Genomic DNA, 41,418 nt, shown 5'->3' with positions numbered 1-41,418 from the left:
CGGGAGCCGCGGCGGCCCCGGGGGCGGCGGCCCGCGTCGGGGGCTCGGGAGCCCGGGCCGCGGCGGCGGAGGCCAAGGCGCCCTCGGCCAGGGCCCGCGCCCGATCGTCCGGCAGGCCGTGGTCGGCGCACAGGGCGGGCAACCCTCCCGCATAGCCCTGTCCGACGGCACGGACCTTCCAGGCACCGGCCCGGCGGTACAGCTCGACGGCCGTGACGGCGGTCTCCCCGTCGAGCCCGGTGAGGCTGTATCCCGCCCACGGCACGCCGTCGGGCCCCAGGACGGCGATCCGCGGCGCGGCGATGGCACCGAAGCGCACCGGCCCGCCCGGTGTCAGCGTGAGCCAGATCCGTACGGACTCCGCCTCGCCCGGCACCTCGTCCAGCGCCAGGGTGAGCCGGTGGCCCTCTCGGGAGCCCGCCGCGATCGACACCCCGGGCAGCCCGGCCGCTCCCGGATGGCCGAGCCAGCCCTCGCGGGTGCGGCCCTCGGCGTCGCACAGGGCGGCACCGGCGATGACGGGCCGCTCCGCCGTGACGTGAACCTGCAGGTCCGGGCCCACCAGCGGATGGTTCTGCCCGCGCACGAGCTCGGCCGTCATCGTCCGTTCCCCCTCGTTCCCCTGCCGCATTCCCTACAGGTGCGGCGCGATGGCCGGCATCAGGTCCTGGAAGGTTCGACCGTTGGCCGGGGCGCCGATGGCCGTCATCGACCAACCGTCCCCCTGTCGGTGCACCTTGGCCATGATCTGCGCCGTGTAGGCGCCGCCGCCGGTGAGCGTGTAGCGGGCCAGCTCGGTGGCCGTCGTCTCGTCCAGCAGCCGGCAGAAGGCGTTCTCGACCTCAGCGAACGTCTGGCCGGTGAAGGAGTTGACGGTGAAGACGATCTGGTCGACGTGGACGGGCACGCGGTGCAGGTCCACCAGGATCGCCTCGTCGTCACCGCCCTCCCCCACGCCGCCGACCAGGTTGTCGCCGGTGTGGGTGACGGAGCCGTCGTCGCTCGTCAGATGACGGAAGAAGACGACGTCGACGGGCTGTTGACCGGCGAACAGCACGGCCGAGGCGTCGAGGTCGATCTCCTTGCTCCGCCGGCCGAAGAGCCCGCGGCGGGCCGCCGACCGCCAGCCCAGGCCCATGCGCACCGCGCTGAGGGAACCTCCACCGGTCTTCTCCAGGCTGATCGCCTGTCCCTTGGACAGATTGACCGTCACGTGTCCTGCTCCCCTCTCGGCGGTGTCACGACAGCCGCCCTCGACGCCGCCTCGAACCCTACGCAGTGCGCCCGGGCCGTGTACCGGTCCGCCCGTGCTTTGTGGCGGTCCTGCAACAGTCCGGCCACAGAGGACGATGATCCGAGCCCGGCGGTGGACGGTTACCGGAGCCCGGCCTCGCGCATCTGGCGGAGTTCCTTCTTCAGCTCGCCGACCTCGTCCCGCAGGCGCGCGGCGACCTCGAACTGCAGCTCCGCGGCGGCGGCGCGCATCCGCTCCGTCATCTGCTCGATGAGACCGGCCAGCTCGGTGGCGGGCATGTCGGTGGGCACGACGTCGGCCGACGTCTTGCCCGCGGCGGAGGCCGCGGCCTTCACCTGCCCCTTGCCCAGGGCCGGGACCGGGGCCTTGCCCTTGCGCTCGCCCTCCGGGGCCTGACGGTAACCGGTGCCCAGGAGCTGCTCGGTGTCGACCTCCTCGCGCGCGATGGCGGAGACGATGTCCCCGATCTTCTTGCGCAACGGCTGGGGGTCGATGCCCTTCTCCTTGTTGTAGGCGATCTGCTTGGCACGGCGCCGGTTCGTCTCGTCGATGGCCTTCTCCATCGCCGGCGTGATCTTGTCGGCGTACATGTGCACCTGGCCGGACACGTTGCGGGCGGCGCGGCCGATGGTCTGGATCAGCGAGGTGCCGGAGCGGAGGAAGCCCTCCTTGTCCGCGTCGAGGATGGCCACCAGCGACACCTCGGGGAGGTCCAGACCCTCCCGCAGCAGGTTGATGCCGACCAGGACGTCGAACTCGCCGGCCCGCAGCTCGCGCAGCAGCTCCACCCGGCGCAGGGTGTCCACGTCGCTGTGGAGATAGCGGACGTTGATGCCCAGCTCCAGGAAGTAGTCCGTGAGGTCCTCCGCCATCTTCTTCGTCAGCGTCGTGACGAGGACGCGCTCGTCCTTCTCGGTGCGGGTGCGGATCTCGTGGACCAGGTCGTCGATCTGGCCCTCGGTGGGCTTGACGACCACCTCCGGGTCCACCAGCCCCGTCGGCCGGATGATCTGCTCCACCACGCCGTCGGACCGGGACAGCTCGTAGGAGCCGGGCGTCGCCGACAGATAGACCGTCTGGCCGATGCGCTCCAGGAACTCCTCCCACTTCAGCGGGCGGTTGTCCATGGCGGACGGCAGCCGGAAGCCGTGCTCGACCAGCGTTCGCTTGCGGGAGGCGTCCCCCTCGTACATGGCCCCGATCTGCGGCACCGTCACGTGCGACTCGTCGATGACGAGCAGGAAGTCGTCGGGGAAGTAGTCGAGCAGGGTGTGCGGGGGCGAGCCCGGCTCGCGGCCGTCGATGTGCAGCGAGTAGTTCTCGATCCCGGAGCAGGTGCCGATCTGCTGCATCATCTCCAGGTCGTAGGTGGTGCGCATGCGCAGCCGCTGGGCCTCCAGCAGCTTGCCCTGCTTCTCCATCGTCTCCAGGGTCTCGCGCAGCTCGTCCTCGATGGCGCGCACGGCCCGGGCCATCCGCTCCTCGCCCGCGACGTAGTGAGAGGCGGGGAAGACGTACAGCTCCGTGTCGTCCGACATCACCTCGCCGGTGATCGGGTGCAGCGTCGAGAGCGCCTCGATCTCGTCACCGAACATCTCGATGCGGACGGCCAGCTCCTCGTAGACGGGGAACACCTCGATGGTGTCGCCCCGCACCCGGAAGGTGCCGCGGGTGAAGGCGGCGTCGTTGCGCGCGTACTGGATCTCCACGAGGCGGCGCAGCAGAACGTCCCGGTCGATCTCCTCGCCGACCCTGAGCGGCACCATCCGGTCCACGTACTCCTGCGGCGTGCCCAGGCCGTAGATGCAGGACACCGAGGCGACGACCACCACGTCCCGCCGGGTGAGCAGCGAGTTCGTCGCGCTGTGCCGCAGCCGCTCGACCTCCTCGTTGATCGAGGAGTCCTTCTCGATGTAGGTGTCGGACTGCGGAACGTAGGCCTCGGGCTGGTAGTAGTCGTAGTACGAGACGAAGTACTCCACCGCGTTGTTCGGCAGGAGCTCGCGGAACTCGTTCGCCAACTGCGCGGCGAGCGTCTTGTTCGGCGCCATCACCAGCGTGGGGCGCTGGAGCTTCTCGATCATCCACGCCGTCGTCGCCGACTTGCCGGTGCCCGTGGCGCCCAGCAGCACGACGTCCTTCTCCCCCGCCTCCACCCGCCGCGCGAGGTCGGCGATGGCCGTGGGCTGGTCACCGCTGGGCTGGTAGGGGCTGACGACCTCGAAGGGCGCCACCTTGCGTTCGATCTGGGATACGGGCCGCATGTTCCCACCGTACGGCGCGCCACCGACAACGTTCAGCTCGTCGTCATCCGGCACCCGTTTGGCGCCCATGCACCGGCAGCCCTCGCTGGAAAACCTCATCCACGGCCGCGTTGCCGACGCGGCGCGACGGACCGCCGACGCGGCGACCGCGCCCCCGCTCCACGGGGGGCGCGGTCGCCGCCGTCCCCCACCGTGAGGAGTCGTCCCGTGTCCCTTCGTCCCATCGCCCTGACCGGTCCGCTGCTGGGAGTCCTCGCCCTCGTCCTCGCCATGGCCCCGGCCCCGGTGGGGCCGCCGGACGCCGGTCCGCGCGAGCGCCCCGCCCCCGTGGCCTCCCCCTCCGCCGTGCCGCAGAAGCTGCCGACGCCGTCCGAGGCGGAACCGGAGGGCTCGGCGGACGTGCTGGCGATCGCCCACCGCGGCGCCTCGGCCTACGCCCCGGAGAACACCCTGGCCGCCGCCGACAAGGCCCGGGAGCTGGGCGTGGAGTGGGTGGAGAACGACGTCCAGCGCACCCGCGACGGCGAGCTCGTCGTCATGCACGACGCGACCCTGGCCCGGACGACGAACGTCGAGGAGGTCTTCCCCGACCGCGCCCCGTGGCGGGTCCGGGACTTCACCGCCGCCGAGATCGCCCGGCTCGACGCGGGAAGCTGGTTCGACGCCCGCTACACGGGCGAGCCGGTACCCACGCTGGAGCGGTTGCTGGAGCGGATGACCGTCAACCACCAGAAGCTGCTGCTGGAGATCAAGAAGCCCGACCTGTACCCGGGCATCGAGCAGGACATCCTGGACGAGCTGCGCGACGAGGGCTGGCTCAGCCCCTACCACGTGCGGCGGCGCCTGGTCGTCCAGACGTTCGACGCGGACTCGCTGCGCCGGGTGCACGCGCTCAACCCGGCGGTCAGGACCGGCTTCCTCGGGACCCCCGAGGTCGCCGAGCTCCCCGAGTACGGTACCTTCGCCGACCAGGTCAACCCGCGATACACGACGGTGACGCCGGAGTACGTGGCGGCCGTCCACTCGGTGCTCGGCGCACACGGCCGGCCGCTGGAGGTGTTCACGTGGACGGTGGACGACGGGCCCACGGCCGCCAGGCTGGCCGGGGCGGGCGTCGACGGGGTGATCAGCAACCGTCCCGACGTCGTCCGCGAGGCGATCGAGCGCGGGGAGCGGGACCACGAGCGCGATGACGCGTGGGGCGGCGCCGGCCGCTGAGGCGGGGGCGACGGGCGGCCCGCCGCCGCGCTGTGGGCGGGGAGCCGTAGGGTCGGCCCCATGACCGCCACGAACGTGCAGTCCTGCTGGACGGTGGTGCCGACCCCCATCGGCCCCCTGCTGCTCGTCGCCACGGACGCCGGGCTGGCCACGGTCGGCTTCCACGCCGACGAGCGCCTGGTGAGCCGGACGCTGGCCCGGCTCACCGCGCGCTTCGGCGAGGAGCCCACGGCCCTGCCCGAGCCGCCGGGGGCACGGCCCGCGCCGGAGGCCGGCCGGGGGCCCGCTCCGGGGCCGGGCACGGCCCCCGCGTCGGGGCCCGGAGATGGGCCCGGCGTCCTGCGGGCCACGGCGGCGGAGCTGGCCGCCTACTTCAGGGGGGAGCTGCGCGGCTTCGGCGTCCCCCTGGACTGGCGACTGACGGGCGGCTTCAACGCCCGCGTGCTGCACGCCCTGGCCAGGACCGTCCCCTACGGCGAGGTGGCCACCTACCAGGACCTGGCCGACGCCGTGGGCGAGCCCGGCGCCGCCCGGGCGGTCGGGATGGCGATGGGGGCCAACCCGCTGCCCGTCGTCGTGCCCTGTCACCGGGTGGTCGCGAGCGGTGGCGGCCTCGGCGGCTTCGGCGGCGGGCTGGAGACGAAGCGGGCGCTGCTCGCGCTGGAGGGTGTGCTCCCCGCCCCGCTTTTCTGACTTCCGGCGAGCTCAGCAGGGGTGGAGCCGGAATCCCACGGCACGCCGGCCGCCGGTGTGCTCGGCGACGCCGTCGAGGATCGAGGTGATGAACCTGCGGGCGTACGCGTCGGGGTCCTCGTCGCTGAGCGCGGTGAGGTAGGCGCGGTGCTCGGCGAGCGAGGCGACGGCCAGCTCGACGTCCGGCTCGTCGACCTCCTGGATGTGGGTGCCGCCGGGGGCGGCCACGGCGACCCAGCGCACGCCGTCCCAGCGCTCCAGCGTGCCGTCGGCGAGCTGTTCGGGGAAGATCCAGCGGTTGCCCGCGTCGGCCACGGCGTCCAGGGTGGCCCGGCCCACGGCCTTGTGGTCGGGGGTGTTCCAGTAGCCGCCGGGCCAGGTGTCCTCGTGGTTGAGCGTGATCACCAGCTCGGGGCGGTGGCGGCGGATGGCGGCGGCCAGGTCGCGGCGGAGCGGGACGCCGTACTCGATGACGCCGTCGCGGTAGTCGAGGAACTCCACGTCGCGCACGCCGACGACGGCGGCGCTGGCGCGCTGCTCGGCCTCCCGCACCGGGGCGGCCTCGGCCGGGGCCATGGTGTCGATGCCGGCCTCGCCCCGGGTGGCCAGGAGGTAGGTGATCTCCTTGCCCGCCCGCACCCAGTGCGCGAGGGCGGCCGCGGCTCCGTACTCGAGGTCGTCCGGGTGGGCCACGATGGCCAGCGCCCGGTCCCAGTCCTGGGGCATCTGAGCGATTTCCTGCGCCACTTGGGCCTCCCGCCGGTCGTTACACATCGCGAAGATCCTCACACAGCAGCGCGGCGGGGCTGGTGTCGGCCGTCCCGCTTCCGGCGAAAGGCCCTCTCCGTGTCCCGACGACTGCACGTCGACCGCTCCTCCCTCGCACACCGTATCCAGTACGCGGTCAAGCACCCGGCCCGGATTCCCCCGTACGTGCGACGCTGGGTCCGCGACCTGCGGCTGCGCCGGCTGACCGGGGGCGACCACGTGGCCTATTACCGGGCGGTGATGAAGGACGACACCCGGCGCAATCCGGAGTCGGCGGTCGGCAGCGCCACCCACGACCGCTGGCTGGCCCTCGGTGAGATGCAGTACGACTACCTGGTGCGGCACGGGCTGTCGCCCGAGGACCGGATGCTGGAGATCGGCTGCGGGAACCTGCGCGCGGGGCGGCTGTTCATCGCCTATCTGGACGCCTCCCACTACCACGGCGTCGACATCTCGCCCGAGATCCTCCTCTCGGCGCAGGAGACGCTGGTGCGGCACGGCCTGCAGGCCAAGCTGCCGCATCTGACGCTGGTGCGGGACCTGCGGCTGGCCCATCTGCCCGACGCCTACTTCACCGTCATCCACGCGCACAGCGTCTTCTCCCACTCCCCCATCGAGGTGATCGACCAGTGCCTGGCCCACGTGGGCCGGGTACTGGCGCCCGGCGGCTACTTCGACTTCACCTACAACCGCACGGCCGACCGTGAGCACCACGTGCTGCGCGAGGACTTCTACTACCGCACCGAGACGCTGGTCCGGCTCGCGGAGACGCACGGTCTGCGGGCTCGCCCCATGACGGACTGGGACGAGCTCCCGCACCGGCAGTCGAAGATCCGGGTGATGCGTCCGGAGGAGTGAGCACCCACCCGGCGCCCGCCGCGGGTGCTGGGCCTGACGTGTGGTTTCCCGCCGCCATCCCGGCGACATGCCGGGCGTGGCGGCGTTCGCACGTCCACCTTCGGGAGAACAAGTGGGATAGTCCTATTAATCCTATTTGTATGATTCTGGAGTGGGATCGTGCGCCACCCCCCACACCGCCGGACGACGGCGTTGCTCACCTCCCTGCTGCTCGCAACGGCCGCCGGCTGCGCCGGCGCGGACCACGCCTCCACCGAGGCCGACTCCGCGTCCGCCGCGCCCGCCGCCGAGACCGGCACGGAGTTCACCCTCGTCGCCACCGGCGACATCCTCAGCCACGACTCCGTCATCCGGCAGGCCGCCGCCGACGCGGACGGCGGTGGCGAACACGCCTACGACTTCAGCGCGATGCTGGCCGGAGCGAAGCCCGTCGTGGCCCAGGCGGACCTCGCGATCTGCCATCTCGAAACCATCCTCGGGACCGAGGACGGGCCGTTCACCGGCTATCCGATGTTCCGCACCCCGCCCCAGGTCGCCCAGGCGATCGAGGAGACCGGCTACGACTCCTGTTCCACGGCCTCCAACCACACGCTGGACGCCGGCCCCGAGGGCGTCGCCCGCACCCTGGACGCCCTGGACGCCGTCGGCGTGCGGCACGTCGGCTCGGCCCGTGACGCCGCCGAACGCGCCAAGCCCGCCCTGCTGAAGGCCAACGGCGTTACCGTCGCCCAACTGGCCTACACCTACGGGACGAACGGCATCCCCGTCCCCGAGGACGCGCCCTACCTCGTCAACCTGATCGACGCCGAGCAGGTCGTCGCCGACGCGCGCGCGGCGCGCGAGGCCGGAGCCGACGTCGTCGTCGTCAGCATGCACTGGGGCACGGAGTACCAGGAGGCGCCCGACGAGCGGCAGCGCGAGCTCGCGGAACGGCTCACCGCGGCCCGCACGGACGGCCGCCGGGACATCGACCTCGTCATCGGCACGCACGTCCACGTGCCCCAGCCCTACGAGAAGGTCAACGGGACCTGGGTCGTGTACGGGATGGGCGACCAGGTGGCCGGCGTCATGAACGACCCCCGCGGCCAGATGGGCTACGCCGCGCGCTTCACCTTCGCCCCACCCGAGCGGGAGGGCACACCGTGGCGGGTACGGAAGGCCGAGTTCGTGCCGCACGTCATGGCCAACGACCCCCTGCGCGTCGTCAACCTGCCCCGGGCCCTCGACGAGCAGCCCGACAACGCCGAGTACACCCGGGCCCTCGACGTCATCCGCGACGCCGCCCTCAGCCTGGGCGGGGCCGAGGACGGGCTGCGGATGGGCCGCTGAACCGGTGGTGAAGGGGGCCACGCGTGAGAGGACCGGGTGACGGGGGCGGGCTGCAGCTGTGGTTCGCCCCCGAGCTGCGCTTCCTGCTCGCCTCCCGCCACCGCGGACAGGACGTACTGCGGGTGTCCTACGACCTCACCTCGTCGCTGGGCCACGTCGTGCAGTCACTCGGCGTACCGCTCACCGAAGTCGGCGCGCTGACGGTGGACGGCTGGCCGGTGCCGCCGGAACACCGGCCCGGCGACGGCACCCTGGTCGAGGTGGCGGCGCGGCCCCGGCCGCAGCCCCTGCCGCCCTCGGCGACCGGGTTCGTGCTCGACGTCCACCTGGGCGCCCTGGCCCGCAGGCTGCGTCTGGTCGGCCTCGACACGGCCTACGCCAACGACGCCGACGATCCCGAGCTCGTCAGGCGGGCCAACGCCGAACGCCGCGTCCTGCTGACCCGGGACCGCGGGCTGCTGCGCCGCCGCACCCCGTGGCTGGCCGCGTTCGTCCGCGGCACCCGGCCGGACGAGCAGCTCCTGGACGTCCTCACCCGCTTCCGGCCCCCGCTCGCCCCGTGGACCCGGTGCCCGGCCTGCAACGGCGACCTCGCGCCCGTCGCCAAGGCCGCGGTCGCCCACCTGCTGGAACCGGGCACCCGGCGCACCTACGACACCTTCACGCGCTGCCGCTCCTGCGGGCGCGTCTACTGGCGCGGCGCCCACGGCGGCCGGCTGGAGGCCACCGTCACCGCCGCCCGCGCCGCGGTGACCGGGCGCGGCTGAGCTCAGGGCGCGGTCTCCCCGTGCCGGTCGCGGGCCTTGAGCCGGACGGTGGGCAGGGCGGGGGCGGGCAGTGGGGCGTCCGCGCAGTGCGGCACCGGGCCGAAGCGGGTGCCGTCCTCCCAGTCGGCCCGGGCCCGCACGATCTCCTCATGGCTCCGCCCGACGAAGTTCCACCACATGACGAGCGGCTCCTCGAAGGGCGCGCCGCCGAACAGGAACAGCCGGGCCTCCCCAGCCGCCCGGACGTCGAGCTCATCGCGGCCCCGGCCGAGGTAGAGCAACGAGCCCGGCCCCAGCGCGGTACCGGCGACGTCCGCGGTGCCGGACATCGTCAACGCCGCCGCCTCGAAGGACGGCTCGACGGGCAGCCGCACGGAGCCCGGACCGTCGAAGCGGAGCTCGGCGCCGAAGAGGGGGCTGTGCACCCGGGCGGGCGAGCGCGCCCCGGCCAGCTCTCCGACGACGACGGTGACCGTGGCCGCCCCGTCCCGCAGCACCGGCAGGTCACCGTGGTGCTCGAAACGCGGCGCGCCGTGCCGGGCCTCCTCCGGCAGCGCGACCCACAGCTGGAGGCCGTGCATGACGGGCGGATGCTCCGGCGGCGACTGCTCGGAGTGGGCGATGCCGTGCCCCGACGTCATCAGGTTCAGCTGCCCCGGCGCGATCGACTGGAGGTTGCCGAGGCTGTCGGCGTGCACGATCTCGCCGTCCGCCAGCCAGGTGACGGTCTGCAGGCCGGTGTGGGGGTGGGGCGCGATCTGCATGCCGGGCCGCCCGGTGACGTCGGCGGGCCCGAAGTGGTCGACGAAGCACCAGGCGCCCACCATGCGGCGCCGACGCTGCGGCAGCAGCCGCCGCACCGTCGTGTAGCGGCCCAGCGGTACGTCGTGGCCGGGCAGCAGCAGGCTGTCCGGCTCCTCGGCGGTGCCCAGCGTGCACGCGTACACGGCCTGACCGGTGTCTGATCCTCCGTCACTCATGGTGCGACTGTACGACGGGGGACGGTGACGACTGCGGAGGCCGGGTGGAGGGGCCCTGGGTCGTTGCCAGACCCAGGGCCCCGGAGTGCCGCCCGATCCGCACGCCCGGCGATCTGGGCGCGGGTCATGTTCACGATCTCGCGTTCTCCCTTTGGACCACCGCGCATCGAGCTGCGCGGGCCGGACTTGAACCGGCACCTCGAGATCCTGCCCGCACACCGTGTACTCGGGCGATGGGCGGCGGATGCTGAGTCTGGAGCGAGAGTCTGAGTCTGTCCGCGGTTCCGCGCTCATCGCGCGCGGACCACGCTCTGACGACAAGCTTCAGCGTCAGCTTTGCGCTCCTGGCGCACCCCGGGCCGCGGCGTCGAAGCGCCCGCCCGGGGAGATTTCGAGGCTACCCGATCAGGCGAACAGGTAGCCGAACACGGCCTCTCCGACCCGCTGGTCGGTGACCTCGGTGCCGTTGGCCTCCTCACGGGCGAACTTCACCGCCTGCTGGAGCTTCTCGATCCGCTCCAGCAGCTCGTTGACCCGGCGGGCGGGCAGCGCGCCGGAGAACTTCACCGTCGTCCAGTAGCCGACCGGCACGTCCTCGTAGTACACCTCCACCTGCGCCGGGTGCTTCTCGGTGGCCTCCGCCTTCACGTGGTTGCGCGGCACCTTCTTCGTGCGCACGGTGCGCACGGGCTCCGTCTTCCAGCAGTCCGAGGACGGGTCGAGCACCCAGCCCTCGGCCGCGTCGAGCACCGGCAGCCGCCGCAGGAAGGCGCCGAGGTCGGCGAGCTGCTTCTCCAGGAAGAGCAGGTACGTCACCGGCGCCTGGGCAATCAGCACCCGCCCCTCGACGGTCACGTCCGCCCGCGCCTCGCAGTTCGCCCAGTCCTTCGTCGCGGTCACGTCGAAGAGCCGGGTCAGCGTCTTCGCGCTCTCCCGCAGGACGTCCTCCGCCTTGACCTGCACCCGGGTGGACTCGGGAGGCAGCTGCTCGCCCTCCTCGTCCTTGGGCTGGTACGTCCGCGAGATGCCCGCGAGCAGCCCGGGCTTGGCCAGCCCCTGCCGGGTTGCCGTCAGGTCCTGCTGGACCTTGGACTTGACGCCCTTCTCCACTGCGATGATCTGATTCAGCTTCGCCACGTCCCGGACGATAGCGAGTGGGCGAACACCAGCGCCAACGAATTCCCCCGCCGGCGTCCTCGCCCAGGAACGCCCGGAGGTGCCCGGTCAGTTCCTCCGGCTGGTCCTCGGGCAGGGGCGTGCAGCTGCCGGGGATCTCCACGTGCCGGGAGTCCGGCAGGGTGCGCGCGAGCTCGCGACCGTGCTCGGGTGGCATGACCCGGTCCTCGGCGGCCCAGACGACCGGCGCCGGAGGCCGGACGCCGCGCAACGCCTCCGTCCACCGCAGCAGTTCCGCGCGCGGCGATGCCGGCCCCCGCGGACGCCGCCGCCCCCTTCACCGGGCGCGACGCGGCTGGCCCGGGCCGAGGCCGAACTCCCCGTCGTGGGCGAGACGCTGGCCGCGGCCCGGGCCACGATGGGGGGGCCGTCTCCCCGACTCGCTACCCGGTCTTCGTCACGACGGGGCGGTGAACTCGGGCGGGGCCGTCGTCGGTGCGCCGCCGGTGGGCAGCGGGGTGTCCGGGCACGGCTCCAGCACCCGGGAGAGCGCGTCCTTCTCCTCCTGGGTGACCCACAGCCCGTACTTCGTCTTGACGGCCACCTGGGCGGCCGCGTAAGTGCAGTGGTGGGGCTCGTGCGGCGGCAACCACTCGGCGGCGTCGGCGTCTCCCTTGGCACGGTTGGCGCCCGCGTCGACGGCCAGGAGGTTGAGGGGGTCGTTGGCGAAGGCGATGCGCTGAGCGGGCTTCCAGCCGCCTGCGCCCTTCTGCCACGCGTCGGAGAGCGCCACCAGGTGGTCGATGTCCACCTCGCTCGCGCCGCCCTTCTCGAAATGGATCACCGTGCCGGTGAAGGGGTCGGGGTCGAGCGTGCCGGATTCGACGGTGCAGTCGTCCTCGGCGAGCTTCACGTCCCGAAGGTCGCGGGCGAGGATGTCGTCACGGGTGTCGCAGCCGTTCTGGTCGACGTCGGCCCAGGGGCTGCCGAACATGCGGCGGTCGTAACCGGTGCGGGGCGCGCGGTCCTTGACGGGGAGTTCCCTCAGGGCCGCGAGGACGCGTCCGTCGGGCCCGGGCTCACCGTCCTCGGCGGTGTCGTCGACGGTGCAGGCGGTGGCGACCGTGGCGAGGAGGGCGAGCGCGGCGGCGGCGGTGGTGCGGCGGGATATCACGGCCGCTCAGCCTATCGGGGCATCCCGGCCCACGTCAGCGCATCGGGACGGGGGCGGCCGACGGGACGAGCGGGGCGTGGGCGGCCTACCGGGACGGGCACGGGAGCGCCGCGCCCGTCCCGGTAGCTCAACCAGCCTCGAATTCGGCCGCCTCCACGTACTCCGGCCGCGGCTCCAGGGCGGCGGCGAGCCGGAAGTGCCGGCGCGCCTCACCCGTCCGGCCCGCTCGCTCCAGGGTCCTGGCCAGGGCGAAGTGGGCGAAGGCGTTGTCCGGCTCTCGCTCGATGACGAGCTGGAACTCCAGCTCTGCGGAACGGAGCTGAGCCGAGTGGAAGAAGGCCCTGGCCCGCAGCAGCCGCGCCGCGGTGTTCTCCGGGTGGGCGGTGATCAACGGGTCGAGCAGCTTGACCGCACCGCGCGGATCGCGGGCTTCGAGCAGCTTCTCCGCGGCACGGAAGTCGATCACGTTGGTCTGGGGCGTTCGGGACATCACAGGCGCCTCCTTCGGCCGGGACAACGACCGCGTGCCCGGGAGCATTCCCGGCGAGTGCCTCAGGCACGCCTCCGCAGACGCTCCCATACCTCTCTCACCTGGGGCTCCAGCTTCTCCAACGGACCGTCGTTGTCGATGACGTGGTCGGCGATGGCCAGCCGGTCCGCCCGGGTGGCCTGGGCCGCCATCCGCGAGCGCGCCTCCTCCTCGGACATCCCGCGCAGGTGCACCAGACGGTGGAGCTGCGTCGCGGGCGAGGCGTCCACGACCACGACCACGTCGTAGAGGGAGGCCAGGCCGTTCTCCGTGAGGAGGGGGACGTCGTGGACGACGACGGCGTGCTCGCCCGCGGCCTGCTGGAGCTCGGCGGACCGGGCACCGACAAGGGGGTGGACGATGGCGTTCAGCGCGGCGAGCCGGTCCGGGTCGTTGAAGACGATCCGGCCGAGTGCCGGTCGGTCGATGGCGCCGTCGGCCCGCAGCACGCCCTCCCCGAACTCCGCGACGACGGCGGCGTGGCCCTCGGTGCCCGGCTCGACGACCTCACGCGCGATCCGGTCGGCGTCGACGATCACCGCTCCGTAGGAGCCCAGCAGGCGCGAGACCTCGCTCTTGCCCGCGCCGATGCCCCCGGTCAGTCCCACTGTCAGCATGGCCGCAACCCTACTGGCCAGTTCCCCCTTCGCCTTCTCCGGACTCCCGCTCGCGGTCGGCCAGGAAGCGCTCGAAGACGGCACCCAGCTCGTCGGCCGAGGGCAGCTCCGACGGCTCGGCCACGAGGTTGCCGCGCGTCGCGGCACCGGCGACGGCGTCGAACTGCTGCTCCAGCCCGCGGACGACGGCGACCAGCTCGCTGTCTCCGTCGGCGAGCTGCCGTTCGATCTCCGCCTGCGTCTTGTGCGCCCGCCCGCGCAGCGTGTGGGCGATGGCGGGCAGCACCAGCCCCGTGGCGGCGGTGATCGCCTCCACGACGACCAGCGAGGCGTCCGGGTACGGCGAGCGGGCCACGTAGTGCGGGACGTGCGCGGCCACCCCCAGGACATCATGGCCCGCGTCGACGAGCCGCAGCTCCAGCAGGGAGGCCGCGCTGCCGGGCACCTGCGCCTCGTCGAAGAGCCCGGGGTGGCCCGGCACGAGGTCGGCGCGGTTCCCGTGCGGGGTGAGGCCGACGGGGCGGGTGTGCGGTACGCCCATGGGGATGCCGTGGAAGCCCACCGAGAGCCGCACGCCCAGCCGTTCGACGATCTCCCGGACGGCGGCGACGAACGCCTCCCAGTGCACGTCCGGCTCGGGGCCGCTGAGCAGCAGGAAGGGGCTGCCCGTCGCGTCCCGGAGCAGCCGGAGCTCGAGGGCGGGCCGGTCGTAGGACACCCAGTGGTCTCGCCGGAACGTCATCATCGGGCGCCGCGCCCGGTAGTCGATCAGGCGGTCGACGTCGAACCGGGCGATCGTCTGCCGGGGGCGTCCGTCGAGGAGGAGGGAGGTGATCTGCTCACCGGCGGCGCCGGCGTCGATGAAGCCCTCGAAGTGGTACAGCATGACGAAACCGGATCCGACGCCCTGGTCGATGATCTCGTCCACTGCCCGAAGGCCGCTCGGATCCCATTCGTACAGCTCGCGCGGCTTCAACACGTTCTCTCGCCCCTCCGTCCAATGGTTCCGCACTGTGCCAACGCACAACGCGGGCACGGCATTCCCGAACCGGGCCACGGGAGAACGGCCTCGCCCAGCCGCCATGTCACGCCTACGGTGGTTCTCATGCCCCGACTGCCCCTCCCCGTGTCCGACGTGCGCGTTCACGTGCGGATGAACATCGGCGCGTGCGGGCCGTACGCGCTGCTCGTCGCGGACTTCGAACCACCCGGCCCGGGCGGCGGACTGGAGCTCCTCAACGCCGTGCCGAGGGCCAGGCTGCCCGCGGAGTACCTTCCCGCCGTGCGGGAGGGCCTGCTGGAGGGGCTCGGCACGGTGGCGGCCGCGGTGCTGCTCACGGACGGCGGCCACCACGAGGTCGACTCCTGCGACCTCGGGTTCCGGATCGCCGGACGGCAGGCGGGCCGGGCCGCACTGGTCGCCTCCGGGCTACTGCCACCGCGGGAGGCTGACGCGCTGCGCTGGGTCATGTGGCCGGGGCGGTCACGGCCGCGTCACCGTCCGAGGGGCGCCTCCCGGGCCCGGTGACCCGGGCGAGGGGCTCGGACACGGGCGAGGGCCCGCCCCAGGGGGGACGGGCCCTCGTCGGGCGTGCTCGCGCCGGGCGCGGGGTCAGCTCTGGCCGCCGGCCAGCTTCTCCCGCAGTGCGGCGAGGGCCTCGTCGGAGGCCAGCGCACCGGAGTCGTCAGCGGACTCCGAGGAGTACGAACCGCCGCCGCCCTGGCCGCTGGGAGCGGCACCGGCGCCGGCACCCTCGGCCTCGGCCTGGGCGTCCGCCTCGCGGGACTTGATGACCTGGGCCTGGTGCTGCTCGAAGCGGGCCTGGGCAACCGCGTACTGGTTCTCCCACTCCTCGCGCTGCTTCTCGTACCCCTCCAGCCAGTCGTTCGACTCGGGGTCGAAGCCCTCGGGGTAGATGTAGTTGCCCTGGTCGTCGTAGGACGCCGCCATGCCGTACAGCGTGGGGTCGAACTCGACGGCCATCGGGTCGGCGCCGAAGGACTCGTTGGCCTGCTTCAGCGAGAGGCTGATGCGGCGGCGCTCCAGGTCGATGTCGATGACCTTGACGAAGATCTCGTCGTTGACCTGGACGACCTGCTCCGGGATCTCGACGTGGCGCTCGGCCAGCTCGGAGATGTGGACCAGACCCTCGATGCCCTCGTCGACGCGGACGAACGCACCGAACGGCACCAGCTTGGTGACCTTGCCGGGCACGACCTGGCCGATCTGGTGCGTGCGGGCGAACTGCTGCCACGGGTCTTCCTGGGTCGCCTTCAGCGACAGGGAGACGCGCTCGCGGTCCATGTCGACGTCCAGGACCTCGACCGTGACCTCCTGGCCGACCTCGACGACCTCGGACGGGTGGTCGATGTGCTTCCAGGACAGCTCGGAGACGTGCACCAGGCCGTCCACGCCACCCAGGTCCACGAAGGCACCGAAGTTGACGATGGAGGAGACGACGCCGGAGCGCACCTGGCCCTTCTGCAGGGTGGTGAGGAAGGTCTGGCGGACCTCGCTCTGGGTCTGCTCCAGCCAGGCGCGGCGGGACAGGACCACGTTGTTGCGGTTCTTGTCCAGCTCGATGATCTTGGCCTCGAGCTCCTTGCCCACGTAGGGCTGCAGGTCCCGCACGCGGCGCATCTCGACCAGGGACGCGGGGAGGAAGCCGCGGAGGCCGATGTCGAGGATGAGACCACCCTTGACGACCTCGATGACGGTACCGGTGACGATCCCGTCCTCTTCCTTGATCTTCTCGATCGTGCCCCAGGCCCGCTCGTACTGGGCACGCTTCTTCGACAGGATCAGGCGGCCTTCCTTGTCCTCCTTCTGGAGAACCAGGGCCTCGATCTCGTCGCCGACGGCCACGACCTCGTTCGGGTCCACGTCGTGCTTGATCGACAGCTCACGGGAAGGGATGACGCCCTCGGTCTTGTAACCGATGTCGAGCAGGACCTCGTCCCGGTCGACCTTCACGATGACGCCGTCGACGATGTCGCCGTCGTTGAAGTACTTGATCGTCTCGTCGATCGCGGCGAGGAAGGCTTCCTCGGAACCGATGTCGTTGACCGCAACCTGCGGGGTGGTCACGGTGGTCTCGGTGCTGCTCGTCATGTGGTAAAGGGCTCCGGTACGGACACAGAAGTCGTAGGTACTGCTACGCCGTGAGCCCTTATCGCACCGCCGAAGCCGGACAGCCTGAGAGGCGCTTCCCCGTTTTCCGAAAGCACCTCGACAACCGAGGGGACATACAACAGATGCGAGCGTGACCTGCTCCGTCCGAGGTCCGCAGGCCCGCAGCGCAACTTGTAGCATACGGCCGCATCCGGGCACGGTCAATGCGCGATTGCGACACGAGGGGCGGATGGGGCGAAACCGCCATCCTCGACACCCCGGCCGACGCGCATCGCAGTGTGCTCATCAGCACTCCGCACGTACAAGTGGCCTCAGCCTATCGTTACGGTCGCCACAGGAGAACGACGGGGTGCGGGGAGACGACATGGATGCGGACGTGCACGACGGGGCCTTGGACGACGCCCTCGGCGGGAGCGCCGTCGGGGCCTCCGGCGCCGGCTCGGACGCCGGCTCGGACGACGGCTCGGACGACGGCGAGGCCGTGCGACGCACCGTCGGCGAGGCCGAGAGCAGCCGCGCCAGCCGGCTCTGGTGGGACCGCAACGCCGACGCCTACCAGAACGAGCACGGCGCCTTCCTCGGCGACGACCGCTTCCTGTGGGGCCCCGAGGGACTGACCGAGGACGAGGCCCGGCTCCTGGGCCCGCCCGAGCGGCTCGCCGGGGCGCGGGTCCTGGAGATCGGCGCGGGCGCCGCCCAGTGCTCACGCTGGCTGGCCGCCCGCGGCGCCCGCCCCGTCGCCCTGGACGTCTCCCACCGGCAGCTCCAGCACGCCCTGCGCATCGGCGCCGAGGGCATCGGCCTGGTCGAGGCGGACGCCGGGGCCCTCCCCTTCCCGGACCACAGCTTCGACCTGGCCTGCTCCGCCTACGGTGCGATCCCCTTCGTCGCCGACCCGGTCGCCGTCTTCCGCGAGGTGCGGCGCGTGCTGCGGCCCGGGGGCCGCTGGGTCTTCAGCGTCACCCACCCCATCCGCTGGGCCCTGCCCGACGAGCCCGGCCCCGAGGGGCTGACCGTCTCCGCCTCCTACTTCGACCGCACCCCCTACGTCGAGCAGGACGAACAGGGCCGGGCCCAGTACGTCGAACACCACCGGACCCTGGGCGACCGGGTCCGCGACATCTCCGCCGCCGGGCTCCGGCTCACCGACCTCGTCGAACCCGAGTGGCCCGCGTGGAACGGGCAGGAGTGGGGCGGCTGGTCGCCGCTGCGCGGCTCCCTCATCCCCGGCACCGCCGTCTTCGTCTGCGAGCGGGACTGACGCCCGATGACCACAGAGACGAGAACGGCCCGTCTGCGAGAGCAGGCCCGCGACCTTCCCGTCGCCCAGGCGCTGCCCACCCTGCGCGAGGCGCTCGCCGAGGCGCGCGGCGCCGTGCTGTGCGCCCCTCCCGGCTCCGGGAAGACGACCCTGGTTCCGCTGGCGCTCGCCGGGCTCCTCGACGACGGCCCCGCGCGCCGCGTCGTCGTGGCCGAGCCCCGCCGCATCGCGGCGCGGGCGGCGGCCCGGCGCATGGCCTGGCTGCTGGGCGAGGGCGTGGGCGGCCGGGTCGGCTACACCGTGCGCGGCGAACGGCGCGCCGGACCGGACACCCGGGTGGAGGTCGTCACCACCGGCGTACTGCTCCAGCGCCTCCAGCGCGACCAGGAGCTGCGCGGGGTCGACACCGTCATGCTCGACGAGTGCCACGAGCGGCACCTCGACGCCGACACCACGGCCGCGTTCCTGCTGGACGTGCGGGCGACGCTGCGCCCGGAGCTGGAGCTCGTCGCGGCCTCGGCCACCACCGACGCCCAGGGCTGGGCCGGGCTGCTGGACGCCCCCGTGGTGGCCGCGGAGGGCCTCAGCCACCCCGTCGACGTCGTGTGGGCGCCCCCGGCCGCCCCCGTCGCCCCGCCGCACGGCATGCGCGTGGACCCAGCCCTGCTCAGCCATGTGGCCGCCGTCGTCCGCCGAGCCCTGCGGGAACGTTCCGGCGACGTCCTGTGCTTCCTGCCCGGCGTCGGGGAGATCGGCCGCGTCGCCGCGGCGCTGGACGACCTCGACGGCCTCGACGTCGACGTGCTCCAGGTCCACGGCCGGGCCCGGGCCGAGACCCAGGACGCCGTACTGGCCGGTCCCGGGGCCGGGGGGCGGCGCCGCGTGGTCCTCGCCACCGCCGTCGCCGAGTCCAGCCTCACCGTGCCCGGCGTCCGCGTCGTCGTGGACGCCGGACTCGCCCGCGAGCCGCGCACCGACCACGCCCGCGGCCTCAGCGCCCTCACCACCGTCCGGGCCTCCCAGGCCGCGGCCCGGCAGCGCGCCGGACGGGCCGGGCGGGAGGCGCCGGGCACCGTGTACCGCTGCTGGGCCCAGGCCGAGGACGCCCGCCGCCCCCGCTTCCCCCAGCCGGAGATCGCCGTCGCGGACCTGACCGCCTTCGCCCTCCAGGCCGCCTGCTGGGGCGAGCCCGGCGGCCACGGCCTCGCGCTGCTGGACCCGCCGCCCGGCGGGGCCATGGCCGCCGCGGGGGACGTGCTGCGGGCCGTCGGCGCGGTCGACCCGGCCGGCCGGGCCACCCCGCGCGGCACCGCCATGGCCCGCCTCGGCCTCCACCCCCGGCTCGCCCGCGCCCTGCTCGACGGCGCCCGTCTCGTCGGCCCCCGCGCCGCCGCGGACGCCGTCGCGCTCCTCAGCGAGGAGCCGCCCCGCGAGCTCGGCCGCGACCTGGCCGACGCGCTGCGCGCCGTCCCCCGTGGCCGGACCGCCGGACCCGCGGACTACGCCGCCCGCTGGCGGCGGGAGGCCGAGCGCCTGCGCCGCGCGGTCGCCGACCTCCCCGAGCCGGGTGCTTCCGGGGCCGCCGGTGCGGCGGACGACGCGGCGGCCACCGTCGTCGCCCTCGCCTACCCCGAACGGGTCGCGCGCCGCCAGGGACCCGCGGGGGCGGGCGGCAGCTACCTCATGGCCTCCGGCACCCGGGTCGAGGTCGACGCGCCGCACGGCGGCGCCCCCTGGCTGGCCGTGGCGGTGGCCGACCGGCCCGCGGGGGCCGCCTCCGCACGCGCCCGCCTGGTGACCCCCGTCGACGAGGACACCGCGCGCCACGCCGCCGCGGCCCTGTACCGGGAAGAGGACGACGTCACGTTCGACGCCCAGCGCTCGACCGTCACCGCCCGCCGCGTCACCCGGCTCGGCGCCATCGAGCTCTCCACGCGACCGTTGTCCCGCCCCGAGCCCGAGCGGCTCCGGCACGCTCTGCTGGGCGCCCTGCGCACCGAGGGCCTCGGCCTGCTGCGCTGGCCCGAGCCCGCCCGGGCCCTGCGCCTGCGGCTCGCCTTCCTCCACCGGGAGCTCGGCTCCCCCTGGCCCGACGTCGGCGACGACGCGCTCCTGGCCGACGCCGACACCTGGCTGACCGGCGAGCGGCTCGACACCGTCGACACCCTCGCCCTCCTGCGCTCCCTGCTGCCCTGGGCGGGCGGGGAGGCGGCCCGGCTGGACGATCTCGCCCCGGAGCGCATCGAGGTGCCCTCCGGCTCGCGGATCCGGGTCGACTACTCCGGTGAGCGGCCCGTCCTCGCCGTCAAGCTTCAGGAACTGTTCGGCTGGACGGACACCCCGCGGCTGGCAGGCGGCCGCGTCCCGCTGCTCGTGCACCTGCTCTCGCCCGCCGGGCGGCCCGCCGCCGTCACCGCCGACCTCGCCTCGTTCTGGGCCGAGGGCTACCACGCCGTACGAGCCGAACTCCGCGGCCGCTACCCCCGGCACCCGTGGCCCGAGGACCCGACGACGGCTCAGGCCACCCGGCGCGCCAAGCCGCGGCACCGCGGATAGGCGCGGATCACTCGGTGCGGGCGGCCTCCTCGGACCGGGCGGCGTCGTCAGAGCCCGCCCCGGAGTCGCCCGTGCCGCCGGTGGCCCCGGCCTCGTCGGCGGGCCGCTCGCCGTCGCGGGGCTGCTCGTCCTCCTCCGGAGTGTCCCCGTCGGCGCCCTCGCAACCGTCCTCCGGGTCCTCGGCGTCGGGATCCTCGGCGTCCGGGTCCTCGGCGTCGGGGTCGTCCGGGGCCTCGCCGTCACCATCGGGGTCCTCGGCGTCCGGGTCCTCCGGATCACCGCCGTCACCGTCGGGGTCCGTCGTCTCCGGGTCCTCGGATTCCGGGTCTTCCGAGGATTCGTCGGTGCCCTCGCCGGGCTCCTCCGGCTCCTCGCCGGGCTCCTCGGTGTCCGGGTCCTCGGGGGCGACGGGGCACTCGCCCGGCTCGTCCGGCTCCTCCGGGTCCTCGGGCTCCTCGCCCGGCTCGTCCGGGTCCTCGGGCTCCTCACCCGGCTCGTCCGGGTCCTCGCCGGGCTGGTCCGGGTCCTCCTCCGGGTCCTCGTCTCCGGGCGTGTCGCCGTCGGGCTTCTCCTCCGGCGGCGTGTTCGGCCCGCTGTCGGGGCCGTCCTCGTCGTCCTCGGGCGCCTCGCCGGTACCGTCCTCGGAGTCCTCGTCGGGCGGCACGTCGCCGTCCGGGTCCCGGTCGCCCTTGCCCGGAGGCTTCGGGGCGTCGCTCGCCTCGTCCTTGCCCGGCTCCGGGTCGGGCTTCGGCTCCAGCTTCTCCTTCGGCTGCTCCTGTTGCTGCTTCGGCTGCTCGTCGTCCGCCGGGCGGACGGCGGGCTTGTCCGGGTTGCCGGCGCCCGGGGAGTCGGGGAGCTCGCCGCTGCCGTCGGGCACCTCGTGGACGCCCTTGCGGTAGAACTCCAGCCAGGACAGGACGGTGTGCAGGTAGTCGCGGGACCTGTTGTAGCTGAGGATGGCCCGCTCGAGGTCCGCCGCGTTCGACAGGTCCCGGCCGCCGGCGCACAGGTAGCGCCCGGCCGCGAGGGCGGCGTCGAAGATGTTCTCCGGGTTCCGGGCGCCGTCGCCGTTGGCGTCGGCGCCCCAGGTGGCCCAGGTCGAGGGGATGAACTGCATGGGCCCGACGGCCCGGTCGTAGGCCGCGTCGCCGTCGAAGGCGCCGCCGTCGGTGTCCGTGATGCGCGCGAAGCCGTTGCCGTCCAGCCGGGGCCCGCGGATGGGCTCGACCGTCGTGCCGCGCGCGTCGACGGCGCCGCCCCGGGCGTGCCCGGACTCCACCTTGCCGATGGCCGCGAGCAGTTGCCAGGGGAGGTTGCAGCCGGGCTGCTCGCCTCGCAGGGTGCTCTCCGCCTGCTGATAGGCACTCAGGACCGTGGCGGGGATGCCCGCCTCGGCGGCACCGGTGACGACGGGCTCGTCCGCGTCGTCGGAGTGCCCCGGGCGCCCGGAGGGGTCGGGGGACTCCAGCGGCGGAAGCTCGGTGTGGTAGGGGCCGTTGCCGTCGGCCGAGGGGGTGTCCTCCGCTCCGCGCGCGGGGTCCTCGGCCGAGGGCCCGGCGAGCGGCAGCGGTATGCCCGGCGCCTGCGACGCGGTGAGGGCCACCATGGCTGCCGCCGCGACGGCCGTGGCGCTCACGCCCCTGCGAATCCTGCCCCCGGTACGACCGGACATATGGCCGTTTCCTCCCCTGTCGCCCACATGGTCGCGCTGACCGTCAAGTCCCTGCCGTCGCGGTCAGCGAAGTGACCATACGGCACCCCGGGGCCCGTGGTCACGCCTTCGGGCCCCGGGGCGTCAGACTTCGCCCGGCTGTCAGTGGGCCGCCGACTCCCAGTCGGGCCCCACCCCCACGGACACGTCCAGCGGGGCGCGCAGTTCCACCGCGCCCGCCATCTCCCGTCGCACCAGCTCCTCGACGGCCTCGCGTTCGCCCGGGGCGACTTCGAGCACGATCTCGTCGTGCACCTGGAGCAGCATCCGGGAGGAGAGGTCCTCCCGGCGCAGCGCCTCGTCCACCCGCAGCATGGCGATCTTGACGATGTCGGCGGCGGTGCCCTGGATCGGGGCGTTGAGCGCCATCCGCTCGGCCATCTCTCGACGCTGCCGGTTGCTGGAGTTGAGGTCCGGAAGGTAGCGGCGGCGGCCCAGCATCGTGTTGGTGTAGCCGACGGCGCGAGCCTCCTCCACCGCGTGGCGCAGATAGTCCCGTACGCCGCCAAAGCGCTCGAAGTAGGTGTCCATCAGCCCGCGCGCCTCCTCGGGGCTGATGCCCAGCTGCTGGGACAGCCCGAACGCGGAGAGCCCGTAGGCCAGGCCGTAGGACATCGCCTTGATCTTGCGCCGCATCTCGGCGTCGACCTGCTCGGGGGCGACGCCGAACACCTGCGAGGCGACGGTGGTGTGGAGGTCCTCCCCGGAGGTGAACGCCTCGATGAGCCCCTCGTCCTCCGACAGGTGCGCCATGACCCGCAGCTCGATCTGGCTGTAGTCGGCCGTCATCAGCGACTCGAAGCCCTCGCCCACGACGAACGCGCGGCGGATCGCGCGACCCTCGTCGGTGCGCACCGGGACGTTCTGCAGGTTCGGCTCGGTCGAGGACAGTCGGCCGGTGGCGGCGACCGTCTGGCTGAAGGTGGTGTGGATGCGCCCGTCCGCGCCGATCGTCTTGATCAGCCCCTCGACGGTGGCGCGCAGCTTGGACTGCTCCCGGTAGCGCAGCATCAGCACCGGCAGCTCGTGATCCGTCTGCGTCGCCAGCCACGCCAGCGCGTCGGCGTCGGTCGTGTAGCCCGTCTTCGTCTTCTTCGTCTTCGGCAGGCCCAGCTCGCCGAAGAGGACCTCCTGGAGCTGCTTGGGCGAGCCCAGGTTGAACTCGTGGCCGACGGCGGCGTGCGCCTCCCGCACGGCCTGCTGGGCCGCGTCCGCGAACTGCTGCTCCAGGCCTCCCAGCCACGCGCGGTCCGCCGCGATCCCGGCGCGCTCCATGCGGGACAGCAGCTCCGAGACGGGCAGCTCCATCTCCGCCAGCAGCCGGGCGGCCCCCACCTCGGCCAGCCGCTCCGCGAACGCCTCGCCCAGGTCCAGCACGGTGCGGGCCTGCCCCATCAGGGCGTCGGCCTGCTCCTGCTCGTCGGCCCCCAGCGCCAGCTGCCCCGAGGCGCCCTCGGCGGGCTGCGGCAGCTCACGGCCCAGGAACTCGATGCTGAGCGTCTCCAGCGCGAAGCTGCGACGGCCGGGCTGCACCAGATAGGCGGCCAGCGCCGGGTCCGTCGTGATGCCCTCGACCCGCCAGCCGTGCTCGGCGAACACCCGCTGCGTGGCCCGGGCGTTGTACACCACCTTGGGCCGCTCGGCGTCCGCCAGCCAGGCCGCGAACGCCTGCTCGTCCGCGGCGTCCAGCGTGGCCGGGTCGAACCAGACGGCCGGGCCCTCCGCCGTGGCGAGCGCGACCTCGCTGACCTGGCCCGCCCCCAGCCGCCAGTCGTCCACCGACACCAGGCCCAGCGGACGGCCCGCCGGGGGCGCGTGCCCGGCCAGCCACGGTGCCAGCTCCCCGCCCCGCAGCACCCGCCCGTCCAGCTCCACGCCCGCGGCCGGGGCCTCCTGCTCGGCCTCGGCGGCGGCCGGGTCGACGGCGAACAGCCGCTCCCGGAAATTGGGGTTGCGGATCTCCAGCACGTCCAGCAGCGAGGTCAGCGCCTCACGGTCGTAGCCCGCGCGCTCCAGCTCCGGCGGGCCGCAGGGCAGCTCGATGTCCCGCACCATCTCCGTCAGCCGCCGGTTGAGCTTGACCGCCTCCAGGTGATCCCGGAGGTTCTGCCCGGCCTTCGTCTTGATCTCGTCCGCCCGGGCCACCAACGCGTCGAACGAGCCGAACTGGGTGATCCACTTGGTGGCCGTCTTCTCCCCCACACCCGGGATGCCGGGCAGATTGTCCGACGGGTCGCCCCGCAGTGCCGCGAAATCCGGGTACTGGGCGGGCTCCAGCCCGTACTTCTCCCGCACCTTCTCCGGAGTGAACCGCGTCAGCTCCGAGACCCCCTTCGTGGGATAGAGCACCGTGACCCGGTCCGAGACGAGCTGGAAGCAGTCCCGGTCGCCGGTGACGATGGAGACCTCGAAGCCCTCCGCCTCCGCCTGCGTGGCCAGGGTGGCGATCACGTCGTCCGCCTCGAAGCCCTCCACCGCGAACCGCTTGACCCGCATCGCGTCCAGCAGCTCGCCGATCAGCTCCACCTGCCCGCGGAAGCCGTCCGGCGTCTTCGAACGGTTCGCCTTGTACTCGGCGAACTGCTCCGCCCGCCACGTCTTGCGCGAGACGTCGAACGCCACCGCGAAGTGCGTGGGAGCCTCGTCGCGCAGCGTGTTCGACAGCATCGACACGAACCCGTACACCGCGTTCGTCGTCTGCCCCGTGGTGGTGGAGAAGTTCTCCTCCGGCAGAGCGAAGAACGCCCGGTAGGCCAGCGAGTGCCCGTCCATGAGCAGCAGCTTCCGCGCACCGCCCCGCTCCGCCTGCTCCTGTACCGCCACGCCGCCTGCCCGCCTGCTCTGCTCGTCCTTTGCCACGCCCCCGATCCTGCCACGCCCCACCGACAACCCCGAGCCGCACCGCCCCCTCCACGCCGCCCCTCCGCGCCGGGCACGACCGGCCCGCCCGCACGCGTGGCAGGATCGGACCATGACGCGTGCCACTCCGTCCTCCTCCGGCGACCCCGTCCAGGACGCCCCCAGCGTCCGGCCCCCGCGGCGCTCCGCGGCCGGACTGCCCGCCATCGGCCACGCCCTGCGCATGGCGCACCGGGAGATGGGCGTCAAACGCAGCGCGCTCACCCTCCTGCGGGTGAACCAGAAGGAGGGCTTCGACTGCCCGGGCTGCGCCTGGCCCGAGGACGAGCGCCGGCACGCCGCCGAGTTCTGCGAGAACGGTGCCAAGGCCGTCGCCGAGGAGGCCACCCGCGCCCGCGTCACCCCCGCCTTCTTCGCCCGTCACACCGTCGCCAAACTCGCCGAGCGCTCCGGCTACTGGCTCGGCAAGCAGGGCCGCATCACCCAGCCCGTCTACCTCGCCAAGGGCGCGGACCACTACCAGCCGGTGAGCTGGACGCAGGCCTTCGGCATCATCGCCGACGAGCTGCGCGCCCTCGACTCCCCCGACGAGGCCGTCTTCTACACCTCGGGCCGCACCAGCAACGAGGCCGCCTTCCTCTACCAGCTCTTCGCCCGCGAGTTCGGCACCAACAACCTGCCCGACTGCAGCAACATGTGCCACGAGTCCTCCGGCACCGCCCTGACCGAGACCCTCGGCGTGGGCAAGGGCAGCGTCCTCCTGGAGGACCTCCACCAGGCCGAGCTCATCATCGTCGCCGGCCAGAACCCCGGCACCAACCACCCCCGCATGCTCACCGCCCTGGAGAAGGCCAAGCAGGGCGGGGCCCGCATCATCACCGTCAACCCGCTGCCCGAAGCCGGGATGGAGCGCTTCCGCAACCCCCAGACCGCCCGCGGCCTCGCCGGTACCGGCACCCCGCTCACCGACCTCTTCCTCCAGATCCGCATCGGCGGCGACCAGGCCCTCTTCCGCCTCCTCAACAAGCTCGTCCTGGAGACCCCCGGCGCCGTCGACCAGGAGTTCGTCGACGCCCACACCGACGGCTACGAAGACCTGGTCAAGGCCGCCGCCGAGACCGGCTGGGAGGAGACCCTCACCGCCACCGGACTGGAGCGCTCCCGCATCGAGGAAGCCCTGCGCATGGTGCTGGAATCGCAGCGCATCGTCGTGTGCTGGGCCATGGGACTGACCCAGCACAAGCACGCCGTCGCCACCATCCGCGAAGTCGTCAACCTCCTCCTGCTGCGCGGCGCCGTCGGCCGCCCCGGCGCCGGGGTGTGCCCCGTACGCGGCCACAGCAACGTCCAGGGCGACCGCACCATGGGCATCGTCGAACGCCCGGCCCCCGCCTTCCTCGACGCCCTGGAGAGCGAGTTCGGCTTCGCCCCGCCCCGGGAACACGGCCTCGACACCGTCGAGTCCATCCGCGCCCTGCGCGACGGACGCGCCCAGGTCTTCTTCGCCATGGGCGGCAACTTCGTCGCCGCCTCCCCCGACACCCGCGTCACCGAGGACGCGATGCGGCGCGCCCGCCTGACCGTCCACGTCTCCACCAAGCTCAACCGCTCACACGTCGTCACGGGCTCCCGGGCCCTCATCCTGCCCACCCTCGGCCGCACGGAACGCGACGTCCAGGCCGCCGGCGAGCAGTTCGTCACCGTCGAGGACTCCATGGGCATGGTCCACGCCTCCCGCGGCACCCTCGAACCCGCCGGCGAACACCTCCTGTCCGAACCCGCCATCGTCGCCCGCCTCGCCCGCCGCGTCCTCGGCACCGCCAGCACCACGCCCTGGGAGGACTTCGAGCGCGACTACAGCCTCGTGCGCGACCGCATCGCCCGCGTCATCCCCGGCTTCGAGGACTTCAACACCCGCATCGCCCGGCCCGGAGGCTTCACCCTCCCCCACGCCCCCCGCGACGAACGCCGCTTCCCCACCGCCACCGGCAAGGCCCGCTTCACCGCCGCCCCCGTCGAACACCCCCACCTGCCCGAGGGCCGGCTGCTCCTGCAGACCCTGCGCTCCCACGACCAGTACAACACCACCATCTACGGCCTCGACGACCGCTACCGCGGCATCAAGGACGGCCGCCGCGTCGTCCTCGTCCACCCCGACGACGCCGTTGCCCTCGGCCTGGCCGACGGCACGTACGCCGACCTCACCAGCGAATGGCACGACGGCACCGAACGCACCGCCCCCGGGTTCCGCGTCGTCCACTACCCCACCGCGCGCGGGTGCGCCGCCGCCTACTACCCCGAGACCAACGTCCTCGTCCCGCTCGACGCCACCGCCGACGGCAGCAACACCCCCGCCAGCAAGTCCATCGTGATCCGACTCACCCCCACCGGCGGTTGAGCAACCGCTTAGCATCGGGACGGCAACCGCCCCACCGGGCGCCACCACCACGCCGACAACGATCGGAGCCGCACAACGCCATGGGCGAGAACACCACCACCCGCTTCCCCCAGGACGTCCTCGACCAGTGGTCCGGACTCGGCATCGACCTGCCCACCCTCTTCTCCGCCGGCCACCTCGGTGACCGCATGGGCCTGAAGATCCTCGAAGCCGCCCCCGACCGCGTCGTCGGCACCCTCCCCGTCGAGGGCAACACCCAGCCCTACGGACTCCTGCACGGCGGCGCCTCCGCCGTCCTCGCCGAGACCCTCGGTTCCGTCGGCGCCATGCTCCACGGCGGCCCCGGCAAGGTCGCCGTCGGCGTGGACCTCAACTGCACCCACCACCGCGGCCTGCGCTCCGGACTCGTCACCGGCACCGCCACCCCCGTCCACCGCGGACGCACCACCGCCACCTACGACATCGCCATCACCGACGAACAGGACCGGCGCGTGTGCACCGCCCGCCTCACCTGCCTCCTGCGCGACGCCTGACCCCCGAACACGGGCGAGGGGCCGGGCACCATGTGGTGCCCGGCCCCTCGCCCGTTCACGCCGGCCTCAGGCCGCGCCCTCGCCCAGGTAGGCCTCCCGCACCCGCGGATCGGCCAGCAGCGACGACGCCTCACCCGACATCGCCACCGCACCCGTCTCCAGCACGTAGCCGCGGTCGGCCAACTGCAGCGCCTGCGAAGCGTTCTGCTCCACCAGCAGCACCGTCGTGCCCTGCTCGTTGATCTCCTTCAGGATGTCGAAGATCTGCTGCACGATCAGCGGCGCCAGACCCATCGAGGGCTCGTCCAACAGCAACAGCTCCGGCTTGCCCATCAGCGCACGGCCGATCGCCAGCATCTGCTGCTCACCGCCGGACAGCGTCCCGCCCAACTGCGACTTGCGCTCGTGCAGCCGCGGAAAGAGCGAGTACACCCGGTCCATGGCGTCCCGGTCGGGAGACCGGAACCGGTAGGCCCCCATCTCCAGGTTCTCCTTGACCGTCATGCGCGCGAAGACCCGACGGCCCTCGGGCACATGCCCGATCCCGAACTGCACCAGGTCGTGCGACTTGATGCCGTCCACCCGCTCGCCGTGCAGCAGCACCTGCCCCGAGCGCGGCGACAGCATCCCCGACGCGGTCCGCAGCGTCGTCGACTTCCCGGCACCGTTCGCACCGAGCAGCGCCACGACCTCGCCCTCGTGCACCGACAGGTCGATGCCCTTCAGCGCCTCGATCGCGCCGTAGAACACCCGCAGATCACGCAACTCCAGCACCGGAGTGCCGCCCGGCACATCCCGCACCGGCTCCTTCGTCAACTCCGTGGTGCCGCTCATTCGTCATCCTTCCGCGGCCGCTCGTCGGCCTTCCGCAGCCGCCCCTCGGCCTCCTCGCCGTCACGCGCCCCGGGGACCTCCGCGGAGCCCTCCGGCTCCCCGTCGTCCTCCCCGGACTCCGGGCCCGTCCCGGACTCGGGCTCGGCCTCCGTCCCGGACTCCACACCGGCCTCGGACGCCTCGTCCGAGGCCGCCGGAGCACCGAGATAGGCCTCCACCACCGCCGGATCACGCTGCACCTCGGACGGCGTCCCCTCGGCGATCTTCTTGCCGAAGTTGAGCACCATCACCCGGTCCGCCACCGACATCACCAGGCGCATGTCGTGCTCGATCAGCAGCACGCTCACCCCCAGCTCCCGGTTGATCCGCCGGATCAGCTCCTCCAGCTCCAGCTTCTCCGTCGGGTTCGTCCCCGCCGCCGGCTCGTCCAACAGCAGCACCTGCGGGTCCGTCGCCAGCGCCCGGGCGATCTCCAGCCGCCGCTGGTCGCCGTAGCTCAGCGACCCCGCCAGCTCGTTGATCTTCCCCAGCAGGCCCACGAACTCCAGCACCTCGTGCGCCCTGCGGTCACTGGTCCGCTCGGCCCGCCGGGCGTTCGGCAACCCCAGCATGATCGACACCGGATCGGCCCTCAGCCGCGTCTCCGCCGCGATCTTCACGTTCTCCAGCGCCGTCAGCGCCCCGAACAGCCGGATGTTCTGGAACGTCCGCGCCAGCCCCAGACGGTTCACCAGATGCGGCTTACGCGCCCGCAGCTCGTGCTCACCGCCGTCCGCGGGCCGGTACGTGATCCGGCCCTCCTGCGGAACGTAGGCACCCGTCAGGGAGTTGAACAGCGACGTCTTCCCGGCACCGTTCGGCCCGATCACCGCCAGGATCTCGCCCCGGCGCATGACCACCTCGACGCCGTCCAGGCTCGTCACACCGCCGAACCGCAGGGTGACGCCACTCGCGTCCAGCACCAGGTCCCCGGCATCCGGCTCCGGTCGGCCACCGGGCCCCCGGTCCTTGATCACCTCGGTCGTCATGACTGCTCGCCTCCCACCGGCTTCGTCGCCGGCGCCGCGTCCACGTCGCCGCTCTGCGCCATCTTCAACTCACGCGAACGACGCCGCGACGGAATCACACCCTGCGGCCGGTAGATCATCATGATCACCAACAGCACGCCCAGGTACATGTACCGGTCCTTCGGGTCCACGACGTCCCGCAGCGCCTCCGGCAGCCACACCAGGAACGCCGCACCGAACAACACGCCGACCAGCGAACCCATACCGCCGAAGATGACGTACGCGAGCACCAGCACGGACAACAGGATGATGAAGTTCTCCGAGTTGATGTACCCCACCTTCGAGGCATAGGCCACACCCGCCACACCCGACGTCGACGCACCGATCGCGAACGCCATCAGCTTGTAGCGCACCGTGTCCACGCCCGTCGACGCGGCCGCGATCTCGTCCTCACGGATCGCCGTCCACGCCCGGCCGACCTTCGAGTGCTCCAGCCGCACGAAGAAGTACACCGTGACCGCGATGAACCCCAGCAACAGGTAGTAGTACGGCATCGGATCGATGACGCCCCACTCGTACGACCAGAAACCCAGATCCAGCGAGAACCGGTCCACCTTCGCGCCACCGGTACCGCCCGTGACGCCATCCAGGTTCTTCGCCGTCAGATACACGATCTCGTGGAAGCCCAGCGTCACGATCGCGAGATAGTCACCGCGCAACCGCAGCGTCGGCGCACCCAGCAGCACACCCGCCACCAGACACGTCACGATCGCCACCGGGATCACCGCGAAGTTGTTCAACTCCATCGGCGGCGCCACCGGCAGCGCACCCGTCCAGTACGCCGCGCTGTACGCCCCGATCGCGAAGAACGCGATGAAGCCCAGGTCCAGCATCCCGGCCCAGCCGATCACGACGTTCAGGCCGATCGCCACCAGCACGTAGATCGCGATCTGGTCCACCAGCACCGTCTGCCAGTACCGGTCCACCGTCGACGGCAGGAACACCGCCAGCACCGCCAGACCACCCAGCACGCCATAGCGCACCCGCCGGTCGCTCCAGCACCGCCGCACCCACGCCCGCGGACCGTGCGCCGCGCCCCTGGCCGCCTCGGTCGCCGTCCTCACCTGCGGCGCCGCGAACTCGCGCACCGCCCACACACCGACCGTCACCGCCAGCCAGATCCACGGCGCCGGACCGGTGAAGTCCTCCTCCAGCGCGTAGAACAGATCACGCTGACTGCCCTGCACTCCGGTGACCATCGTCGCCAGCAGCGCCAACGCGATCATCGCGCCCAAACGCTTCCACCGCGGCTGCTGGTACCAGCGCACCGTCCGCAACCGCTCCGCGACACCGCCGCGGACCATCGCCTCCGCGCTCATGCGGTCCTCCCAAGACGCTCACCCAGCAGGCCCGTCGGCCGGAACATCAACACCACGACCAGCACGGCGAAGCCCGCCACATAGCGCCACTCCTCGCCCCAGAAGTACACGGTGAGCGTCTCCACGATGCCCAGCACCATGCCACCGAGCATCGCCCCGCGCACATTGCCGATACCACCGAGAACCGCCGCCGCGAACGCCGTGATCCCCGGAAGGAAGCCCATCGTGTACACGACCTTGTTGTTCACCCCGAAGAGGAACCCCGCCGCGCCACCGAGCAGACCACCGATCACGAACGTGCGCGACACCACCTTGTCGATGTCCACACCCATCAACGAGGCCACTTCCGGGTCCTGCGCCACCGCGCGGATACCCGACCCCAGCTTCGTCCGGTTCACCACGTAGTCCAGGCCGATCATCATGCCCACCGCGGACACCACGATCAGGACCATCGTCACGCTCAGGTCCGCCCCGAACAGCGAGAACACCGTGTCGTTCTCGTACAGCTTCGGCATGGCCAGCGAATTGCGGCCGAAGAGCTTCCCCGCCAGGTTGTAGAGGAAGAACGACGCGCCGATCGCCGTGATCAGGAACACCAGCCGCGGCGCTTTGCGCCGTCTCAGCGGCCGGTAGGCGACCTTCTCCAGGCCATAGGCCACCACGCCACCGAACGCCGCACCCGCCAGCATGCCGACCACGACGTACAACACCGACGTCGCGCCCGACGGATCCGCGGGCGGAGCCCACACCGTCAGCGCCAGCAGACCACCGAAACCACCGAACATGAACACTTCGCTGTGCGCGAAGTTCAGAAGCTGAAGCACGCCGTAGACCAGCGTGTAACCAATGGCGATGACGGCATAAAGACAGCCGAGCACCACCCCTAGGACCAGGAAGTCCCAGAACTCGTTGAGGGACATCGAACGACTTCCTTATGGGAACGAGCCACCGCCCCGCACGTTCAGCACGGCCCCGGCAGCAGCGGAAGAAAAACGCGGACGGGCGAAACCCACACCCGAACCGTGGAACACCGGCCGGCGCAATGCACGCGCGCATCGCGCCGGCCGGATACCGGTCAGGAGACCGGCACAGAAGGCGAACCCGTCACCGGGCCCGCAGCCGGGGACTTACTCAGCGCCCAGCTCATCGATGTTCCCGACGTACCCGATCTTCTGGTCCTTGACCTCGTACAGGTAGATCGTCTGGTTCTTGAACTCGCCCTTGTCGTCGAACGAGAACGTCTTCGTCAGACCCTTGTACTCCACACCGCGCAGCGCCTCCATCAGCTTGTCGCTGTCGGAGTCCGCACCGCCCGTCTGCGCGACCTGCTCGATGATCATCTTGGCGACGTCATACGACTCGGCCGAGTAGGTGCCCGGAGCCTGGTTGAACTTCTTCTCGTAGTCGGTGGCGAACTTCTTCGTCGCCTCCTCCTGCGTCGGGTCCGTGCAGGGGCAGGTCAGCTTCCAGTCGTTGGCGGCATCGCCGGCCAGCTTCACGAAGCCCATGTCGTTCGAGCCGTCACCCGACATCGCGATGCCGTCGAAGCCCTCGCTGGCCAGCTTCTTCGCGAACGGACCGGCGTCCTCGTAGTAGCCCGCGTAGATCAGGCCGTCGGCCTTCTGACCCACCACGTTCTTCGCGGCGGCCGTGTAGTCCGGCGCCTTCTGCGGAACCGACTGGCGGACGACCTCGATCCCGACCGCCTTCAGCTCCTTCTCGGCCACATCCGCCAGGCCCACGCCGTAGTCGGTCTTGTCGTCCACGACGACGACCTTCTCGGCGTCCGTGGCCTGGTCGAAGTACTTCGCCATACCCGCACCCTGCGCCGAGTCGTTCGGCACCGCGCGCAGGAAGGTCCCATAGCCCTTCGTGGTCAGGTCCGGGCGCGTCGCCGACGAGGAAACCGCCGGAATACCCGCCTCCGCGTAGACTTCACCCGCCGTGTCGGCCGCACCGGAGAACGCCGGGCCGATCACCGCGATGGCACCCTCGGATATCGCCTTCTGCGCGGCGGCCGTCGCCTTGTCCGGCTTACCCTGGTCATCCGCCGGCAGGTACTCGACCTCGAAGTCGTAGTCACCCGAGGCATTCGCCTCCTCGATGGCCAGCTTGATGCCGTTCTCCATGTTCGTACCAAGCTGGACATTGTCACCGGAAAGGGGACCCTGGAAGGCAATCCGGATGGTGTCGCCACCACCGCCACCGCTGTCACTCCCGCAGCCCGTCAGGGCGAGAGCACCAACCGCCAACGGCGCGGCAAGCTTCAGAAAAGTCTTGTTGAGCACGTGTGGGAACCCCCTGGATCCGGCCCAGAACAGTTGGCAACCGCCGGAAGACGACCGGCGGGAGCAAGACCGCACGAACGTACGGCTGGCCCGGAATCTATGCCTCGCAGACGCAACCAAACAGAGAACCGCCACAGATGTGATGCGCCTGTGACCTGTGCCATGCGCCGAATTCAGGACGGTCCTTACCGCTCACCGAACGAACCAGGAAGATCTTTTCAACGCACACCCGAAGGACAAAAGAGAAGGAAGGGGCATAACGGACGTACCGCAGCCCCTCCCCCTCACCCGCCACTACTTCTTCGACTGGCGCTGCGCCTGCTTCTCCGCCGCATCCTCGATCACGGCCTCCGCCACCTGACGCATCGACAGCCGACGATCCATCGACGTCTTCTGAATCCACCGGAACGCCGCCGGCTCCGTCAGCCCGTACTCCGTCTGCAACAGCGACTTCGCCCGGTCCACCAGCTTCCGCGTCTCCAGCCGCTGAGTCAGGTCCGAGACCTCCGACTCCAGCTGCCTCAACTGCGCGAACCGCGACACCGCCATCTCGATCGCCGGCACCACGTCACTCTTGCTGAACGGCTTCACCAGATACGCCATCGCACCCGCGTCCCGCGCCCGCTCCACCAGCTCACGCTGCGAGAACGCCGTCAGCATCAGCACCGGCGCGATGCTGTCCTCCGCGATCTTCTCCGCCGCCGTGATCCCGTCCATCTCCGGCATCTTCACGTCCAGGATCACCAGATCCGGGCGATGCTCCCGCGCCAGCTCCACCGCGGTCCGGCCGTCCCCGGCCTCCCCCACCACGGTGTAGCCCTCCTCCTCCAGCATCTCCTTCAGATCCATCCGGATCAGCGCCTCGTCCTCCGCGATCACCACACGGGTCGTCGCAGGCGGCACATGCGCTTCAGCACCCTCGGGGGTGTCAGCCGGTGTGGGGTTCTCCGGGGCGTCAGCGGCGCTCACTGGTGCTCCTCGCATATCGAGCAGGTCGGGCCCCACGAGCCTATCTGTCTGCGGTAGGCTGGTGTCACCGCAGGGCCAACGAGCCTTGCATTCCAAGGCCCCGGTATTCCAACTGGTTAGAGAAGCGGTGCTCAAACCACCGACAGTGTGGGTTCGAATCCCACTCGGGGCACTTTGCCTTAGATTCCAAGGATTCGCCCTCGTGGTTGATCACTCGATTGGGTGACTCAGACCTCGAACGCACGTCGTGTTGGCTGGCCTGTCTGCAGCGTTGTGCCATGCACTCTCTCGAAACACGCACGCGGGCCATCACACTCGTGGACTCCGGGGCCCCCATCGCCGAAGCCGCCCGTATGCTCAGCGTGCCTAACGGCACCGTGTCCTGGTGGATTCACCAGGACCGCGCACGACGGAACACTCTGCCCGGACGACCCAAACGCCCGTGCCCCCGATGCGACGGCCGTCACCTGGAGGAACAGGCCTACTCCTACCTCCTCGGTCTGTATCTCGGTGACGGGCACATCGTCCATTACTCGGGCCATCGCTCACCGAACCTCATGATCACGTGCTCGGAAGCGTGGCCCGGGCTGATGGATGCATGCCATGCAGCAATGGCTGCGGTCTTCCCGCACAACTCTGTCTGCCGCGTCCGCAAGCAGGGTTGCCGCAACGTGAAGGTGTACTCCAACCATCTTCACTGTCTCTTCCCGCAGCATGGGCCAGGCAAGAAGCACGAGCGGCGGATCGCACTGGAGCCGTGGCAGCAGGACATCGTCGAGGCGCACCCCTGGGAGCTCCTCCGCGGGCTCATCCACTCGGACGGGTGCCGGATCACCAACTGGGCGACGCGCCAGGTGGGCGGCGTCCGGAAGCGGTACGAGTATCCGCGGTACTTCTTCACCAACACCTCGGCGGACATCATCCGCATCTACACGGACACGCTCACGCGCGTCGGGGTGGAGTGGCGTGCGTCTGCTCGCCATGGAGGGAGTGGCGTCAACGTCTCGGTCGCCCGCAGGGCGTCCGTCGCGTTGATGGACGCGCACGTGGGGCCGAAGTACTGAGCGGCGGCCTGGGCCGGGCGGCCGGAGCCTCAGTCCTCCCCGATGTGGTGGACGCGGACGAGGTTGGACGTGCCGGGGACGCCGGGCGGTGAGCCGGCGGTGATCACGACCATGTCCCCGCGCTCGCAGCGGCCGATCTTGAGGAGCTGCTCGTCGACCTGGTCGACCATCTCGTCCGTCGTGGCGACGGTGGGGCCGAGGAAGGTCTCTACGCCCCAGCTGAGGCAGAGCTGGGCGCGGGTGACGGGGTCGGGTGTGAAGGCGAGGAGGGGGATGGGCGAGCGGTAGCGGGACAGGCGGCGTGCGGTGTCGCCGCTCTGGGTGAAGGCGACGAGGAACCTGGCGCCGAGGAAGTCGCCGATGTCGGCGGCGGCGCGGGCGACGGAGCCGCCCTGGGTTCGGGGTTTGGTGCTGGGGCTGATGGGTGGGAGTCCGCGGGCGAGGATGTCCTGTTCGGCGGCGGTGATGATGCGGCCGGCGGTGCGCAGGGTCTCGACGGGGTGTTTGCCGATGCTGGTTTCGCCGCTGAGCATGATGGCGTCGGTGCCGTCGATGACGGCGTTGGCGACGTCGGAGGCCTCGGCGCGGGTGGGGCGCGAGTTCTCGATCATGCTGTCGAGCATCTGGGTGGCGACGATGACCGGTTTGGCGTTGCGCTTGGCGAGCTTGATGGCGCGTTTTTGCACCATGGGGACGTTTTCGAGGGGCATTTCGACGCCGAGGTCGCCGCGGGCGAGCATGAGTCCGTCGAAGGCGTGGACGATGTCCTGGAGGTTGTCGACGGCCTGGGGTTTTTCGATTTTGGCGATGACGGGCCGGTGGATGCCTTCGTCGCGCATGATGCGGTGGGCGGGGCGGACGTCGTCGGCGGTGCGGACGAAGGAGAGGGCGATGAGGTCGGCGCCGTGGTGGAGGGCCCAGCGGAGGTCTTCTTCGTCCTTGGCGCTGAGGGCGGGGACGGAGACGGCGACGCCGGGGAGGTTGAGGGTCTTGTGGTCGGAGACGAGGCCGCCCTGGATGACGGTGGTGTGGACGCGGGGGCCGTCGATGGCGGTGACGTGGAGGGTGACGCGTCCGTCGTCGATGAGGATGGTGTCGCCGGGGTTGGTGTCGGCGGCGAGGCCGGGGTAGGTGGTGCCGCAGAGGGTGTGGTCGCCGAGGGTGTGGTCGGTGGTGATGGTGAAGGGGTCGCCGCGTTCGAGGAGGACGGGGCCGCTTTCGAAGGCGCCGAGGCGGATTTTGGGGCCTTGGAGGTCGACGAGGATGCCGATGCTGCGTCCGGCGTGTTCGGCTGCTTGGCGGGCGTGGTGGATGAGTTGTTCGTGGTGTGCGTGGGTTCCGTGGCTGAGGTTGAGGCGGGCGATGTCCATGCCGCTCTCGACGAGGGAGCTGATCTGCTCGTAGGAGTCGGTGGCCGGTCCCAGGGTGCAGACGATTTTCGCTCGGCGCATGAGGTGAGCCTATGGCTTACCGGCTGGTAGCCCGCCGGGTTCAGATGGCGTGTGAATGTCGGTGGGGGTAAGGCTTGTTGACTTTTCGGGGTGGGGTGGGGGTGGTGGTCAGAGGCGTTCGAAGCCGCGTCGGCGTTCCCAGTCGGTGATGGCGCGTTCGAAGGTGGTGAGTTCGGTGCGGGCGGCTTGGGCGTAGTGGGTGGTGATGGTGTCGCCGAAGGTTTTGGTGACGAGTTCGCTGGTTTCCCAGTGGTGGAGGGCTTCGGTGAGTGTGGAGGGGAGTCGGGGGACGGTGGGGTCGGCGAGGGCGTTGTCGGGGTGGGGTTCGGGGAGGGGGAGTTGGTTTTCGATGCCGTGGAGGCCGGCGGCGATGAGGGCGGCGAGGGCGAGGTAGGGGTTGGCGTCTCCGCCGGGGACGCGGTGTTCGATGCGGAGGGAGTGGCCGCTGCCGATGACGCGGATGGGGCAGGTGCGGTTGTCGGTGCCCCAGGTGATGCCGGTGGGGGCGAAGGCACCGGGCTGGAGTCGTTTGTAGCTGTTGATGTTGGGGGCGAGGAGGAGGGTGAAGTCGGGGAGGGCGGCGAGTTGTCCGGCGATGAAGTGGCGCATGAGCGCTGACATGCCGTCGGGTGCGGTGGGGTCGGCGAGGACGGGGGTGCCGTCGGTGCCGCGGAGGGAGAGGTGGATGTGGCAGGAGTTGCCTTCGCCTTCGTCGTACTTGGGCATGAAGGTGATGGCGTGGCCCTCTTGGGCGGCGATGGTCTTGGTGCCGTGTTTGAAGAGGGTGTGGTGGTCGGCGGTGGTCATCGCCTCGTCGTAGCGGAAGACGATTTCGTACTGGCCGGGGTGGACTTCGGCGCGGGCGGTCTCCAGGGTGAGGCCGGCCTGGACCATCTCGCGGCGGATGCGCCGGAGCATGGGTTCGAGGTGGGTGGTGCCCTGGAGTGCGTAGTCGACGTTGTGCCGGGTGGCGGGGCGGAGCCGGTGGTAGTCGGCTTCGTGGGCCTCGGCGTAGGTGTCGTGGAAGGCGAGGAACTCGAGTTCGGTGCCGGCGTGGGCGGTGAGGCCGTGGGCGGCGAGGCGGTCGAGTTGCTGGCGGAGGATGTGGCGGGGGGCGATGGGGACGGGGGTGCCGTCGGGCCAGGTGGCGTCGGCGATGACGAGGGCGGTGGCTTCGTCCCAGGGGAGGGTGGTGTAGGTGGTTTCGTCGGGGTGGAGGAGGAAGTCGCCGAAGCCGGTGTTCCAGGCGTCGATGGCGTAGCCGGGGCCGGTGTTCATGTCGACGTCGGTGGCGAGGAGGTAGGTGCAGGCGCTGAAGCCGTCGGTGGCGGCTTCAGCGAGGAAGTGGGGGACGGCGAGGCGGCTGCCCTGGAGGCGTCCTTGGAGGTCGGGGAGGGCGACGATGACGTTGTCGATCTTCCCGGCGGCGTGGTCGGTGCGGAGCTGTTCGTAGGTCATGCCTGGTCCTGGGCGGTGGCGAGGGGGTTGGGGATGCGGCCGTGGGTGACGTCGAAGCCTTCGTCGCGTTCGGCGCGGTCGTGGAAGGCGCCGCCGAGGAGTTGTTCGCGGTTGAGGGCGACGCGGTCGAAGTCGGGGGCGAGGAGGCCGTAGGCGTCGGCGTTGTGGGTGTGCTGGGGGAAGCGCTGGTGGTAGTGCTCGATCTCGTTGCGGACGAGGGTCCAGAAGCGGGTTTCGGGGATGTCGAGGTGGTGTTCGAGGAGGGGGGCGAAGTAGCGGAAGTGGCCGGCGAAGACGGCGCTGAGGAGGGAGTGGGCGAGTTCGCCGGCGGGCCAGCGGAGGAGGACCTTGTCGGCGCGTTGGGTGAGGGTGGCGTAGGCGGGGTGGGGTTCGGGGAGGAGGTTGACGTCTTCGGCGAAGTCCTTGACGGCGATGCCGATGGGGGTGTCGGTGCGGTCGTAGAGGATGACGGTGTTCTCGCCGTGGGGGCAGAAGGCGACGCCGTAGGCGTAGAGGTGGTGCAGGAGTCCGGGCAGGAGGGCGTGCAGGAGGTGGCGGAGCCAGTCCTCGGGGTGGCGGCCTGAGCGGTGGACGAGTTCGGTGACGAGGGCGCGGTCGTCGCTGCCGGTGGTGAGGAGGGCGGCCATGGTGCGGGCGCGTTCGCCGTCGTTCAGGTGGGTGTGGACGGGTTCGCGCCAGACGGCGCCGAGGAGCTCGTGGTAGCGGTAGGGGGCGTCGTGGACGGCGTGGTAGAGGGGGTGGTGGACGGAGACGGCGGCGACTTCGCCGAGGGGGTGGAAGCGGAGTTCTTCGCTGAGGTAGGGGTCGCCGGCGCGGAGGGTGTGGAGCCAGTGGCTGATGTCGGGGGCGGCGTGGGTGGGTTCGGTGGACAGGCCGCGCCAGACGAGGGTGTTGCGGATGAGGAGGGGGACCTTGACGTTGCGGCGGTGGGGGTGGTCGAGGTTGGCGAGGGTGCGGATGGACTGGAGGGGGCGGTAGCGGTCGGGGCTTTCGCCGAGGCGGACGATGCGGCCGTCGGCGCGGTAGGGGGCGAAGAGGGTTTCGACGGCTTCGTCCCAGTGGAAGGGGTGGACGGGGAGCCAGGTGTAGTCGGCGGGGTCGTGGCCGGTGGTGGTGCAGGCCTTTTCGAGGGCGGCGGTGTACTGGCTGCGGGTGTGGGGGTCGAGTTCTTCGGTGAGGAGGGTGTCGGCGTCGAGGCCGGGGGTGCCGCTGTAGGTGGCGAGGCTGGTGTGGATGGCGGCCCAGATGAGGCGTATGTCCCCGGCGGCTTCGGGGGTGTAGGTGGCGGCGTCGTGGGCGGAGAAGCCGAGGCGTCCCTTGTTGAGGAGCATGCAGGGGTGGCCGTCTTGGTGGGCTTCGAGGTCGAGGTGGTCGAGGTCGGCGAGGTGGGCGGCGGTGTGGCGGCGGGTGAGGGCGGTGGCGTCGGCCTGGCGGGTGGCGGTGAGTTCGCGGAGGATTTCGGCGGTGGTGGGGCCGTCCCAGCCGAGCGTGGGGCGGGCGTCGAGGAGGAGTTGTTCGGGGCCGGTTTCGCCGTCGGGCTGGGGGTGGCGGGTGGGGGTGCTGGTGAGGTGCCAGGTGCCGAAGGTGCCGCGGGTGGCGGTGAAGGTCCAGTGGATGCCGTCGTGGAAGGTGAGGCGGTAGGTGTCGGGCTGGTCGCCGACGGCGTGGGGGGTGAGGAGTTCTTCGTAGGCGAATTCCTCGATGGCCTTGGTGAGCAGCCTCTGTCCTGCCTGTGCCCAGGTGGCGGGGGTGGGGCGGTTCATGCGTGGGTGTCCTTCGGGTCGTGGGTGGTGGTGCGGCTGCGCGTGAGGAGGGTGAGGAGGGCTGCGGCGGTGAGGGCTGCGGCGGCGATGCCGAGGGGGAGCGCGAGGTCGTGGCTTGCGGCGGCGGCTGCGGTGAGGGGGGCGGCGATGAGGGCGGCGGAGCGGAAGGTCTCGACGGCGGTGAAGGCGGGGCCGGCGGTGCCCGTGGCGCGGAACATGCGGAGTTCGACGGCGATTTGGGCCAGTCCGAGGCCGAGGCCGAAGAGGATGCGTCCGGCGGCGAGGGTGGCCAGGCCGGGGGCGAGGTACTGGACGGCGAGTCCGGCGGCGGTGACGGCGAGGGCGGCGGGGAGGAGGTGGGGTCCGTAGCGGCCGAGGCAGTGGCGGGCTGCGGGGAGGGTGGCGAGGGCGGCGATGGAGGGGAGGAGGAAGAGGGCGGCGGCGATGGTGGTGCTGGTGCCGAGTTGGGTGGCGTGGGTGGTGAAGAAGGGGCGGGAGACGCTGATGGCGAAGTCGAAGGCGATGCCGATGAGGGCGGCGGTGGCCAGGAGGAGGAGCCAGGTGCGGCGGGGGGTGTCGTGGTGGGCGCGTTCGCCGGGTTCGGGGGCGGGGAGGTGGCGCAGGGTGCGCAGGAGGAGGGCGAAGAGGAGGAGGTCGAGGAGGGCGAAGGCGGATATGCCGAGGCGGGGTTCGGGGAGGGCGAGGACGGCGGCGCCGGTGGCGGTGGCGGCGATGGAGGCGATGTGGAAGACGGCGACGATGGCCCGGATTCCGGCGAGGCGGGCGGTGTCGCTGTCGGGTTGGCCTTCGGTCGCGTGGCGGCTGTATTCGCTGATGAGGGCGGGGTAGGCGAGGAGGAGGGAGCAGTTGGCGGCGACGGAGGCGGCGGAGAGTGCGGTGAAGGCGGTGTAGGTGGGGGCGAGGCCGAGGGCGAGGTCGCAGGCGGCGGAGGCGAGCAGGCCGATGAGGACGAGGCGTTGGGGTGGCCAGCGGCGGGCGGCGAGGCCCCACAGGGGGAGGGCGGCGAGGCCGATGATGCGGCAGATCCACAGGTAGTAGCCGGTGGCGCTGGTGTCGGTGATGTCGTAGAGACGGGTGAAGAGTTGGGGGAGGAAGGGGGCGAGGGCGGTTTCGGCGACGAGGTAGAGGGCGATGACGGCGATGA

Annotated in this window: 34 protein-coding genes and 1 tRNA gene; 12 read left to right on the top strand and 23 right to left on the bottom strand. The window is 71.7% G+C overall.

The features are described from left to right. From HPT28_RS21635 to uvrB, 3 genes are all read right to left on the bottom strand, one after another. A partial coding sequence (locus HPT28_RS21635) for a TerD family protein (protein WP_219092848.1) occupies positions 1-601 on the bottom strand: 601 nt, incomplete at its 3' end. Positions 602-634: 33 nt separating this feature from the next. Continuing rightward, positions 635-1,213 carry a TerD family protein gene (locus tag HPT28_RS21630; RefSeq protein WP_219092847.1) on the bottom strand — a complete coding sequence of 193 codons (579 nt, stop codon included), beginning with the start codon at positions 1,211-1,213 and terminating at the stop codon, positions 635-637. Between the two features lie 161 nt (positions 1,214-1,374). Continuing rightward, positions 1,375-3,519, bottom strand: coding sequence for an excinuclease ABC subunit UvrB (gene uvrB / locus HPT28_RS21625; RefSeq protein WP_219092846.1), 2,145 nt, complete (start codon positions 3,517-3,519; stop codon positions 1,375-1,377). A gap of 207 nt (positions 3,520-3,726) precedes the next feature. Between uvrB and HPT28_RS21620 the strand changes: the two genes are divergently transcribed. Beyond that, entirely contained in the window at positions 3,727-4,737 is a 1,011-nt protein-coding gene (locus HPT28_RS21620) for a glycerophosphodiester phosphodiesterase family protein (RefSeq protein WP_308119431.1), read from the top strand. Positions 4,738-4,797: 60 nt separating this feature from the next. Beyond that, positions 4,798-5,430, top strand: coding sequence for a methylated-DNA--[protein]-cysteine S-methyltransferase (locus HPT28_RS21615; protein WP_219092845.1), 633 nt, complete (start codon positions 4,798-4,800; stop codon positions 5,428-5,430). Between the two features lie 12 nt (positions 5,431-5,442). Here the strand turns inward: HPT28_RS21615 and HPT28_RS21610 are convergent, their stop codons facing one another. Next, positions 5,443-6,156 carry a PIG-L deacetylase family protein gene (locus HPT28_RS21610; RefSeq protein ID WP_219092844.1) on the bottom strand — a complete coding sequence of 238 codons (714 nt, stop codon included), beginning with the start codon at positions 6,154-6,156 and terminating at the stop codon, positions 5,443-5,445. 120 nt (positions 6,157-6,276) lie between these two features. Between HPT28_RS21610 and HPT28_RS21605 the strand changes: the two genes are divergently transcribed. The 3 genes from HPT28_RS21605 to HPT28_RS21595 all read left to right on the top strand — a co-directional run bounded on the left by HPT28_RS21605 (position 6,277) and on the right by HPT28_RS21595 (position 9,152). Further along, positions 6,277-7,056 carry a class I SAM-dependent methyltransferase gene (locus tag HPT28_RS21605; RefSeq protein ID WP_219092843.1) on the top strand — a complete coding sequence of 260 codons (780 nt, stop codon included), beginning with the start codon at positions 6,277-6,279 and terminating at the stop codon, positions 7,054-7,056. Between the two features lie 156 nt (positions 7,057-7,212). Next, a complete protein-coding gene (locus HPT28_RS21600) occupies positions 7,213-8,385 on the top strand; it encodes a CapA family protein (protein WP_219092853.1) in 1,173 nt (390 codons plus the stop codon). 23 nt (positions 8,386-8,408) lie between these two features. Continuing rightward, positions 8,409-9,152: a Mut7-C RNAse domain-containing protein gene (locus HPT28_RS21595; protein WP_308119430.1), complete on the top strand. Its 744-nt coding sequence runs from the start codon at positions 8,409-8,411 to the stop codon at positions 9,150-9,152. 2 nt (positions 9,153-9,154) lie between these two features. Here HPT28_RS21595 and HPT28_RS21590 read toward each other — a convergent pair whose 3' ends face one another. The 6 genes from HPT28_RS21590 to HPT28_RS21565 all read right to left on the bottom strand — a co-directional run bounded on the left by HPT28_RS21590 (position 9,155) and on the right by HPT28_RS21565 (position 14,547). Further along, positions 9,155-10,132, bottom strand: a complete 978-nt coding sequence (locus tag HPT28_RS21590; RefSeq protein ID WP_219092842.1) for a pirin family protein — start codon at positions 10,130-10,132, stop codon at positions 9,155-9,157. 405 nt (positions 10,133-10,537) lie between these two features. Further along, positions 10,538-11,269: a hypothetical protein gene (locus HPT28_RS21585; protein WP_219092841.1), complete on the bottom strand. Its 732-nt coding sequence runs from the start codon at positions 11,267-11,269 to the stop codon at positions 10,538-10,540. 436 nt (positions 11,270-11,705) lie between these two features. Further along, positions 11,706-12,419 carry an HNH endonuclease family protein gene (locus HPT28_RS21580; RefSeq protein ID WP_374226996.1) on the bottom strand — a complete coding sequence of 238 codons (714 nt, stop codon included), beginning with the start codon at positions 12,417-12,419 and terminating at the stop codon, positions 11,706-11,708. A gap of 130 nt (positions 12,420-12,549) precedes the next feature. Continuing rightward, entirely contained in the window at positions 12,550-12,912 is a 363-nt protein-coding gene (locus tag HPT28_RS21575; RefSeq protein WP_257579150.1) for a tetratricopeptide repeat protein, read from the bottom strand. 62 nt (positions 12,913-12,974) lie between these two features. Next, a complete protein-coding gene (gene coaE / locus HPT28_RS21570) occupies positions 12,975-13,568 on the bottom strand; it encodes a dephospho-CoA kinase (RefSeq protein ID WP_219092839.1) in 594 nt (197 codons plus the stop codon). Between the two features lie 10 nt (positions 13,569-13,578). Continuing rightward, entirely contained in the window at positions 13,579-14,547 is a 969-nt protein-coding gene (locus HPT28_RS21565) for a PAC2 family protein (RefSeq protein WP_308119428.1), read from the bottom strand. A 126-nt stretch (positions 14,548-14,673) separates the two neighbouring features. On the opposite strand from HPT28_RS21565, the gene HPT28_RS21560 reads away from it, so the two are divergent. Beyond that, positions 14,674-15,096: a hypothetical protein gene (locus HPT28_RS21560; protein ID WP_219092837.1), complete on the top strand. Its 423-nt coding sequence runs from the start codon at positions 14,674-14,676 to the stop codon at positions 15,094-15,096. Positions 15,097-15,180: 84 nt separating this feature from the next. Here HPT28_RS21560 and rpsA read toward each other — a convergent pair whose 3' ends face one another. Then, positions 15,181-16,680, bottom strand: a complete 1,500-nt coding sequence (gene rpsA, locus HPT28_RS21555; RefSeq protein WP_219092836.1) for a 30S ribosomal protein S1 — start codon at positions 16,678-16,680, stop codon at positions 15,181-15,183. 385 nt (positions 16,681-17,065) lie between these two features. Here rpsA and HPT28_RS21550 point away from each other — a divergent pair, with 385 nt between their 5' ends. Beyond that, positions 17,066-17,962, top strand: a complete 897-nt coding sequence (locus HPT28_RS21550) for a class I SAM-dependent methyltransferase (RefSeq protein WP_219092835.1) — start codon at positions 17,066-17,068, stop codon at positions 17,960-17,962. A gap of 6 nt (positions 17,963-17,968) precedes the next feature. Then, the gene (gene hrpB, locus HPT28_RS21545) at positions 17,969-20,518 is read left to right on the top strand and encodes an ATP-dependent helicase HrpB (protein WP_219092834.1); all 2,550 of its coding nucleotides are present in this window, start codon (positions 17,969-17,971) and stop codon (positions 20,516-20,518) included. Positions 20,519-20,525: 7 nt separating this feature from the next. On the opposite strand, the gene HPT28_RS27770 is transcribed toward hrpB, so the two are convergent. Together HPT28_RS27770 and polA are read right to left on the bottom strand one after the other, a co-directional pair. Beyond that, on the bottom strand, positions 20,526-22,154 hold the full coding sequence (locus tag HPT28_RS27770; protein WP_219092833.1) for a hypothetical protein: 1,629 nt from the start codon (positions 22,152-22,154) through the stop codon (positions 20,526-20,528). 177 nt (positions 22,155-22,331) lie between these two features. Further along, complete coding sequence (gene polA / locus HPT28_RS21535) at positions 22,332-25,001, bottom strand: DNA polymerase I (protein ID WP_219092850.1); 2,670 nt, start codon at positions 24,999-25,001, stop codon at positions 22,332-22,334. 199 nt (positions 25,002-25,200) lie between these two features. Here polA and HPT28_RS21530 point away from each other — a divergent pair, with 199 nt between their 5' ends. Both HPT28_RS21530 and HPT28_RS21525 read left to right on the top strand, forming a co-directional pair. Beyond that, complete coding sequence (locus tag HPT28_RS21530; protein WP_219092832.1) at positions 25,201-27,486, top strand: FdhF/YdeP family oxidoreductase; 2,286 nt, start codon at positions 25,201-25,203, stop codon at positions 27,484-27,486. An 80-nt stretch (positions 27,487-27,566) separates the two neighbouring features. Next, positions 27,567-28,019, top strand: a complete 453-nt coding sequence (locus HPT28_RS21525) for a PaaI family thioesterase (RefSeq protein ID WP_219092831.1) — start codon at positions 27,567-27,569, stop codon at positions 28,017-28,019. Between the two features lie 66 nt (positions 28,020-28,085). Here HPT28_RS21525 and HPT28_RS21520 read toward each other — a convergent pair whose 3' ends face one another. The 6 genes from HPT28_RS21520 to HPT28_RS21495 all read right to left on the bottom strand — a co-directional run bounded on the left by HPT28_RS21520 (position 28,086) and on the right by HPT28_RS21495 (position 34,496). Further along, positions 28,086-28,853, bottom strand: coding sequence for an ABC transporter ATP-binding protein (locus tag HPT28_RS21520; RefSeq protein ID WP_219092830.1), 768 nt, complete (start codon positions 28,851-28,853; stop codon positions 28,086-28,088). Then, on the bottom strand, positions 28,850-29,881 hold the full coding sequence (locus HPT28_RS21515; RefSeq protein ID WP_219092829.1) for an ABC transporter ATP-binding protein: 1,032 nt from the start codon (positions 29,879-29,881) through the stop codon (positions 28,850-28,852). Before HPT28_RS21515 ends, HPT28_RS21520 begins: the two co-directional genes overlap by 4 nt. Next, positions 29,878-31,239, bottom strand: coding sequence for a branched-chain amino acid ABC transporter permease (locus tag HPT28_RS21510; RefSeq protein WP_219092828.1), 1,362 nt, complete (start codon positions 31,237-31,239; stop codon positions 29,878-29,880). Before HPT28_RS21510 ends, HPT28_RS21515 begins: the two co-directional genes overlap by 4 nt. Further along, the gene (locus HPT28_RS21505) at positions 31,236-32,159 is read right to left on the bottom strand and encodes a branched-chain amino acid ABC transporter permease (RefSeq protein WP_219092827.1); all 924 of its coding nucleotides are present in this window, start codon (positions 32,157-32,159) and stop codon (positions 31,236-31,238) included. The genes HPT28_RS21510 and HPT28_RS21505 overlap by 4 nt, the downstream gene beginning before the upstream one ends. 207 nt (positions 32,160-32,366) lie before the next feature. After that, positions 32,367-33,527, bottom strand: coding sequence for a branched-chain amino acid ABC transporter substrate-binding protein (locus HPT28_RS21500; RefSeq protein WP_219092826.1), 1,161 nt, complete (start codon positions 33,525-33,527; stop codon positions 32,367-32,369). 294 nt (positions 33,528-33,821) lie between these two features. Continuing rightward, the gene (locus HPT28_RS21495) at positions 33,822-34,496 is read right to left on the bottom strand and encodes a response regulator (protein WP_308119426.1); all 675 of its coding nucleotides are present in this window, start codon (positions 34,494-34,496) and stop codon (positions 33,822-33,824) included. A 97-nt stretch (positions 34,497-34,593) separates the two neighbouring features. On the opposite strand from HPT28_RS21495, the gene HPT28_RS21490 reads away from it, so the two are divergent. Both HPT28_RS21490 and HPT28_RS21485 read left to right on the top strand, forming a co-directional pair. Continuing rightward, positions 34,594-34,668, top strand: a tRNA-Leu gene (locus HPT28_RS21490). Between the two features lie 106 nt (positions 34,669-34,774). Next, positions 34,775-35,560 carry a helix-turn-helix domain-containing protein gene (locus HPT28_RS21485; RefSeq protein ID WP_219092825.1) on the top strand — a complete coding sequence of 262 codons (786 nt, stop codon included), beginning with the start codon at positions 34,775-34,777 and terminating at the stop codon, positions 35,558-35,560. A 29-nt stretch (positions 35,561-35,589) separates the two neighbouring features. On the opposite strand, the gene pyk is transcribed toward HPT28_RS21485, so the two are convergent. The 4 genes from pyk to HPT28_RS21465 all read right to left on the bottom strand — a co-directional run. After that, complete coding sequence (pyk, locus tag HPT28_RS21480; RefSeq protein ID WP_219092824.1) at positions 35,590-37,011, bottom strand: pyruvate kinase; 1,422 nt, start codon at positions 37,009-37,011, stop codon at positions 35,590-35,592. A gap of 108 nt (positions 37,012-37,119) precedes the next feature. Then, complete coding sequence (locus tag HPT28_RS21475; protein WP_219092823.1) at positions 37,120-38,469, bottom strand: glutamine synthetase family protein; 1,350 nt, start codon at positions 38,467-38,469, stop codon at positions 37,120-37,122. Continuing rightward, on the bottom strand, positions 38,466-40,253 hold the full coding sequence (locus HPT28_RS21470; RefSeq protein ID WP_219092822.1) for an IucA/IucC family siderophore biosynthesis protein: 1,788 nt from the start codon (positions 40,251-40,253) through the stop codon (positions 38,466-38,468). The genes HPT28_RS21475 and HPT28_RS21470 overlap by 4 nt, the downstream gene beginning before the upstream one ends. Beyond that, positions 40,250-41,418, bottom strand: a 1,169-nt coding sequence (locus HPT28_RS21465; protein ID WP_219092821.1) for an MFS transporter, incomplete at its 5' end; no start/stop codon positions are given. The genes HPT28_RS21465 and HPT28_RS21470, both read right to left, overlap by 4 nt.

The sequence above is a fragment of the Streptomyces sp. JJ38 genome (assembly GCF_019303475.1).
GTDB lineage: Bacteria > Actinomycetota > Actinomycetes > Streptomycetales > Streptomycetaceae > Streptomyces.
Note: the sequence above shows the minus strand (reverse complement) of the source record. Positions and strands in the feature narration are given on the sequence as shown.

Coding starts and splice junctions, on each gene's coding strand:
- uvrB (WP_219092846.1), bottom strand. CDS start 3,519: ATGCGGCCCGTATCCCAGATCGAACGCAAGGTGGCGCCCTTCGAGGTC.
- HPT28_RS21615 (WP_219092845.1), top strand. CDS start 4,798: ATGACCGCCACGAACGTGCAGTCCTGCTGGACGGTGGTGCCGACCCCC.
- HPT28_RS21610 (WP_219092844.1), bottom strand. CDS start 6,156: ATGCCCCAGGACTGGGACCGGGCGCTGGCCATCGTGGCCCACCCGGAC.
- HPT28_RS21590 (WP_219092842.1), bottom strand. CDS start 10,132: ATGAGTGACGGAGGATCAGACACCGGTCAGGCCGTGTACGCGTGCACG.
- HPT28_RS21575 (WP_257579150.1), bottom strand. CDS start 12,912: ATGTCCCGAACGCCCCAGACCAACGTGATCGACTTCCGTGCCGCGGAG.
- coaE (WP_219092839.1), bottom strand. CDS start 13,568: ATGCTGACAGTGGGACTGACCGGGGGCATCGGCGCGGGCAAGAGCGAG.
- HPT28_RS21560 (WP_219092837.1), top strand. CDS start 14,674: ATGCCCCGACTGCCCCTCCCCGTGTCCGACGTGCGCGTTCACGTGCGG.
- rpsA (WP_219092836.1), bottom strand. CDS start 16,680: ATGACGAGCAGCACCGAGACCACCGTGACCACCCCGCAGGTTGCGGTC.
- HPT28_RS21550 (WP_219092835.1), top strand. CDS start 17,066: ATGGATGCGGACGTGCACGACGGGGCCTTGGACGACGCCCTCGGCGGG.
- hrpB (WP_219092834.1), top strand. CDS start 17,969: ATGACCACAGAGACGAGAACGGCCCGTCTGCGAGAGCAGGCCCGCGAC.
- polA (WP_219092850.1), bottom strand. CDS start 25,001: ATGGACGGGCACTCGCTGGCCTACCGGGCGTTCTTCGCTCTGCCGGAG.
- HPT28_RS21530 (WP_219092832.1), top strand. CDS start 25,201: ATGACGCGTGCCACTCCGTCCTCCTCCGGCGACCCCGTCCAGGACGCC.
- HPT28_RS21525 (WP_219092831.1), top strand. CDS start 27,567: ATGGGCGAGAACACCACCACCCGCTTCCCCCAGGACGTCCTCGACCAG.
- HPT28_RS21520 (WP_219092830.1), bottom strand. CDS start 28,853: ATGAGCGGCACCACGGAGTTGACGAAGGAGCCGGTGCGGGATGTGCCG.
- HPT28_RS21515 (WP_219092829.1), bottom strand. CDS start 29,881: ATGACGACCGAGGTGATCAAGGACCGGGGGCCCGGTGGCCGACCGGAG.
- HPT28_RS21510 (WP_219092828.1), bottom strand. CDS start 31,239: ATGAGCGCGGAGGCGATGGTCCGCGGCGGTGTCGCGGAGCGGTTGCGG.
- HPT28_RS21505 (WP_219092827.1), bottom strand. CDS start 32,159: ATGTCCCTCAACGAGTTCTGGGACTTCCTGGTCCTAGGGGTGGTGCTC.
- HPT28_RS21485 (WP_219092825.1), top strand. CDS start 34,775: ATGCACTCTCTCGAAACACGCACGCGGGCCATCACACTCGTGGACTCC.
- pyk (WP_219092824.1), bottom strand. CDS start 37,011: ATGCGCCGAGCGAAAATCGTCTGCACCCTGGGACCGGCCACCGACTCC.
- HPT28_RS21475 (WP_219092823.1), bottom strand. CDS start 38,469: ATGACCTACGAACAGCTCCGCACCGACCACGCCGCCGGGAAGATCGAC.
- HPT28_RS21470 (WP_219092822.1), bottom strand. CDS start 40,253: ATGAACCGCCCCACCCCCGCCACCTGGGCACAGGCAGGACAGAGGCTG.